This window comes from ANME-2 cluster archaeon (assembly GCA_019429385.1).
In the GTDB taxonomy this organism is placed as follows: domain Archaea; phylum Halobacteriota; class Methanosarcinia; order Methanosarcinales; family Methanocomedenaceae; genus Methanocomedens_B.
The window spans coordinates 1-43,412 of record JAHYIS010000022.1 but is presented as its reverse complement, the minus strand read 5'-3'; the positions used below and the strand labels follow the sequence as shown (position 1 = coordinate 43,412).

Below are 43,412 nucleotides of genomic sequence, written 5' to 3'. Positions count from 1 at the left end.
GAAATAAACGTAAAGGATGCACGATAGCCATTTAACGCATCCTTTTTAATTCTTACAGCAGTGGCATCTTGAGAAATGGCAAATCCAAAATTACATAATCTAAAAATTTTTGCGTTTTTAAATATCCTAGGTTGTCACTCCATCTTCATCAATCTACTATGCGACATCGATGCCTGCGACCTTTGGTCGGAGGTCGTGACTCGCGTGCCTTGAAGCGTAAAAGAGAATGAATTCAAACAGGACATTGGAAAAAAATGAAGAAATATGTCCCACAAGGGTTAAAATCCCGCCGTCCGGGTCTGCTCCCGGGTGAAGAGAACGGGAAGTGCGGTATCGTGAGGTGCTGTGCGGAGTTCCCTAGTATCGGCAACCACAGCTTGAAGCGAAAGCGAACGAGAAGTGGCCTTAGCGATTGGCGACACTCCCAGTCACAGTGGAAGCTTGAGCAGAATATAATCGCTGGGGTGGTTATCGTCAGGATGGTTGCGAATGCTCTTTTATGTGACCGGGGGAGGTCTCATACTGTCCTGCCCGAAGCTGGTTTATATCCTACACGTTTCTGGTTCAATGGACTAAGTGGACGGACAACAGGTAGCCGAGGTATAACTGAAAAGGAAAGCCAGAGCCATGCAGTATGAGAAGTCGGATGAACTCATAGTAGCCATAATGGTTGGGCCAATGACATACAGAACCTGCATCGCAGGATGCAGGGGGCGACGGTACGAGGTAAAACCCAACTTAGCGAAGGGGTTCTAGCTTTGGTCGAGTCAGAGGATTTAGCATGATAACATCAATGGATAAAAAAAAATGCCAGAAAGGTAGCTCCTGAAATAAAGTAGGAAAAACGCCATCTGGATAATATGTGAGGATGATGGAATAACTGCTGAAAACCGATGACCGATGATAACATCAATTGATGAAATCATCTCCTGCAATGGGACAATGCCAAACGAAAGCCGTATACGGGAAATCCGTACGAGTGGTTTGATGAGGAGGGGGTGGTGAAAGCCACTCCTTAACTCTACCAGGATGGGGGATTCATGCTCGCAAAGGTAGTAGGTATTTAAGTCAGAACAAATAATAAAAATCAATAGGCACTTTTTCTTGGTAAAATATCATAAATAACAATCGATTTTATATTATTATCTACTTTATAAATTATCCGCCACGAACCTATGCGAATTCTGTAAGTGTTTTCATATCCTTTTAGTTTTTTAACATTTAATCTGATTGGAGCGAAAGAATACTCAAGGTCATCAAATATTTCTCCACATCGATTTTGTAATTCTTCAGGCAATTTCTTAAAATTCTTCACAGCTCTATTTGTTAAAACAACATTATACATTTTAGTTGCTCGCTTTTAGTGCTTTCCAATCGGTATATTCACCTGCATTGAACTCTTTTTCACCTTCAATTATCGAATTTATTTCATCTTCCACCGGTTCAGCTTCAGGAACTAGAAGATTTTTGAGCTCATGAATTTCAGCTCTTAGAAGTTTGAGTTCTTTATAGATGGTTTCGTGAGTTGCTGCCATAATTTAAACGCCGATAAGTAAGATGTTTTTACATTATTTAAATTTGACTCAATTTAGAAACTTTTATAAACTAAACTCTGAGCATCCGCCTCGATGCCCCGGATTTAGCGATGCAATCCGGCGTCCGTGACTCCTCCCCAATACTCCCCCCACTAACAAAAACCTGCCATCCAATAGTCGAATCCCCAAAATTCGGCCACAACTTTCCTCACTCCCCCAGCTCCTCAGCCACAGCATAAACCGCCGGCCCGAACGAACTCATGCCTGCTCCATAGGCACCCTTATCGTCAGACTGGTATCTGCCATCCACAATGGACCTGACGCGCTCGAAAGCCTCAACACCTATACCAGATGTCCCGCTCTTACCGACCTTAGCGGCCACCTGAGAAACGTGGGATATTAGGATTAACGGGATCTGAAAGTGGTTCGCATCATCCTGTAAATCCTGTTTAATATTTACCCACTCAATATATTACAACATTTACAGATATACCCTGTCGTGATGTTCAATATCCAGAAAGAGTATCAGTTTTTCTTCTTCAAATACTCTGTATGTCATAACGAACGAACCGCCAACATGCACCCTAAAACGGTCTTCATATTTCAGATGTTTGTAATGCAATGGATTCTGTATGATCTCGCTAATCTTTTTGCGGCATGCCAAAAAGAGCACTTTATCCTTTTTTTGAAGTTTTTTGAATTTTCGAAGGAGAGTTTCAGTAATTTCAAACTCATAAGACATGCAAAAATCGCCTATAATCCAAACTGCCTGTCGAATTCGTTCATATTTTTAAAATGGATTTTCTTTTCTTCGTTTTCTATTTGATCGAGTTTCTTTATGTACTCAGGATTTGGATTGCTATGAAGATCATTGTCAATCTCGTTAACAGTAACCTCTATTCGAGCCATTTTTTCTTTAAGAAAATCCAAATCAGTCTTTATTTCAGTCAACATTTCAGCTTCTGACATTATTGTCACCTGCCATATCATTCTTAGTTTCGATATCTTAAAAACATTTGGGAATGCCTTTCTTTCACGGTTGGTCAAATATTTAGTAAAAGGTTAGGATTCCATAAATTGAGAGAACGATTCATATTAATGGTATACAGGAAGCCCCACTTTACTTAACCTATATTTTCGCCCCCCTATTCCTTGCCCTTGTAACAAAAACCTGCCCCCTAATAGTCGTATCCCAAAATTCAGCCACAACCATCTTCACCTCCCCCCAGCTCCTCAGCCACAGCATAAACCATCGGCCCGAACGAACTGATGCAGGCTCCATAGGTACCCAGCCCTCTCATAATATCTATTAAGTATCTGACCTAACCAATCTGCAGGCCAACCTCCCGCTCGGTCATCCCCAGGTAGAACATGAATGTCCCGCACCAGAAGTGCAGGCAGCGACGATATGAGGAGAGAACCTGACAATGCAAATTGGCTCTTAAAAAAGGAGACGGGTCTTCTCCCATCGTTCAAATCGCAGGGAGGAGGATATACTTAACATTGGATCCCTATTTGGTAACATTGCCTTTGCTGCTCGTCGAGGGTCAGGAGTACTTATAACCGGGAACTGAATAATGGACCTTCACACGGCAACATTTTTCAGTCAATATATCTATCAAAGAACTTCTTGACTACTATTGGCATCTCGCCACCTTTCATCTGCTCGGACAGGTAAGAATCACTTATCAGCAGTTTGGTCACATCGATCATATAGCGCCTTTTGAAATCGCTCATCTCCTCTACCCTGGACAACTTATCCATGTAGAATTTCCGGAACGACTCCAGCAGGTGAGCATTCAACTCGTCCCTGCTCATAGCAATAGGCCGCACCACAGGCTCGACAAGATTATACTTGGAATAATCCTTAACCTCAACATACGGCTCGAGTTCAGCATAAATATCAGAATACGGCCAGGGCGCAATTGCCAGGAAGAATGTCAGGTCTGCATCATAATACGCAGCCAGCTCCTGGGTCGCCCTGACAGACTCAGCTGTCTCATTTGGCATCCCCATCACGAATGAGGTCTCGGATACAATATCCATGCTGTTGATAAGGTCGATAGCCTCCTTGGACTCTTCTATTTTCAGGTCCTTCTGGTACCTGTCCAGTGTTTCCTGGTCAGCAGACTCTGCACCCACATAAATGTGCAAAATACCCGCCTCCCGGTACTTGTGGATAATATCCCTGTCCCGCAAAATATCATCAACCCTGGTCTCCATCAATATCTCCAGGTCCAGTCCCTTCTCAATAAGCAGATCAAGGATCTTCTCCCACCGCTCCCTGTCATAGGTAGGGAACTCATCCGCTATCATAGCCACATCCACGCCATAGGTACGGTTCAGATGCTCAAGTTCAGCCACGAAATTCTCAGGACTCCGGGCACGCCACGTCTCTTTCCAGAACAACCTCTGGGAGCAGAACGTGCACTTCTGGGTGCACCCCCTCGATGAACTCACCACCGCCAGAATAGAATTCGCCTTGGTCTTGAACGAATAATCACCCCATTCCACCAGGTCCCAGGCCGCAGGCAACGAATCCAGGTCAGTAATAAATGTCCGGGGTCCGGTATGAACCACCTTCCCATCCTTGACGTACGCTATCCCTGCCACACCCGACGGGTCCCTGCCAGAATAAATGTGGTCAAGCAATTCCACCGTAGTTTCCTCGCCCTCACCAACTATCACATAATCCACTGCCTCAGCATCGCCCTCCAGGATCTCATTCCAGCAGAACGTAGCATGGATACCGCCCAGGTTGGTGATTATCTCCGGATTGACCTCCTTGGCGATGCGAAGCACCTGGATAGCATCATAATTACTAGAAGTATAACCGGCAGAAGCAACAACATCAGGCGCAGACGCTTCAATACGTACCCTGATATCATCAAAAGTATCGAACCTGGTCATCGCGTCATATATCTCCACCTCATAGCCCGCCTGCTGCAGGCTCCCTGCGACATATACCAGACCCAATGGCATCCAGGACCCTGCAGATTCAAGTACCCCGCAGTGGTAGGGAGGAGTGATTAAAAGGACCTTCTTTTTCATGAATAATACCTGATTTTTCTTATCGTCGAATAGAGTAGCAAGTTAGGTGTATATGAACTTATAGATTACTACACTAAATAACATATATATTTTATTGTTAAAATGTTTATCTCATCTGTTTAAAATAATTTTACTCTGGTCATAATTATTCCACTCCTACGTTTTATAGCCCGTTATACCATATATGCAGAGTGTAATCCAGTATAAACAATACCAGTACCAAACAACGAAAAAGCCAGTATGAATATTGCTACAACAAGCATCCAAGCACTCTTTTTACCCCGCCATCCAGCATTCATCCGCAAGTGCAGGAAAATACCATAAATAAACCACACAATCAAAGACCAGGTCTCAATAGGGTCCCATGCCCAGTACCGTCCCCAGGTCTGGTAAGCCCATATCGCTCCTGCCCCTATCATCACACTGAGAAATAAAAAGCCGGCACTTACAAACTGGTAGCTCAGGTCGTCCATCATATCTTTACCAGGAAAACGCCCCAGGAACTTCTTCATCCCCTCAGAACCCTTTCCTTGCTCCTGTCGCTCGTTAAGGATGTATAACACCGCAAGAGCAGTACCTATCAGAATACCTCCAAAAGCAAGTTTGGCAAAACCCACATGAGCGATCAGCCAGTAACTGCTCAGCGATGCAGGAATTGAGTATATTTCCCGTGAAAGAGTTGCTCCCATTCCCATCATAATAAACGAAACAGGAACCACGACCATTCCCGCCAACCGTATCCTTTCTACTCTTAGAGCCACAAGCAGGAACAGAGCCACTGAGACCCAGGCATAGGATGAAAATACTTCATGTATGGTCATATAGGGTCCATGTCCCGACTCTACCCACCTGATATACAATGAACCCGTATGGGGCAATAGCCCGACAAACGCTGCCAGTGCACCATATCTCAACCATTCTTCTTTCTTGAAAACCACACTGAGAATATATAATACAGCGCTAATACCATACAATGAAGACGCGGATAAATATAAGATCCATTCAAGTTGACTCATCTTGTACTGCCTCTTTTATTTCTTCAATTAGATTATTAAATACATATTCAAATGACGATTTATATTTATCACTCTTTCCACCTATATATAAAACAGGTCTACCAAACCCATCATTCTCAAATACCCCAAAAATATGTTTGGGACTGAAAAAGAACATCACTATCATTGAAAATAGTGCCAGGTATATTCCCCCGAAGATAAAGGGTATCCCGTGATCTGTCACGACAGAAATAATGCTCCAATACTTCAGGTCATAGAATCCCAGCGTCACTTCACCCATACCAGGATAATTACCCAGCTTCACCAGCTGGTTCAACCCTAACACACCGTCAAATACCTGCTCTTCCCCCTCGAACAGTTCAAGATATACCTGTGGATTCTGGGGCATATCATAACCACTTTCCAGTATTCTCCTTGAAGTGTTCGGGTACAGGGTTATCTGGGCCGTAAGCCCGGTATCTGCCACCGGAAATACGGTTAAATACCTGCCACTGCCATCGTCCTCTGCATACACATACGAACCGGATATCACCGCACCGGTCGCATCTTTCAATAGGAACAGGGGTGCAAACCCGTACTCGTTCTGGAAGAGGGTTACATCTTCATAGATTATCAGGTGGTTGGAGTGCAACACGTCTTTTTTCACCACCTTTCCATCCCTAATAATAAGGATCTCGCTGGCAATCCCCCGGTAAACACCTTCATCATCTTCATACCGGGGATGGAACCGCTCAAGAATAAAACCAAAATTCTGGTGCTTCTCATCAAACAGTGGACCTTCAGCCACGTAAAAATAATCCTGGTGCTGCTCATACAATGTCTGGCCTTCCACCAGCTGCAACCGCCCTTCCATCCTGCCTACACCACCATACAGAATAGCTCCCAGTACCAGCAGGATACAAAGGTGGAACACAGGGGTGCCAAATATCCCAAGCCGGTTCTTTGTGGCGACAAAGGAATTCCCATTTTGCTGCACCTTATAACGCCGTTTTTCAAGGTGAGATATTATTGTATCACGAGATTGAACAGATGTTCCAGCAAGTACCACGAGGGCATTATTGGCAAGTCCGGATATCCCATCTTTTTTTCTGAAATTGCTACCTCGTTTCATTTTCCGGATAGAATTCCGCCACATATCATACGTACAGAATATCGTGTTAAGATACAACAGGAGCATTACCCCGAAAAACAGCCATGAAGTGTAGATTGCGGTGAATCCTATCGTATCCATATAATCCAGGAATACACTCTGGTTTTTCATCTCCTCCATGTGTGTATGAGTAAAAATATGCTGCTGGGGAATGATGGTACCAATAAATGAAAGTAATATGACCATTGAGATCAGGTAGATGGTAAGTTTTCTTGACCGGAAAAAACGAGGGACCTTTTTTATCCACGTATCAATCAATTCCATAAATCTACCTAATCCTGTTTTATTACGGCAGTATCAGTACTATCATTTAATATTGTTTTGCTTAACAGGATGGGAATAAACTGTGTTCTTCACACAAATATCCTGCCGAATAAGTTCCGGACACACCTGTTTCTATCTGTATGGAGTCCCTTAATGGCACGTGGAACAAGCCCAATACGTCCCCATCTGTTGATTGTGCAAATCTCCCGGTTCTGATGAATAGAACACCCACATCTCTGGGAGGCCCGGCATTCTTCTCTCGAACTTCCAGTCGCCATTATGGCATTCGTAACACTGTATCTGGGATGCCATCTGGGTCTGGGGAGCATTTCCATACTTATACTGGTTTGTGGTATTCCAGTGGCAATTGTAACACTCGTCTACAGTACTATTTGAATTGGTCCTGACCAGGCTGCTGTTCGTACCGTAATGGGATACAAGAGACCTGTTGTTCTGCCACATGGTTGCACTGCTATTGACACTGTTGTTATGGCAGTTCCAGCACTGGGCATAATTCGTCGTTATATTGGAAGTACTAAACTGCTGTGGAGCTGAAGCATTTGGTATATGCCTGCCAACCAATGGCGCACTGAAGTTGAGGGTAACGTGACACTCATCGCACAGTTTAGCGTCTGAAAGTGATGGATGGCTGGATGGAGCACTGCCATTCGCATGACACGCATAGCAACGCAGGTTATCATCTGAAGCTGCACTGTTAAGATTATAATGTATTGATTCCGAACCGTTGTTGGTGGCCGAAACATTCAACTGAACAGTAGTGGGTACCAGACCAAGTGGAGCATCATGGCAGTTGATACACAAAGTGATATTTGCCCCATATACGTCATGTGCGAAAATAGTCGTATTTTGTGGTGGATTGCTTGAATTGCCATGGCAGCCTTTGCATATCGAATCAATGAAATCTGAGAGTGTACTGTGGTTGTAGAAAAATGTACCATCGTTTGAATTAATTGTCAAAGTAATCTCGGGTGGAGTCTTACTGAAGTTTGCATTGCCTCCGATCGAGCTGTACATGGCACTGCCGCTCTTATGGCAGGAAGCACATATGTAATCACTCAGGTCAGTAGTATTGCTGCGCAAGGATGCGAGGTTGCCAAGGGCATCCACTTCATGCAACGTCGCGTTATGGCAGTATTCGCAGGCTTCATTGGTGTTGTTCCAGTAAGGACTATACGAATCATTCCATTTCCGGCCTGCCATTGGGTCCTCGCTGTGGTACATGGGTTTTTGTATCAATGGTATCGGGTTAAGTGACTGGTTCACAGCCGAGGCATTGTCCTGGTGACAGGTGGTGCAGTTGACTGCTGTGGTATTGACTGTTGTATATGAACTGCCGTCGGTCTGCAGGTACTTGATACCATGGATGTCGCGTTTACTGGTATTGATATGGCACTGGGTACAATCAAGGCTGTTGTTGTGCCTGGATTTATTACTGGTGACCATTGGACCGGTGTAGCTCTTCGCATCTCCATGGCAGGAAAGACACAGACCTGAACTCTCAATGGTGAGGTTCGTGGGTTTGTATAGTGATGCGTTGTGCATCCAGCCGCCATTGTGACATTCGGTACAGTAGGGGGTGGTAGCGTTATAGGCAAGGCTATGGTTAGGTACTGAGGCATTGTTGATATTGACCATGGCTGAGGTGAAGTTGTTGCCCGGGGTCTGGTGACAGTAGCTGCAGTTGACACTGTTGCCGGGGCCTGTTCTCAGGCTGTCGGGACCGCTGCTGCGGTTACGGCCGTAGTGGGATGGAATGGAATAATTCGTACTGTAGGTGTCGATACCTTCGCTGTATTCTACCTTCATCTCGGTGAGGTTGTGGCATACCAGGCATGAACTGGAATTGTCAGGAGCATTAGATGCCGCTTTCAATGCACTGCCGTTCACAAAGTGCTGGAAAACGCCAGGAGCATTGCTGACATTAGTATACGGTGCTGTACCGTCATGGCAGTCATAGCACTTGTAGGGATCTTCGAAAATATCGCCCATGCCTGACGGTTCGCTGCCGTCGGACTGGTGACATGCCCAGCATATCTGGTTGTCAGGATTACCCGTACTGCCTCCGGTGCCTGTAGTGGCGTTATTGATTGCGTAATGGATACTGGCATTGCCATTGAGACTGCCGTTCAAGGCACTGACATTGACCCATGATGTTGCACCGCTACGTCCCACATCATGGCAACTGATACAATCCGGACCGCCACCACCGGTGATATTGACATCATGGAAGTCCAGCGGTTGTACACCGCCAAATACGTGGCAGGCCCAGCAGTCCCCTATCTGGGCATTAATGTTGATGTGGGTAGGAATGGTGGGTTTGGTGTCAGAAACGTTCATGGGATTGCCCCAGTAAGAACTTTCAACAAGGGTACCTACACTACTATTTGCACCGAGGTGGCATATGCGGCAGTCTGTGGTGTTGGGCATGTGGTCAATGGTCTGTGTATAACGATACGGACTCATGTTCGTGCTTGCTTTCATTGATATTTCATAATTATTGAAAGCATAATATCCGCCAGCATCAGTCCGGTTCTCATAGCTCACACCATGGCATGCTCCATTACCGGTGTTATTGTTATAGTTGAAACATGTCGATGGGCTGCTTAACTGAGAAGTACTTGATGCGGTCAGGTTCGTCCTTATGACAACCGTAGCATTCGCACTATCATTTATGTGATTGTATACGCGTGGAATAGTATCGGATACATCACTTCGCATGCTGATGTTAATAGTAAATGGACCAACAGAATTGTTATAGTGGCATTCTTCACATATCCTGCTGTTGTCATCATCAATATCCTGACCCATTGTGGCAAAATCCACGGTTCCATTGTGACAGGCAAAGCAACCCTCCATATCCTGTGATAATAAAGGAGGATATATGGAAAAAGAATCAATACCATCACCTTCCCAGTCAAAACCAGATGAATGTATCTCAGGAACCGTGGAAAGATTCTCGGCATGGAAGGTAGTCCCACTACCGTGACAATTCACGCAAAAGCTGGTCGATTTGTTCACCGGATGCCTGACCTGCATCGCACCACCCCACGTGACATTGTTGGTGGTGTTCTTATGACACAGTGTGCAATCCGTGGTGGGCTTGACCGCACTGATGTTCGTAGTTGTCAAACTGCCATAATGGGACACGTTCGATGCATCTGATTCATTAGCAAGCCCGCGTTTTGTATCATTATTATAGGTAAGGGAATTTTTATGACAAAGGGTGCAGTCAACCGCAATAATATCTGTGAGGGTACTTCTGAACTGCCCGGGAATGTGTTCAATGGTTGAAATAGGCTGGGTACCGTTGATAGTGACATTGTAGATCGCTGTACCGTTGACGTGACACTTTGCCTCGCTGCAGTTTAGCGGCCGTGTGGTGTTGGCAGGGACGTTGGGTCCCAGTGAATTATTAATATGGCCGCCAGGTTCTGAACCGTTGCCATGACAGGCCCAGCAGGTTTTGCTCAGGGTGTTGTTAAGGACGGTCACATTTGTGGCATTCGTATTGAGGTCTTTATGGATACTCAGGCCGAAGGCGGTTTCATTGATATCTTCCTGGGGTCTACCCAATCCGTGACAACCAAGACAATCAGGTGTGCCGCCAGATGCCGTAATAACACCCAGGTCATGAAGGTACGTAGTGCCGTTGATATGACAGCGATAACAGTTATTGCCAAATGTTGAATGGTTTGCCCAGGAAGATATATTCGTGGCGCCAAAGACCTCACTCTGGTCCTTGTGACAGTAAACACAACCCTGGCTCCCGTTCTTCCCGTCCACTTCCCAGCCAACAGTATCGACCACATAGTGGCTATCACCATCTACTATGTTCCTCACATAATGGCCAGTTGGACCTGTGCCGTCGTCCAGGACCATGCTTATGTTGCTACCATTACCGGGGATGGATTCGTTGAATATGGGCACCTGGGTCTTCCCATGACAGAATTCGCACGTCTGGGATGTACGGACAAAACCGGATTCAAACCTGCCGTACTGGGTGGCATTATCAAAGTGGGAACCTACATATATCGAAGATGAAGTGTTCCCGTGGCATTCCGTATCCGCACATGACCTGTCTGAAGCATTGTACCGTATCTCTTTTGAGATATGTTCTGCCTGGCCGGTGGCACCAATTGGCGCCGTACCATCCCGGTGGCACATATAACAGTGCTTATTATTTGTGGCATTGCCATTATTGATGTTCGCATGTGGCGACTGGTTGAATAGCGTCATATTGATGGTCAATGTACCAATCACACCACTGCCTTCATGACACAAAATGCAATCCGGTCCCCCCAATCCATCCAGGACACCATGCATGAGTCCGGTGGAAGTGGTCGCGGAGTTATTATGGCAATGACTGCACCGTGAATCATTAAATGAACTGATATTTGAATGGTCGAAATAGATAGTGGTTCCGTCATCCGCTATTGTATAATTCCCATACGTAGCATTTCCGGTTATCTCTGGCGGGACAGGGTCCATTGTTCCTGCCATCACATCATAATTTGTGTTATTCTGGTAATGACAACTTCCACACCACGAACCAGACAGGTCGCCACCTACGATATTTATCCCCTGGAAAATACCGGGATATCCTAACGCAGTACTTTCATGTGTTGTGTTCCCGTGACAGTATAAACATGTTGTAACCTGGCTTGTATTAACCCAGAAATTGACACCCCGGTCCCAGAGAGTACCGTTGATGCTATTTACACTGTGTGTGGTAGGGTCATTTACCAGTGGTGCATTGCCAGAATAGGTACCAGCTTTGGGATTTGCCAGGATAGTACTTAATTTATTATTCTGGTGGCAGGTAGTACAGTTCCCGGCATTTGATTGTAAAGGACTATAATCACCGTTTATATCAAAATATTTTATTATATGTGCATCCTGGCTGTGACATACCGTGCAGTCAACAGATGCATTGTGCTGCTTTTTTGTATGACAGGTCTGGCAGTGGGATATCTCAGTAGTCCCATTCGAATTTTGCTCAAAAGGTAAAATATCCAAACCAACATGACATACTTCACATGTTGATTCGGGATTCTTATAAGTAGGCTCCGGCTGATGGCATATTACACACCCATCTGCAAATCTGGTAGCAATTTTATCGGCCTCATCAACAGCAGATAATCTACGTTCAAATGTGGAAGGGTCCGGATTTCTAATACCGTGATTCGGGCCATGACATAGGACGCATGGGACCTTATCATTTAGAGTGTGCAATCTAAGTGGGTCTCCTGACGCTGGAATTGAATCCGAGTAATTGACCCTTGCCTGATCATTTGAATCATTGTTATTGTCATCCAGAGTGGATACGATGGTTACGTTTCCATTCCCACCTGCCACATATGGTACGTCATAAATATCACCCCATATTGCATGACACTGGGGTTGTTTACTGGCAATCCCGCCATCGTCAGGCAGAATGAACTGGAACCCGCATGACTTCATCTCAGGAATCCCGAAATTACTTTGATAGGGTTGCACCCGCCCCTCAACGGCGTGACAGGCATGAGAATCGCATGAAAAATTATGGTAGTCCTGTCTGAAGTCAATGTATGTTGCCGAAGTATTCCCTCCGGGATAACCATCATACCCCTGATGGCAGTGCACACATTTAGTATCCGGGAACTGACTATACCCTACAGGGTTATAAGAATAGTTCTCATGTCCGTTTCCGTACCATCCAAGTAAAGAATAATCTATAGAATAAAACTTGCCATGATAATTACTCATATTTCCACCGACAACAGTAAGCTGGTGTGCCATGTCATACCCCATAGCATAGGGAGAATTCGGGATTGGAAAATCAGGATTGGTTGCATTACCGTTCATGCTCAGGGTCTGGTTGAAAATCACAGGCCCCGGGTCTCCGTGGCACAGTGCACATCCCCACCAGTTGAGGATATAATCAGTGCTTGAATGTACAAACTTACCATCAACAGTAGAATTGACCTCGATTATCCAGGTTCCCCAGTAGTTCTTATTATTCATATCAAATAGATACGAAGCGATGCCTCCTGAATCGGTGATCGAACTGCTTTGGTCAATTACAATCCCTGCCGGATTTTTCAAAGTGAAGTTTACAGGTGTGTTATCTGCGCCCATTCCCTGAACATCCATAACTAATACATAAGCCCGGATAGTGGTAGATTCATCTTTCCAGTAATCGTTGTTCCAGTCATTGCCGGTCCAGTTTTGCTGTAAAACAGGGTCTGGCGGATTCTCAAACCCCGGTGCTGCATTGCTCCCTGCATACATTGGGTCATCCAGTATCACAATTCGATTTGTGGATATCTCCATATTCAAAAAAGCAGTGGTAAAAGACTGGACAGGTATGTCGGTACTATTAACATTTCCATAGTCATCAGTACTTTCAATTCGATAATAATAAGAGGTATTTATGGAAAGGTCTGTCAAAGTAATTGAGGGGGAAAGGGTGTTATTTTTCCAGTTGCTCCATGTTCCGTTGACCCAGGAAGTAATATCTGCCTCATCGGTCCCGAAATACACACGATTATCAGTGGATTCGTTGGTCTTCCAGGCGATAAATGCAGTTGTTGCTTTTCCTCTTGAAGTAATATCATACACCAGGGGAGGGGAACTGGCTGAGAGGATCCCGACCTCAGAACCCGTGGTACTCATAGAAGATACAGTTTGAGCGGGTTCAGGTAGCAAATGTGGATTTTCAATATCGGGCATTATTGTTACAGTTTCAGCATGGCAATCCAGGCAATCTGATGTTGCACTTACAGTACCGGTATTAAATACGATAAACAAAATCAAAAATACAACAATCAATCTATTTTGAATGTTTAACATTTCCAGACCACCAGGATATCCGGCTGAGAGATTTGCCTAATCAATGGAGCAAAATCTTATCGTAAGCTAATATCCACTCAATGCATACCAGACTAGAATTATTGTAGTAGCACTATATAGTTTTGTACATTTTATCCTTAATTTCGAGAATATGGTTCAGGAATTACTCTATTTTAAAACACCTGAACTTATTCTATTAAAAAAGTATATCAACAATAAGCATTCAAACCATATTCCATTCGAATCAGTTAACTTTTGAGTGAACGACAATGTCAAATGACACCATCGCGCAGGAATGGCCACCGGTCAGGGGAGATTATACCATAATAGACCCTGAATCCCGCATTTCTGTGGTCACCCTTGCAAGCGATATGGACCCGCTCCCTGGTGCCTGTATAATGGGAAGCTGCAAGACCGAGAACCTTGGCATAGAGAAAATAATGGCAAATACCATCTCCAATTCAAATATCAGGTATATCCTGGTGTGCGGCCAGGAATCAAAAGGACACCTGTCAGGAAATACACTCCTGGCAATCCACACCAACGGTATAGATGGACATGGCAGGATTATTGGTTCAAACGGAGCCATACCTTTTATTGAGAACATCCCACACGATGCCATTGAACATTTCAGGGCGCAGGTTGAACTCATCGACAGGCGGGGACTGGTTGAGGCTGGTGAGATTCAGGCGATAATCGAGGAATATAAGTCGAAAGGTGAACCCTTCCCCCACCCGCCCATGGTGGTCCAATCAGCCAGAAAGAAAAAACACGTTGAGCGCGAAATAAAAGGTGCAGATATAATGATAGCCAACGATATTCTGATGGATACCACATCAGGGTTAGTGTTCGTCCAGATATAATCCCAAATTTTCAGGATAGATAACAATGTTCGTATTCAAAAAAGAACAGCAGGTCATCAATATCGCGAATGTCAGGATCGGAGGTCAACCAGGGCAGTTCCCTACTGTACTGGCAGGCACTATCTTCTACAATAAACACAATATAGTATCGGACCCAGGCGCAGGCATATTTGACAAACAGGCCGCAGAATCACTTATCAACATGCAGGAGACCCTTTCAGATGAGACCGGCAATCCGCACATGATACACATCTATGCTGAAACCCCCCAGGCTGCACAACGTTACCTGGACTTTGTCAGTGCAACAACCGATGTCCCATTCCTGCTCGATTCCACTGATTCCACGGTGCGAGCGGCAGCTGCGAATTATGTCAGCGAAGTGGGGCTGGCAGACAAGACCATCTACAACAGCCTGAACATGTCGGTCACAGATGATGAGGTCGAAGCACTGGCCAATTCAGATATTGACGCCGCCATCATCCTGGGATTCAATGCAATGGATTCCAGTCTTGACGGGAGAATGGAACTGCTTGAAAACGGCGGACGTGTACTCCCGCACGGGTTACTGGAAACTGCTGATGAATGCGGTATAACGAAAAAGTTAATTGACCCGAGCATTACTCCCATGGGCAATGGTGCAGGTATCGCACTGAGAATGTGCATAAGTGCCAAAGCGAAATGGGGGTATCCTGTAGGTTCAGGTATTCACAATGCACCATCAGCCTGGAACTGGCTACGTGATAAAAGTAAGGAAGACAAGCTCATCTACCGGATATGCGACATCGCATCCACTGGTCTGCAACAGATGGCTGCCGGCGATTTCATACTTTACGGGCCTATCGAAAATGCGAAGTACACATTTCCTGTTGCAGCAATGGCAGACATCATGATATCTGAAAGCGTGGCCGACCTGGACGTGGAACCGGTCGACGGTCATCCTATAAGGAAACTGGTCTGAAGTTGGTCCCTATTGTACTTCAGGTTAGTATCGACATCCATAAATTACTAATAATACAATATCTATCAAGGAAACAATCTATTGTTATCGTCGATTTTATCGGATGGGGTACATTGTGAAAAAACTTGGTTTTTTAAACCGCAGAAAGTTCAAAAGGATATTGAACTTCTCCAAGAGGGGTCTTACAATACTGCTAAGACCAAATCCCACGGTTGATTCACTTGCCAGCGCGTATGCATTGACTAGAATCGCAGAATATTTCCACATTAATGCCAAATGTTACTTTACCGGAACAGCGTATCATAAAGGACTGTTAAATATCGTGGGTCACAATATTGAACCGCTTCCTGATGTTATCACTGATGAGCTTTCAAGGACTGTGGCCCTGGTCGATGTAGTACCCAGGGAATTACCCGAAGACCTGAATCTTATCATTGGCATGCCCGATCTCATAATCTCACATTCCAAAGTAGCGACAAAAGATATAAAATGCAGGTACAAGGATATTCGTGAAAACATAGAGACCACTTCCACCCTCATGGTCCAGTATATGCGGAGCCTGAAGGTACCCATGGACAATACGGTAGCCACGGTACTTCTGTTCGCTATCAGGGACCGTACCAAGACATTTTTGACCAACGTGAACCTCAATGGTCTGGAAGCCTACCACTATGTACTGGGGTACATAGACAATGACCTGCTATTAAAACTTGAAAAACCGGCTGTAAAACCTGAAACGTTCAGCGACCTTGCTAACGCTATCAATAACAAACATATCAAAGGTGCATATCTCCTGACCAATACCGGTTATATGAAAGACCCAAGTACGCTTTCAAAAGTCGTTAAATATATGCTGGACCTGGAGGGGATATCAACCGCGCTGGTATTTGCAGTTAATACCTATAACATATACGTATATGCCAATTCTAATAATATTGAAATTAACATGAACCAGATTTTCAGGAAAGCTTTTGGTCATTGCGGAAATATTATTGGCAGTTCCTCTTATTCTTCCATAACTATTCCACTTGGTGTGTTCTGTGCTATTACAAAAAGCAAGAGTAGTGAAGACAGCAAACAGTTGATGCTCGAAATTATCACCAATTCAATTTACAACCGGTTCCTGAACACCATTGAAGAAGGAGAAAGTAAACCGGATAGAAATTGACAGTTAGGGGTTCAAATAAAGAGAGTCAAACACTGAATTGAGGATTCGTAGACCCCAATACCCGTCCCCGGCTGCATTGTATGCATACACTCCTGTTCACATCAAAACAATGGCTGCAAACAAGACGGCCGCATAACTGACAGGTATACATCGTACCAGACGTCTGGCAAATACTACAAATTCCCTTTAATTCCAGGAATATTCCTCACTTGGAAATCGTTGCATTATGATATTGAAAGCAAATTATGATGCCTGATATGGTATATAGAACTCTTCGACGACCCATTCGCGAAGTTCTTCCTCCCATTTTTTATCCATATTCTTTTTAAGAGGCACTAAAGCCATTTTATTATCATTGTGTTCTTGAATAGTATAATCCATAAAATGCGGCACCTTAATTTTTATGTAACTGTGTTCATTGATTATCATTTATTCTACGTTAAATACTTGTCGATTTTGGCAACAACCCAAAAAACAAAAGCGTTATTGCTTACCACATAATTGTCTCATAAGACTGGAATAATGAATGCTTTTATGCTTCTTTTTTAGCCTGGACCTTTAAGGCAAGTTCATTCAGCTCCTTGAGCATGGCGTCCAGGTCAATGCCGTGCATCATGGCACCTTCGGCCAGGCTCTCGAATGATGCTGCATGACAGCCAACGCAGCCCAGCCCGTACTGGAAGAATATTCCAATGGTCTGGGGGTATTTAGCTACTATCTCTTCTATTTTCATGTCAGCAGTGATCATATTGTTATCGGACATATTTCGAGCACCTGATATTTCTTTAATACCCGCTTGTACATAAATTCGATTGAAAAACCTGACTTATCAGTAAAACTTAATTATCATCCTGCTATCTAACCAGATGCTCAACCCTGTATCACTGTTACCCAGGAAATCATCATATGAATATCACGAACATCGCGGTTCTTGTCTCAGGCCGGGGCTCAAACCTGCAGTCCATAATCGACAATATTAACAATGGCACTATCCCCCGTGCATCGATAAAAGTGGTTATCAGTGATGCGAACGGCACCTTTGCATTTGTGCGGGCAAAACAGCACGGTATAGAAGCTGTCTTTGTGGATCCTGATAACTACGAAAATAGATCCGGTTTTGAGAATGAAATTCTGCGCATCCTGGCAGAACACGACATCACACTGGTCCTGCTGGCAGGATATATGCGCGTGGTGGGCCCGACCCTGCTGACACCATATAAAGGCAGGATGATAAATATCCACCCCGCACTGTTGCCATCCTTCCCCGGATTGCATGGTCAGCAAAAGGCTTTCGACCATGGGGTCAAGGTAAGCGGATGTACCGTGCATTTCGTGGACGAAGGCGTGGATACCGGCCCCATAATTATCCAGCGTTGCGTACCTGTACTGGAAAATGATACCCCAGATGTGCTGGCAGACAGGATCCTGGAGCAGGAACACAGGATATTCCCGGAGGCGGTCAGATTGTTCGTCGAGGGAAAACTGAGAATTGAAGGTCGAAAAGTAAGAATTATTGGTTGAATTTACATTAATCATGGTAACATAAAAGATAATAATCGAGAAGAGGAGAATAATTCACTATGTCATATATCTCAAAAATAGACCCCGAACTTGCCCAGGCCCTGATAAACGAACAGGAGAGGCAGGATTACAAGCTTAACCTGATCGCTTCGGAAAATTATACCAGCAAGGCTGTCATGGAGGCCCAGGGCAGTATTATGACAAACAAGTATGCTGAAGGGTATCCGGGCAAGCGGTACTATGGCGGGTGCGAGTTCGTAGATGTGGCAGAGAACCTGGCAATAGAACGGGCATTGGACCTGTTCGGCGCCGAGCATGTGAACGTCCAGCCCCATTCAGGTTCGGGCGCCAACATGGCCGTGTATTTTTCAGTACTAAAACCCGGCGACACTATCCTGAGCATGGACCTGTCCCACGGTGGCCATCTGTCGCACGGCAGCCATGTGAACTTCTGCGGTCAGCTGTACAATGTGGTGCCTTACGGTGTGAGCCGGGAGACCATGACCATTGACCACAATGAACTGATGCAGATAGCAAAGGAACACAAACCAAAGATGATCGTGGTAGGTGCCAGCGCATACCCAAGGGAAATTGACTTTGCCGCTTTCAGGGACATAGCTGATGAAGTGGGTGCTTACCTGCTGGCAGATATTGCACACATTGCAGGCCTGATAGTGGGCGGTGTACACCAGAGCCCGATACCCCATGCTGATTTCGTGACCACGACCACACACAAGACCCTGCGGGGTCCCAGGGGCGGTATGATAATGTGCAGGGAAGAGTATGCAAAGGCTATTGACAGGTCCGTGTTCCCTGGAATCCAGGGCGGACCGCTCATGCATATAATCGCAGCAAAGGCTGTAGCCTTCAAGGAAGCACAGGCTCCTGAGTTTAAAAAATACCAGGCACAGATAGTGGCCAATGCAAAGAAACTGGCCTCGGACCTGATGGGTATGGGACACGATATCGTGTCTGAAGGTACTGATAATCACTTAATGCTGGTGGATCTGACCAGACTCGATATTACCGGTAAGGACGGTGAAGCTGTCCTGAGCAAGGCCGGTATCATTGCCAACAAGAACACGATACCCTTTGAGAAACGCAGCCCCTTTATCACCAGCGGTGTCAGGCTGGGCACACCCGCCATCACTACAAGGGGTATGAAGGAACCCCAGATGCAGGTCATTGCTGAAAATATCGATATTGCTCTTAATAATATAAACGATGAGGTCAAACTCAATGAAGTAAAGGCCAACATGAAAGAACTGTGTGCACAATTCCCTATCAACGTTTGAGATAATAATGGAATCCGGCAATAAGCTCATAGACGGCCGTGCTCTTGCAAAGAACATCGAACAGGAAGTTGCAAACGCCGTAGCTCTGCTCAAAGAAGAAAAGGGCATCACTCCGGGGCTGTCGACGATACTTGTGGGCGACGACGAAGCTTCTAAGATGTATGTGAGGCTCAAGCACAGGGCATGTGAGCGTGCCGGTATCCATGCAGAGGACCACACCCTGCCCGCCAGTTCCACACAGGAAGAACTGATAGCACTGATACACTCACTGAACGAGAGGGAAGATATTCATGCAATTCTTGTGCAACTGCCCCTGCCACCCCACCTGGATGCACAGGCAGCTATGGAAGCCATTGCACCCTATAAAGATGCAGATGGCTTTGCTCCTTACAATATGGGACAACTTCTTATAGGAAAGGAAGGACTGGTTCCCTGTACCCCGAAAGGTATCATCCGTGCCATGGAAGAGTATGGGGTGGAACTAGAAGGGAAGAACGCGGTCATCATAGGACACAGTAACGTAGTTGGCAAACCCATGGCAGCCATGCTTCTGAACCGCAACGCGACAGTGGCGGTCTGTCATGTATATACTGATGACCTGAAAAAATACACCGCGCAGGCAGATATCCTCATTTCAGCTACCGGCGTGCCCCATCTTATCAAGGCTGACATGGTGAAGGAGGGGGCAGTAGTCTTTGATGTTGGAATTGGCCAGAAGGACGGTAAAGTGGTAGGAGATGTGGACTTTGAGGCTGTACTGCCGAAAGTTTCCCTTATCACCCCGGTCCCTGGCGGCGTGGGTCCTGTGACCATCTCGATCCTGTTGCAGCATACACTCGAATCTGCGCGCAGGATATCGGAATAATCGGGTATGAATAAGGTATGATGTATGGCAGTTGACACCGAAATTGCTGGTATTGGAGTGGGAGATGCACATCCGGTACGCATAATGGGTGTTATAAACCTGAGCAGTGAATCATTTTACAAAGGTTCGGTGACCGGGTCCGAACATATCATTGAAACGGCCCAGCGGATGGTGGCCGAAGGTGCAGACCTGCTGGACGTAGGTGCACGGTCTACCTGGCCGCTCGCTGATACCATCACGAAGGAAGAAGAACGCAGGCGGCTTATCCCGGCACTGGAATTGCTTGTGGATGCCGTGGAAGTGCCCATCTCTGTGGATACCCAGTTCGCTGACCTGGCCCGGGAATCACTTGAGTTGGGGGCACATATTATCAATGATGTGAGCGGCCTGACCGCAGACCCGACAATGGTGAGGGTCGCCCGTGAATTCGGCTGTCCTATAGTGGTCATGGCATCGGAACATATGCCCGGTGACCCGTTGGGCATGGATGCCGTAATGCGCTCGCTTGGCAGGATAATACGTACAGGCGAGGATGCAGGTATACCCTCTGGTAACATCATCATCGATCCCGCAATCGGGAAATGGTTGCCGGAAAAAGCTCCCATGTATGATTTTGAGACTCTTGACCAGTTAGAACGCCTGAAAGTGTTCAACAAACCGGTACTTGTCGCCATATCCAGGAAATCGTTCATAGGCGAGGTGCTGGGAAAGCCGGCCACAGAAAGGCTTATGGGTTCCATTGCCGCCACTGCTATTGCAGTCTATAAGGGTGCGCATATTATCCGGACGCATGACGTGGCAGATACTGCCGATGCCGCCAGGGTGGCAGAAGCGATCAGGGGGCATAGCGTCTCTTCCGAAGGTTCGGGTTATTCCATTGAAGCGCTGGACGTGGTCAATACAGAAGATGCGCCTGGTTACTTTTCCTGGATAGGGACCACAGGCACCGGCTCACGGGTGATGAAAGACAAGACGGTCCTCAGGGTGCTGAGGATAACGAATGTGAGCACCACCGAAGCACTGATAATAAAACAGGAAGCTCTATCCCGGGGGTGTGATGCTGCGCTGCCCAGGGATGCCGTATCACACGAGACCCAGAACACAGACCTTATCGTGATGGGGACTGAGTTACAGTTGAAACGCCTGGCCTCAAAACTGGAGGGTCAGGCAAGGGACCTACCCTTAATATCCGGATTGATACTATCCACCCTGCAGCGATTCAGGGATACTGACTACAGGTACGGATGAACGCATGATAATTACACGCCCAAAGACAATCGAAGAAATACTCACCATGCTTGAGAAGTTCGCACCTTCACCTATCTGCGTGGTTGGTTGTGGCATATGCGCCCGTAAGATACAGACCGGAGGTGAAACCCAGGTGACCAGTCTGGTAGATGAACTGCGCAGCCACGGCCTTGACGTGCTTGACGGCAAAATGGTAAAACATGCCTGCAGTGCCACGTCATGGGATGAGTTGAGTGAGGAAGTTCCTGCACTTGCACAGGCCAGCGCACTGCTTGTGCTGAGCTGCGGTGCCGGTGTTTCATTGCTGGGCCGTATCTCAGGTAAACCCGTGCTGCCCGGCCTTGATACTACATCCATCGGCGGCGCTCTTGGAGATGATATCTCTGAGGGGTTGTGCAGTATGTGCGGGGAATGCGATGTGGCCATATATGCGGGACTGTGCCCGAAATCAGGCTGTCCCAAATCCCAGGTAAATGGGCCCTGCGGCGGCTCCAGTGACGGAGACTGCGAGGTAGGGGGGCGGAAATGTATCTGGGCCAGGATATTCGAGACCCTTGATAGCAGGGGTTTGTTAGCATTACTGGATGATACCAGGCCACCGGTGTGCCATGACAGGAGGCTGTAAGATGGGATTTGCGGATGTGCTGGATTCAGGGAAATTCATAATAACTGCCGAGGTCAGTCCGCCCAGAGGTACTGACCTATCAGGAGTACTGGCCGAAAGCCATCAACTGCAGGGCCTGGTGGATGCCGTGAATGTCACAGATAACCAGCGTGCCATGATGCGGATGTCTCCCATGGTACTCTGCCACAGGCTGGAAGAGGCCGGATTTACTACTATTATGCACATAACGTGCAGGGACCGTAACAGGCTGGCACTCCAGTCCGACCTGCTGGCAGCCCATGCACTGGGAATACGTAATGTACTGGCTATGTCAGGTGACTACCCGACCATGGGTGACCAGCCATCAGCCAAACCGGTATTTGACCTGGATTCTGTGCAGTTGTTGCAGATGATTGAAAAGATGAACAATGGACTCGATTTCCAGGATGAGCCCATTGATGGTCCCACATCCCTGTGTGCCGGTGCGGTGGCAAATCCCGGTGCCAGGCCGCTGGCGCTGCAATTGCTTAAGCTCAATAAAAAAGTATCGGCAAAAGCCCGTTTTATCCAGACCCAGGCTGTGTTCGATGCAGAAGTGTTCCATGAGTTCGCAGATGTTATGAAAAGTACCGGAATACCGCTTATTGCCGGTATCATACCCTTAAAGTCTGCCCGGAGCGCCAGGTTCATGAATGAGAAGATACCGGGTGTTACCATCCCCGAAGATGATATGAGAAGAATGGAAGCAGCATCAGACCCGGTATCAGAAGGGCTGGAAATCGCAGCCGAAACCATAGCCAGGATCAGGCAACACTGCCGGGGCATACATATCATGCCTGTCGGCGGACAGGGAAATACCAGGCGGCTGCTTGAGATGTGCGGCCTGGACTGAACGAATTATTGTAACTACATGTATGTGAGAACTATGGAAAACGGAAAAACACACGTAGAACTGGCAAAATGTGGCATTATTACCCCGCAGATGGAAGCTGTTGCATCCTGTGAAGGTATAGAATCTGAAGTGGTCCTCAGCAGGATAGCAGAGGGGAGCCTGGTCATCATGACCAGGGGCCAGGTATCGGTGGCAATAGGCAAAGGTGCTACTACCAAGGTCAATGTGAACATCGGTACTTCCAGTGCAAAGATAGACCCTGAAGAAGAAATTGAAAAGGCCAGGGTGGCCGAGAGATACCGGGCTGATACCCTGACCGACCTGTCAATGGGCGGGGATATCCCCTCTATCAGGCGGTCTATCTACCAGCATACCACCCTGCCCATTACCACGGTCCCCATTTACCAGTCAGTGGCACAGCAGGGTATCTACTCCATGACAGAAGATTACCTGTTGAATACGATTGAAAGCCAGGTCGATGAAGGAGCAAGTTCTGTGGTACTGCACTGCATCGAGCGTGACTGTATCGAGAAATTGAAAGGCAATCCCCGTATCATGGGAATGGTATCAAAGGGGGGCTCCTTTACCAGTATCTACATGCTTACCAATGAATGCGGTAATCCGTTCATAGATAATTTCGATTCTATCATGGATATCCTGAAAAAGAATGATGTAGTACTGTCACTGGGCAATACCATGCGCAGCGGCTGCATCCATGACAAACCTGATTCCCCGCAGCGACAGGAAATGCTGACAAACATGAAACTGGCAAAACGAGCGAACGCTGCAGGTGTACAGGTGATAGTGGAAGGTATGGGAGGGCACGTACAGGCATCTGAGGTGGCCGGGTATGTGAGATACCATAAAGATGCGGGGGATTTTCCTCTGTTCGTTGCCGGACCGCTGCCAACCGACGTTGCCGTGGGCTATGACCATATTGCCGGTGCTGTTGGCGCATCCATGGCTGCAGGTGCCGGTGCTGATTACCTGTGCTATATAACACCGTCAGAACACCTGAGGCTGCCCACGGTGGACGATGTGAGGGAAGGCCTGGTGGCGTTTCGCATTGCTGCGCATATTGGCGATTCCATAAAGTTCGGAGCCGGACAGCAGGATAGGGAACTGGCTAAATCCAGGGCAGTGATGGACTGGGACGGGCAGATGCAGCATGCTATAGAACCTGAGAAGGCATCGAAAATGTGTCCAAAACGGGGCCCTTGTACTATGTGCGGGGATTTCTGCGCTCTTGAGATCATGCATGATTTTTTGAATGGTGATACTGGTGACAGTAGTAGTAATGGTAACAACGGGTCAATGGTAAAAGAAGGGACAATAAAGTCAAAAATACTATGATCGAGTGTTTATGCCAGAAAAACTTGAATTATTCGGGATAAAGACGCCGCTTATCAGGCCGGGTGATGATATAGGCAGCGTGCTCATCCATTCGATAAGGGATAGCGGGCTGACCATCATGGAAGGGGACATCGTGGTGCTGGCCGAATCTGCTGTGGCTACTTCTGAAGGGAGGGTGGTGGACCTGAAGAATGTGATACCTGGCAGGGAGGCAATAGCACTCGGGGAAAAATATGCCGTGGACCCCAGGGAGATGGAACTGGTGCTTCAGGAATGCGATGAAATACTGGGGGGTGTCCCGGGTGCGGTACTGACAATTACGAAGGGGAACATGTCACCCAATGCAGGGATAGACAGCTCGAATGCCCCTGAAGGGTGTGTGGTGTTGCTGCCGGAAGACCCGACAGCCAGTGCTGTACGGATAAGGAAACAACTGCAAAAAGAGTTCAACTGCCGCCTTGGTGTCATTGTGGGCGATAGCCGCACCCAGCCCATGCGGTTGGGATGTGTGGGTATTGCATTGGGATGTTCAGGGGTCCTGCCCGTGGAAGATGCCAGGGGCACCAGGGACCTTTTCGGGAAGGAACTTGCTATTACCAGGAAGGCCACTGCCGATAATCTTATGTCTGCGGCCCAGTTGATAATGGGGGAAGCGGGGGAGAGCATACCGGCGGTAGTTGTGAGGGGGAACGGAGGGATTGTCGTGGATGAGGATGTAGGGATACCGGTATTCACGAAAAAGGAATGTATGTATTATAGTAATATATCAAATTGATACAGCTGATGTTACTGTACGTATTGACAATTATCAAGCTTCCCAGGTTTATAATAGTCGCGTATTACCCTTGAAAAATGACCCCGGACTCATTGGCCCAGGCTTTCCCGAAGCATTTCCACCCCTCGCTCCAGAGCCTCAGCGATCTTACCATCATCGGGACCGCCACCCTGTGCCAGTTCGGGCCTGCCGCCGCCGCCGCCGCCCACGACTTTAGACATCTCCCGGACAAGGTCGCCTGAATGAACCTTATTTATAGATTTTGGCAGAGCATATTGCCCAAATGCTACTACAATCTTTGCACCTTCAAATTTACTTCCTAATAGTGCAACTACATCTGGGTCTCCTGTTAATTCGCTTGCGAGTTTCACTAGTTCTTCAACATTAGCTCCATTAAATTTTTCCTTAACTATTATTACACCTTTAATTACATTTTTTTTATCTTTTTTAGCTTTTGAAATGTAACTTGCAGCTCTAGCTATCGCTAATTCTTCCTTTAGCCTTGAAGTTTCCTTCTTGAACTCCTTCCATTCATTGAAGAATCTGGCAGAAGTCTCTGGTAGGTGTTCAAGTGTCACATCAAATACATCAGCACTCAGGCGCAGCAGGTCGTCCAGCTCCTGCCAGCGCTTCACAGCAGCCTCTCCTGCCGCATATTCCAGCCGCTCAACGCCATCCTGTATCCGCTCGGTCTTCAGTATCTTGATGGGACCGATAAGCCCGGTATTGCTCACATGGGTCCCGCCGCAAGCCTCCACATCATCTCCCACTTTGAGCACCCGTATCTGTTTACCGGGAGGCACACCACCCTGGTAGAGAACGAACCCGAATTTCTGTTCAGCCTCGGTCCTGTCCATCCAGGTGATCTCCACCGGGATGTTGGCCATTACCGATTGATTGGCTATAAGTTCTATTTTCTTTAATTCATCATTCGTGATACGTTTGAAATGAGAAAGGTCCAGACGTGCTCTGTCCGCGCTTTTCTGGGCACCGGCCTGCCAGATATGTTTGCCCAGTACCGTCTTGGCGGCATCGTTCACCACATGGGTGGCAGTATGGTGCCGCATATGGGCCATCCGTCTCTTACTGTCCACCGAACCGTCAACTATATCCCCCGGTTTCAGGTCAATGTTATCCTCTGTGACCGTATGTAATATCACTCCCTGTCCTATCTGGACATCCACCACATGATATGTTGTATCCCCTTTTGTGATCACACCATGGTCATGGGGCTGTCCACCGCCTTCGGGATAGAACTGTGTCCTGTCAAGAATAATATTACCGTCCACCACTGCAACCACTTTTGCCTCGAATTCAAGCTCTTCTGGCTGGTAATAATATGACCTCTCTGTAGGGGGAATTCCCTCAATACCGGGAATTGCCACTGCTATTTCTTCCTTCTCTTCCGCTTTACTGTGGCTTTCAGCCACAAGTGAATAAAATGTATCGGGCAGGTCTATCCTCAGGCCGATCTCCCTGGCCACCTCTGCCGTTATTTCAGGGGGTATGCCATGAGTATCGTACATCTGGATGACCTCATTCAGCGGGAATTGCTCACCTTTGTCCATATAATGGCGTGCTGTCTTTGCTACCAATCGCCGCCCCCGTTCGAGGGTATCAGCATATTTCTCCTCTTCCCTGCCAAGTATCTCCACAATGGTACCCAGCCGCTCCCTGAACTCGGGATATTCGGGCATATTGTCGATCTGCATGGTAACAATATCGGATAGTGGCACCTTCATTCCGGCTTCAGCCATAAGGCGCAGGGTCCTGCGCAATACCAGCCGTGCCAGGTATCCCGCTTTCACGTTAGAGGGAATGATGCCATCCCCGAACATGAAGGCAAGGCATCTGCTGTGGTCGGCTATGGCGTACACTCGTTCCACAGGTTCCATAATGGTCTGGAGCGTTTCTACTTCAATGCCGATATTTGCAGCCACCTTCTTGCGGAGTTCTGTAAGGTTTGCATGTCCCGTAATGTCCATCATTCCTGCAAGCTTTGCATTCTGGGCAAGGATATTGGCATACACGGGGTCGTCCAGCTTATGCTCCACCCCTGCCATTTCCATGAGTTTACTGACAATTTCGGGGAACACTGCATCATAGATAGTTGGCGAACCCTTGCTGGCCCATACGAACCGCTCAAGACCGTAACCGGTATCCACGATGTAATTGTCCATTTTCACATATGGGTCGCCTTTGATAATGATACTGCCACCCTTTTGCTGCTTGAGGTCCATGAATACGAGCGTGGCCACCTCAAGACCGCCTATAAGCACTTCGACGCAAGGCCCGGCATTGCCACCACCCGCCCACGGTTCTTCCTTAAAGGTCACAGCTTTTGGGTCGGCGCCCAGCTCGGTAAGCAGGGCATCACAGTAAGCGACGGTCTCGTTCTTCCAGTAAATTTCCCTCTGTGGGTCATTAAAAGCGTGATGTGCCATCATCTCGAAATTGGTGAGATGGCGGCCGCTGCGCCCCACCGAATCCAGGTCGGGCAGCCTGATACAGGGTTGGCTGATGGTCAGGGGATTGGCCGGGGGTGGTACCATTCCCGAGGTCACGAATGGCTGGAAGTCGGCAATGCTGGCGATGGTAAGGTAAATGTCGTCCCGCCAGCGGGCAATAACAGGGTAGCGGTCCAGCCGGGTATGTTTCCGTGCCTCGAAGAAGGAAAGGAATTTCTCCCTCATCTGGGAGAGGTTATACTGTTCTTTGAAGACGGGGGCGCCTATGAATGAATAATGGTCGCAGGGTGCATCTCCGCATGTTGTCCTGTCCGGGTCACGTGTCCAGTATACACTGCTGCATTTTGAACAGGTTTTTCTTACAAAGCCGTTCTCAAAGAAGTATTCAAGCTGGTATTCGTCTTCTTGCATGGTATTCCCTGTCTTGGTGATTGGGAGTTTTAATGGTCTTTATCATGAAAAAGTTTGCGCAATAACGTTTGGTCAGGATATTTCAACACTTGAATCGTTATTTATTATTGTGAGATGACCATGAGTTTATATACATACAAATTATATTTACATTATAACAGTCAGCTTATTCAATTACTTATAGATTGGAAAATGGTCCAGCTATATAACGTTTTTTGGATTAATTGACTGGAAAATCAGAAGAATAAATTGTATAGACTTCTCAATGAATATGCTCTTTTTTATTCAAAGTGCTTTCATGAAAAAATCCGCAATTGCAGCTCTGGTTTATATAAACTAAATAAAATAACATAGAGGAATAATATATGAGAAATGATAGAAGTGGTAGAGGCGGCAGTGGCGGCTTCGGCGGTGGAAGAGGCGGAGGCGGTTTTGCATCCATGGGTCCAAGAGAAATGCATAAGGCAACCTGTGCAGATTGCGGTGTGGAGACTGAAGTACCTTTTGTTCCATCCGGTGATAGACCAGTGTACTGCAGAGAATGTTACCAGAAGCATAGGCCAAAGAGATAATTGAATTATATAATATTTAAATTATTAAACAAGAGGGAAGATAGATTAAACATATCATTTCCCTCGATACTTTTTTCTCAGTGAACCTTACAAGAAAATCATCCCTCCGGTCGGATTAACTTGAGTACAAAAAGTTATACTTTATGTACAATCAAAAATGCAAGACTGAAAACAAATAGAAATACTGGATACCCTGGGCAACCAGAATAAGTCGAACCGCAGTATTCTGGGATCGAAACGGAACCCAGCACCAGATGCCAGGGGAAATGGATATTTTCTATTAGCACTAATACCACATTATGTCAAGAGAATTCACCCAAAAAGACATCGACATTTTCAACAAACTTGCCCCTGAAATGGAAGGCAACCTGAATTCCCCCGCAGGTCACCAGTACCTCTTCATCCTGCGCCCCCTCTCCCACAAGGTGGCCGAGTCAAGCGAGGACTTCAAGGAACGGCTATTGCGTCTCACCAATGAGGAACTGGAATACCTGCTGGACCTGGGGCTCAAAGCACAGGAAGATATCAGGGGGCTGGCAGAAGGCGATATGTACGCATTTGTCGAGGCCATAGAAGAACGAGTGCCGCAGAGGTTGTCCGAACTCAAGGATTTCCTGGGCATATTCGGTTGACCAGTTACTTCTCCCTGCGTAAGACACTGTACTTCTGGACCTTCTTCATCCTGGCAAGGTTCAATACTCTTGCCATCTCCTTTTCTTCAAGGTCCATGGATTCAATATAACCAGACTCAACCGCCTCGTTGAATATCTCGTACCCCCGGCCAGTCCTGGTAAATACCGTGGTCCAGCCATCAGGAGTGCCAACACCCCCAAAACTGATAGCGGCATTTTCGGCAGTCAGGTCGGTACAGTACTTGCATGAAGAACTCCGGTAGGGGTCAAGCTCACTAAGGTCGTGCACAAAGGTTTCCCCGCCAGTTTCCAGTTCTATTTTGCCCCGCCGTATCTTCATGCTCTCAATATCTTCCAGTTTCAGGTGCCTGGATGCCACAAACTTCTCAATACCTTCATCGGAGAACGTATCCATGCAGAACAGTCCCAGGGGAAGGATATTGGCACGCATGAACATATGCAGCAATCCGTAAGGGCTTTTGTATATTTTGTAGACCGCATCGATATTGCAGGATGGGCCCACGAAGGCAATACTGCGCATTCCCTGCTGGACAGCGTTCATCAGGGCCTGGATGGTCATGCTGTGCGTATAGATGCTGCCGGCAGACTCCATCAATTCATCAGCAGTCGTGGCAATGATAGGTACGGGTCTCCAGGGGTCATCCCTGGATTTTACTGTGACGATGGCACAATCTATGAGTCCTTCCTCCAGTGCATAGGCCAGCAGGGCCGTGACCACACCCCCATCCTGTCCATGAATCCCTTTCATTGCTGACCGTGCTGCATAGGGATGTCGTATCCTGCCGATGAGCCCGTTCTCGGTGGTAATGGTGCGGGGACACTGGTTATAGCAGATACCGCAGGCCGTACAGGGTCCTATCAACTTCGGTTTTTCACCATCCAAAATAATGGACGGACAACTGGCAGCACAGGCTCCACATGCCGCACAGATACCGGGTTTGATAATATCCTTGCGCAGCTGTCCGAATGATATCTTCTCTTTCGTCTTCAGGCTGCGTTTGACCCTGACAATGTTCTTTGCCATGTCATCGAATTTTTTCTTGCATTCGGGGTCGTGAAAATAATACGTTTTACCTTCAGATTCGGTAAAATACGGAGTTGTCCGGGGAACTTCACGTTTGCAAATAGGGTCGACAGGCATGTATGTTCCTTCCCAGTTGTGCATGGTACATAAAGTAATACAGTATGTACTGATACAGAGTCATACTTTTTGCATTATGAAAAAGTGACTGGTAAATTATTATCTCCCGGGATGGTATTGATAAGCAGTGCTGAATCTGCCCTCGATATAATCAAGATATACAGCAACAACCAGAATGATAATTGCAGCCAGTAAGATCAGAATGCCAGACATCATCATGACAAGCGTTGATGTTGACTTGAATACCAGAAATGTGATGCCCATAAAGGCAGCAACTATTGCTGTTGCCAGGGCCAGGTAATATAATTTTAACTCTGAATCTACTAATTCTTTTAGCACGTTATTCACCTACATCCAGTTTTATTTTTAGACACTCTTATATCTTTCCATCTTGTTATTGTAACCAGGAAATAGTATGAAACTCATTACACCTGAATTGCTGTCCCCTGCTGGCAGTATGGAATCATTAAAAGCTGCTGTGGAAAACGGGGCAGATGCCGTTTATCTGGGAGCAAAGGAGTTCAGTGCCAGGCAATCGGCCGATAATTTTGACACAGAAGGACTGCTGGAGGCAATTGATCTTGCCCACCAGAGGGATGTTTCGGCTTATATCACGGTCAATACCCTTTTGAAGGACAGTGAACTCAGTGATGCCACTGCGTATCTGGAACTGCTCTGCGAGCACGGTGCAGATGCTGTGATCGTCCAGGATATCGGCTTGCTGGGGATGCTCAGGACACACATGCCTGGTCTACCCATGACGGCAAGCACGCAGATGACCGTCCATAACAGTGCGGGAGCACGAATGTTCCGGGACCTGGGAGTGAAACGGGCAGTGCTTTCCAGGGAAATGAGCCTTGAAGAGATACGGTCCGTCCGTTCGGAAACAGATATCGAGCTTGAGGTTTTCGTACACGGAGCATTGTGTATCTGCTATTCGGGCAGGTGCCTGATGAGCAGTTTTATGGGCGGCAGAAGCGGTAATCGGGGACACTGTGCCCAGCCATGCAGGAAATTGTATGAACTGCCAGGGCGCAGGAACACTACCGGATACCTGTTGAGTCCAAAGGACCTCAACCTGTCTTCCCGGCTGCATGACCTGATGGAGATAGGTGTTGATTCCCTGAAAATAGAAGGGCGCATGAAACGTCCCGAATATGTAGCTGTGGTCACAAAGACCTACAGGGATATCCTGGACCGGTATTCTGATGACCCGGATGCCACTGTTACACCAGAAGAACAGCAGCGTCTTGAGACAATATTCAGCAGGGGGTTCACGGAAGGTTATATTACCGGTGACCCTGCCAGGTCACTTATGAGCATGGATAAACCTGGTAATCGCGGTACGTTGGTTGGGCGCGTGACTGGATACGGCGGCGGTGGGCGGGGCAGGGTGTCTGTGAAGCTGGATGTTCCTCTCAATCCTGGTGATGGTGTCTCGATCGAAGATAAAGGCACGACAATCAATACATTATGGATTGGAAGAGAGAAGATCGACACGGGATCGGTCGGTTCTACAGTAAGTTTTACGTTTGACACGCCGGTTCCTAACGGTACTCCTGTTTACCGGAACTTTGACCCTGTACTGATGGAATGGACAAAGGCGACATACCACTCGATGCACAGAAAGATTCCGCTTGATATTGAAGTAGAGGCAATAGTTGGTAAACAACTCTTGATAAAGCTGACTGACCGGGATGGTTTAACAGCCCAGGCCATCTCTGATGCGGTCATCTCACCTGCCAGGCAGAGGCCGCTGGATGAAAAAGGTCTGGGGGCACAGGTCAGTAAATTGGGTGATACTGTGTTTGCGGCCGAAAATGTTGATATACGGATGGATGGGAATATTTTCATACCCATAGGAGTCATAAATTCTGTTCGGCGCGAGGCTGTGGAGAAGCTTGCGCAGCTACGTGTCGAAAAGTACCGGCGCAAATGCAAAACAAAAGTATCAGCTACACCCTTATCCGATATATTCAGGTCCGATATTATCCTTCATCCAAATAGTAACAGAGCCGCACGAGCACTATTGTCAATCCGTGTATCCGGACCTGATGGTGTCAATACCGCGGTAACTGCCGGTGCTGATAGGATATATATTGATATTGAGGGCATCATCGGGAATATTCCCCTGACCAATGTTGCAATCCAGCAAGCACATCTGGCAGGTGCGACCGTGTATGTCCGGCTGCCTGATATTGTAAAAGACGGCGAGGCAGACCTGGTTATTACTACAGTCAGGGGATTGAGTGAAATTGACGGTATACTTGCTGCTGCACCTGACCAGATGTACATGTTCAGGGATATGGACATTGCAGTTGCAGTGGACTATCCCACAAATGCTTTCAACCGCAAGAGCCTGGATTTCCTGACCGGGATGGGAGCGGGTAGCATTACGGTTTCGCCTGAACTTACCCTTGAGGAGATCGCATGCATGTCTGAAGCATACACTATTGAATGTGTTGTGCAGGGGGGTATACAGTTAATGGTATCTGAACATTGCCTCATTGGAGGCATTAAGGGATGCGGCAGTCCGAAGAGAGATGAGAATGAGGAGGGTGGATTCAGGGTAGAAAGACCGTGTGATACTCCTTATGCCATCAGGGATGAGAAAGAATTCACGTTCCCTGTCGAGCAGGACGATCGGTGCAGGACGCATGTGTATAATTCCCGGGAACTGTGCATGATAGACCGCCTTCCGGGTGTGCTGGATGCGGGTGTTTCGTTATTGCGGATCGACGGGATGCGATACAATAATACGCAGGTGGGCGAGATTACCGGACTCTACAGGCAGGCCCTTGATTCCTGCTTGGTTACGGGGGAGCAGTTCAATGGTAGCGAGTATCTGGCACAGGTGAAGCAGCTGTTTACCAGCGGTTTGACATCTGGCCATTATTTCAGGGGGGTTCTGTGATGGGTCGGGTGTTCCTGTCCGGTGCTATACGTGGGGGGCGCAGGTTGGTTGAAACCTATCGGTTCATGGCTGATGTGATGATAGGTGAGGGAATGGAAGTATTAAGTGAGCATGTAGCTAAAGAAAACGTGTTTGCGGAAGAGAAAAACATGACCGAAGATGAGATTTTTCAGCGGGATATGGACGGCATCGAGCAGTGTGACTGCCTGGTGGCAGAGGTGAGCGTGCCTTCGGTGGGTGTGGGGTATGAGATATGCCATGCTGTGGGTCTGAAGAAACCTGTGCTCTGTGTGTATGAACGGGGTGCTAAAGTGTCTGCTATGGTACTGGGGAATAGGGGGATTGTGGTGCAGGATTATGATGATCTGGACGAGCTGCGCGGGCTTTTGCTGGAATTTATCAGGTCTATCTAAATTGATCACCATGTGTTTTTATTTTGGCAATTCTCAGGAAGTACAACATACCGAACATAAAAAGAACAATGGTTTTGATATCATTGGATGAACTGTTACCTTTTAAAGTAAAACTGTATACAAAAATGAGTTGAAAATTGTCTTTATTCGGATAATCATTTGATTTTCCTCTTAAAAAAGAGACTGAAAACCATAAAGATACCAATAAAAATGAATAGTATTGTTCCTAATTCCAATAATTCCACGAACAATTCAGAAATAGTAAAACCGAATAGATAAATCGCTTTATAGGATTCCCTTATAACAAACAATAGGATTCCAATTGAGATTATTATGGTAGGAGTTTTAAATTTGTCTCCTTTCAGGAACAATATGCTTTTTACAATATCCTTTTTCGTCACCATGAACCATAATATATATGATAACATTAGTAAAATAACAAAACCGATTATAGCATTTACCATCTCAAAATACTAGTGTAATTTCGAATAATTTATTTTTCAGGACTCCTTTATTTTGTCGATATTTGTAAATGAATATTGATCCAGGTTTTTGCCTAAAATTTACGAATCGTGACTTATGTTGTTAATTTGATAATATTTAACACTTCCTGATACCGTTATTGCATAAACGTATTTATTGAAAGTGCATTTATTAGGATTTATTATTAGGGACGCTTGAAAAACTGGATGATGAGATTGTACCAGCAAGAGACACTTTCGAGATTATGAGTGATCCTGAAACTTCGAACGATATTGAGGAGGTTTAAGGGACATTATAGAGGGCGGTTCATAAACCATTCAATAATCCACAATTTAGCAAACCGTTACAAGGCAGGTTCAATGGTAAAGCAGTTACCATATTTCCCTCCAAAAAACCACCACATCAGCATCAGACATGCTTACCCAATTACCACCAATGCTCCATACGTAATCACCCCGGCTGCCAGTGGAGACACAAACCACATAGTGACTATCTTCTGTACTGTTTCATTCCTTGCTGTCAGCAGTCCTTCATTGGCACACCCTATCCCGATTATTGCCGCCGTGACAATCTCACCCAGTGAAACAGGGATTCCCATAATAGAGGCTGCATGGACTAAGACAGCTGCAACGAACTCAACAAATACCGCCCTTATCGCGCAGAGTTCAGTAATCCCATTTCCCACCGTTTCAAGGACCCTCGACCCGAGCAATATCGCTCCTACACCGATGGTCAGACCGCCTATGACAGCTCCGGTGCCAGAATCCATGAACCCTGCGCCGACCAGAGGGCCCACAGCATTTGCGGCATTGTTGGCGCCTGCCGAATATGCCACGTAGCATCCGGAAATAGTAAGCAGTAACCCGATGATTTTTCGTATTGTAGCTTCTGATTTATGGTCAACGATCCATAAAAGAATAACCGGGTGAAAATATTTTCCCATGATAAAAGCCAGGAAAAAAGCCACGAGGGGAGTGACAACCCACCAGGATACTATCCTCGTCAGGACATTCATATCCAGCATCCCCACGTAAATACCCAAACCTGCAACCGCGCCTACGGCAGCCTGGCTGGTGGAAATGGGGACTTTAAGCATATTCGCTATGAACATGCTGATACCTGCAGCCGAAATGGCAACGATAGCATAGACAACCGTAATGTTCCCGCTGGGTACAATACCGTTACCCAGGGTCTTGATGACCTCGCCTCCGCTCAATACCGCACCCAGGAAAGCAAATATCGCAATGAGTATCACTGCCTGTTGCCTGGTCCGTGCCTTAGCCCCGTAGGCAGCACCCATAGATGCTGCGGCATTGTTCCCGCCAATGTTCAATCCCATGAAAACAGCAGCAGCATAGGCAGCCAATAATAGTATCAAAGACATTTGTAGTTCTTTACTCCATTTCAATATTTATATAACAATTGGAAACAATTATCATACATATTTTCCTGTCTGTAGATTATGCATTTATTATAAAGGAATAGAGAATACGGCCATATTTACCCATTTGTAATAATGGAGCAACATTTGCCACATCAAGCATGTATATTTAACTACAACAAAGGAAAAGTAGCAGATTACAATGACACAACGAACTATAGATTATGAATCTCTTAAATCAGGCGGTTTCATGCGGCAGCGCCAGCCAAACCAGTTCGCCTTCCGCCTGAGGGTAGTGGGCGGCCGTATCGAAGCCGACCAGCTCAGGGCGCTGGCAGATGCAGCAGAAAAATACGGGGACGGGCATATACACCTGACCACCAGGCAGGGTATTGAGATCCCGTTCATACACGCAGATGATGTGGAATCAGTCAGGAAAGACATGGCAGATGCCAACCTGCGCAAAGGTACCTGCGGACCCCGCATACGGGGTATCATGGCCTGCCAGGGCAATACCGTTTGCCCGCGGGGCCTGGTCAACCCGCAGGACCTGGCACAGAAGATCGATGAGAAATATTTTGCTGCCGGAGTTCCCCATAAGTTCAAGATAAGCATCACAGGATGCCCGGCTTCCTGCGCCAAACCCCAGGAGAACGATTTCGGGGCCATCGGCGGTGTGGAGCCTAAATGGCTCGAAGAGGAATGCATTGGCTGCGGCCTGTGCCAGGAGATATGCCGCAAGGATGCCATCATTGTCGAGGACGGTGTCGTAACATTCGACCGCGAGAAATGCGACCTCTGCGGTGATTGTATCTCATCCTGTCCCACCGACGCATGGATTATCGAAAAGACAGGGTATACTCTGCTCATTGGCGGCAAAATAGGACGGTTCCCTCAACTGGGCACCGCATTCGTTGAACTGGTGGATGAAGTGCAGCTCTTTGAGATACTTGATAAGACCATCCGGTTCTTTAAAGACAATGCCCAAAAAGGCGAACGCATTGGCGATACAGTAACTCGTGTGGGCATTGAACCATTCAGGAAGGCTGTACTATGAATCCGGATATGGTCCCCTCAAGGTCAATAGATACCTGCGGCGAGGTCTGTCCTATGAACATGGTACGGACAAAGTTCGAACTGAAGGACATGCTGCCGGGAGAGATACTGGAAGTCACCCTTGAAGCGGGGGAACCTGTCAGGAACGTCTCTCGCAGTGTAAAGGAAGACGGGAACCGCATAATCAAACTGGAAAAATGTGACACCCATTACAGGATGCTCATTCAAAAAAGGTGAATAAATGACAATGGAAACAGCAGAAATTGAAAGACTTGCAGCCGAATACGAGCACCGCTCACCCCAGGACATCCTGAAATTAGCACTGGATACCTTTGGAAATAATGCAGCTATCTCATTTAGCGGTGCAGAGGATGTGGTACTGGTTGACATGGCAGCAAAACTCAGTGATAATGTGAGGGTGTTCAGCCTGGATACCGGGCGGCTCCACCCGCAAACGTACAGGTTCATCGAGAAAGTGCGTGAACATTACGGCATCAATATCGAGATATTCTTTGCCAACAGGGACAGAACCGAAAAACTGGTCAAGGAAAAAGGACTGTTCTCATTCTACCGCGACGGCCACCAGGAATGCTGCCAGGCGCGCAAAGTGGACCCCCTGAGGCGGGCACTTTCTCAACTGGATTCCTGGATTACCGGACAGCGCAAGGACCAGAGCCCGAATACCAGGACCCACGTACCCGTGATACAGGACGACCCGACATTCGGCAGTGCTGACCACCAACTTGTCAAGTTCAACCCCATTGCAAACTGGACCTCAAAACAGGTATGGGACTATATCAGGGCCAACGATGTCCCCTATAATGAACTGCATGAACAGGGATTTACCAGTATCGGATGCGAACCCTGTACCAGACAGGTCCTTCCAGGCCAGCATGAGCGGGATGGCAGGTGGTGGTGGGAAGAAGCCACCAAGAAAGAATGCGGACTGCACGCAGGTAATGTGAAATAGGTCTCACCGAAATATCAGAGTATTTCAACGGTAGTTCTTGAATTAAATTCCGAAAACACGAAATGGATACACGTAGTGTTATCCCTGTCTTGAGGTATAACCCTGAAGCAATGATAAGGACTTACATTAAAGAGGAGGTTAATGATATGGTATTACTTCTCTTTTATCCTACCAAAACAGAACCAGAACAACGGTGATCACAAGCATAATACCATCCTGCATGATCAACGATATGAGCATAATCGGCACGCCCAGATCTGACTTAAAAATTCCCACGTAAAACGGCAGCGAAGACCTCATCCTGACAATACTTGATAACATCCTTCCTATAAGAAGTGTAATAACAATATCTTTTGAAGACAACATACCCGTTGTCAATAAGTTACCTGCAATAGTATACGCTGCAATATTACTGGCAAACCATCCTGCTATTATTGGCAATCCGTCGACCGGGACATATCTGGTAATGAATGAACTGTTCAGGTATACTGAAACGGTATCAAAGAATCCCATATCAATAAGCTGGAACACCACAATCGACACAACGGTCATAGTGATTATTATCCGTTTTAACGGCCTGGCTGATGCCCTTGCAGCATTCCTGAACCCAGCCCGGACCCCACTTCCCTTCTGAGGATAGCAATCAACGTTACATGCTTCCTTTGGTTCAAGCAAAAACCGACCCACTACCAGCGTTAATACTGTCCTCAACAATCCCACGAACACCACCACACCCAGGTATATCAGACCGGTTGTGCCCAGCAGGATTACAATAACGGGCAGCATGTTACGCAATATTACAATGGTGGACGGGAACGAATTGATGAGCGATGCTAAAATGGTCTCACGCCTGTCAATTATCCCCTTATTGTACATCTGCGCCACCATGGAATTGCCTGCTGTGGGCGAACCAAAAGATGCCAGGAAACTCACACCGATGTCTTCCCTTAAGTGGGCGAACCGCATAAACGGTGCAGTAACAAATCCCAGCCTGGCCACGAGTCCCATCTCCACAAGCCATTCCATGATAAAGATACCCAGCACAGTGGGGGGAATGATTCTGAGGAGGTATTCAATAGCATAGTACAGTGCGTCCAGCCACATAGATGAATGAAATTGTGTTCACATGAGATAAGAATTCGGGCTTGTATTAATAACCACGAATCATCACTCAAGGGGATAACCTGCGGTTAAAAACAGCACATATATAAGAACAGCTGCAGGAATCGTCAAAATGAAAGGCAGGATAATACCTGCTGGATATTTCACTCTTGAATTATTGGTACCAGTGAATTGTATCAATTGCATGGGAAGGATAAAAATGGCCGCATAAACAACAACTCCCAGGGGAAATGCCAGCACAACGCCGAGAGGATTTTGCAGGAAATAACCGGTTCCGATGTATTCTTACAATACACCTGTAGAAGCAGCGGTCATCAATGCTTCTTTTTCAGTAGAAGCATATTTCTTTGACAGATACAAATACCAGGTACCGAACCACACTGTCCACAGGCCAGTGACCAGTACAAGGTCTATCCAGAGAACAGGGTATGCAATTTTATTTCCCAGCAGGTAGCAATATGTCTCCTCGGTAACGGTTACAATAATGGATAACAGCAGGAATCCTTTATAATTATATAATCCTATCCGCTCAAAATACGGGACAACAAGATGGCGAAAACGATACGCTAGCCCACCGAATATGAGGCCGAGGTTACACCAAAGGCCACTACTCTCCATTCTCCGGCTAGGCTTAAAGCCAGGATAACCAGGCCGAACCAGATAAGCAAAATCTTCCAGGCAGATTCAATGTCCAGGTGTGAAATGGTTTTTTTCATACCATCATACTGCAGGAGATGTTTTCACTCAACATTAATGAAGACTATTCATTGAACGATAACGGTACCTTTCATATTTGGATGATATTTGTATGAATATTCATATATTCCTATTTGATTAAAGGTCCATATGAATGAATCACCTTCACCCAGATCGTCTGTGACCATGCCTATGATCGTTATTTTATGCGGCGTGGAGTCCATATTGGTCCATTTCACCACACCTTTCATTGGAATGGTAATCGTTTCAGGGACGAATGCATTACCTTCCATGGTCACTTCTGTAAGGCCATTTCTTGGAGTGGATACTGGAGTGGCTGTTGGTGAAGTTGTAGGTGTTGCGGTAGGCGTTTCAGTGGCTGTTTCTGTGGGTTCGGGGATGTTCGTGTAAGTGCACCCGATGGTAGTGAATATACTTACCAATATCAATATGAGTAATATTGTGTGTTTCATAGTTGTTCACTCCATTATATCATCTGACCTGTCATTCCATCATATTAACCGTGAGCGTTCCCCCGTTCAATACATCCTGTTCAGCCACGTCCACTGTCTTCGATATGGTATCCACCGTGAGCGTATAGGGGCCGATAGGTCTGGTGTCGAAATTAGTCTGGCCTGAAACGGGGCCAAGTGTGGAATAAGGTACTTCAAAGCTGAATGTACCGTTTTGAACTGTGGTTGTCTGGGTATAGGTGAATAAACGTCCCTGATTGGTCATAATATCATTCGATAAAGTTACAATAGCATTATCAGGTGCACTACCAGTAATGGTAGCTCCCTCAACAAATTCGAATATCTTGACAAAACCGGTGTTCTCGATTTTAAGATTTCCACTATAGAGCATATTATATTGTGCCTTGCAGCTCTGTTCCATATTGCCACCGCTGGCATAAGGATTGGCCAGTGATTCATGCACGAGACGGTAATGTTTCAGTCCGTCACCGTCAAAGATATGCAGACGACCTTCCATGCTGGTGTACCAGTATTGTTTGTAAACGAGTTGTTGCTGACCTGAAATCACGGCATACGTCCTGAAATCGCTCCAGTCCTTCCCGTCCCATATACCCATGACATCATTAATGGCATAGGCCATGTATGCGTTACTCACAATGTAGCGTGAACCCGGTTTGTCATTGATACCAAGGTTCCATAATACTTCATCGGCATCTTCCTCTGACTGGGCAGTAAAGAATGTAGATGCACCCGGGGCGTGGGAGGGGCCGCCGCCAATACCTGCCTGGAAAGGGTTGGCGTTGGGTATGCGGTGACCGAAGTAGGTGATGACATGGCCGTAGTCCCACCAGGACATGACTCCGTAGGCGGTGTCCGGATACGGGAACGTCTCACCTGCTGGTGGACGGTCATATACAGCATCGAAGTCAAGGCCGGGGTCCGGGGTGTTGTAGCGCATCCAGTTCATGGATTCGTACCACTGGTAGTAGTCTGAACTGGTTGCTCCGCCGGCTGTGGAACGGGATGCTACGTTGAAGTTGGGCAGGAATACCAGCATGATCACGACTGCGACAATGAGAGCGGATAGCAGATGACGGGACAGGTCTGATGTTATGAATTCCTGCAGGTCGCTGGGGGTCGAGACCCGGGTTTTTAATTTTAGAGATAGGTCTTTGAAGCCTGCAATGTCGAGAAGTCCTATGCCTATGAAGGATGATAGTATGGCCACATTGACTGAATAGTAGTAGAACCAGCGGTTCTGGCCGGTTGTGAGGGCAAACATTATGAAACACCATATAAGGAACATGGCTTTTTCAGGTTCCCACTTGCGGAAGATGAGTATGGCCCCGATGACAACCATAGCAAGCAGGGCGATATAATAGGTTGATACGAAATCAAAGATGCCGGGGTAGTTGCCGAAATTGTTGGGGTAACCAGCATATCCGAATATCATTTCAGGGCGCGGGGGGGAGGCTTCGGCGATGGTGAGGCCGCCGCCCTCGCGGGGCTGGAAGATGGTGAAGAATGTGGCAAAACTTGAGAATACGCTGGGAATGAAGAGCTTGGCTATGACCAGACCGGTGGCGTATATGCCAACAATGGTGAGGGGGTAGTAGATTCTCTCAATGTTCTTTTCCCGCATTTTTATGGATAGTAGGCCCAGAATCAGGAAGAATATGGCGCTGCCCAGGGTGATAAGGATGTGGAGGTAGGAGTAACGGTGGGCTGAGAATGAATTCATCGGGTCAACGAAAAACAAAATTAAAGGAAAGGCAGACAAAAAAGAGATAAAACTAACAAAAGATAATCCTTCGCTAGATTGGTTCTTCATATGATATATTATAAACTGCAGGACAATGAAAATAGCAACAATACCACCGAAGAAAACACCATTAGACCACTGTAACATGTATAAGCTAAAAGCTACTCCAGATATTATGGAAATAATAGCTGGATGCTTAATTTTGGCCCAATTTTTTTCAAGAATATCAAAAACCGATATATCCATTCCCTTGACCGAATTAATTGCCATAATTAAAAACATCAAATATAACGTACTGAAAAACACTTCACCTGCATGGTGGTCAGTAAACCCCATTATGGAACGAGACAATATCTGACCAGGCATAACAGCAATCATGAAAGCCGCCAGCAGACCCACACGCCTGTCAAATACCTCCCTTCCCATGAAATACACTGGAAATACCAATAATGCGCCGAATATACCGGGGAAATATGCACCAACCATTCGTGTCAAATCCAGACTGGGGGAACCTGCCCCCAAAATCAATGAAGTGATAGCGATCATGTATGTCCAGAGTGGGCCGAAGTGGATGCTTTGGCCATACGGGTATAATGTGAATGTTTCAAACCAGATCCTATGTGGAAAATTCTTAAGAAGGTTCTCAACAAGACGCATATGGAATACGGCATCATCGGCGGCAAATCCTACTATGCCTCCCCTGAATACGGCATCATATGGGAGCACTGTGCGTATGTACAAAGCAAGGGCAAAAATAAATATGACAAAGGGAGTGTAAATTGAAAACATATTTTTCAGCGAAGAAATTATTGGAGCTTTTTCAGGCTTTGGATCGGGCATGTCATCTGATTTTTCAGTCAATTGTTATTCCTCACATTTAAATCAAAGAAGATATAATTATAATAACATCATAGTATAATAGAAATGTAAATAAATGTTTTGAATAGTTTCGTTTTTTGTGCAGTCCTGAATATTATGACATCATTAAATATCCTGGTTTATGTTGTATCTTACATCTTCAACTGCTTCCCATGAGCCAGATGTTGGGATGAAGGATGAAAAGTTCATGATGAGCTGGGTAATCACGAAGGATCGGACGGTTTCACCCATTTTAGGCAGGATGAAAAATACCAGAAATACCAGGTATGCAGGGTTTTGTATGGCGACCATTGGATAAAGAACAGTTAGTAATAGAACTATCACTGGAGAGACGATATGTGTCAGAAGAGCGTATGGATAGATGATTCTTCCAAATCGTCCTTTTCCAAGCATATCGAGATTCTTACTGTATACTCTTCTCAATCCGTTTATCCGTTTCATCTTCTGGATAATACGACCTTTTACACTCAATGGGACACGTTCATATACAATGGCTTTTGGTTCGTACACCACACGATAGCCCGATCTGATCACCTTGAAGAGCATGTCCGAATCGTCTGCATAGGCATCGGGGTCGATCGTTATTTTCTTTAACAGGTTTGTCCTGA

The 43,412-nt window shown here is 46.6% G+C and carries 39 protein-coding genes; 19 read left to right on the top strand and 20 right to left on the bottom strand.

The annotated features are described in order from the left end of the window. Positions 1-254: 254 nt before the first annotated feature. Positions 255-638 carry a hypothetical protein gene (locus K0A89_08490; protein ID MBW6518523.1) on the top strand — a complete coding sequence of 128 codons (384 nt, stop codon included), beginning with the start codon at positions 255-257 and terminating at the stop codon, positions 636-638. A 449-nt stretch (positions 639-1,087) separates the two neighbouring features. Here the strand turns inward: K0A89_08490 and K0A89_08485 are convergent, their stop codons facing one another. The 9 genes from K0A89_08485 to K0A89_08445 form a co-directional block, all read right to left on the bottom strand. Then, positions 1,088-1,345 carry a type II toxin-antitoxin system RelE/ParE family toxin gene (locus K0A89_08485; GenBank protein ID MBW6518522.1) on the bottom strand — a complete coding sequence of 86 codons (258 nt, stop codon included), beginning with the start codon at positions 1,343-1,345 and terminating at the stop codon, positions 1,088-1,090. A gap of 1 nt (position 1,346) precedes the next feature. Further along, positions 1,347-1,535, bottom strand: coding sequence for a hypothetical protein (locus K0A89_08480; protein MBW6518521.1), 189 nt, complete (start codon positions 1,533-1,535; stop codon positions 1,347-1,349). Positions 1,536-1,743: 208 nt separating this feature from the next. Then, a complete protein-coding gene (locus K0A89_08475) occupies positions 1,744-1,917 on the bottom strand; it encodes a hypothetical protein (protein ID MBW6518520.1) in 174 nt (57 codons plus the stop codon). Between the two features lie 99 nt (positions 1,918-2,016). After that, on the bottom strand, positions 2,017-2,277 hold the full coding sequence (locus K0A89_08470; GenBank protein MBW6518519.1) for a type II toxin-antitoxin system RelE/ParE family toxin: 261 nt from the start codon (positions 2,275-2,277) through the stop codon (positions 2,017-2,019). Positions 2,278-2,288: 11 nt separating this feature from the next. Then, the gene (locus tag K0A89_08465; protein MBW6518518.1) at positions 2,289-2,504 is read right to left on the bottom strand and encodes a hypothetical protein; all 216 of its coding nucleotides are present in this window, start codon (positions 2,502-2,504) and stop codon (positions 2,289-2,291) included. Between the two features lie 633 nt (positions 2,505-3,137). After that, a complete protein-coding gene (locus tag K0A89_08460) occupies positions 3,138-4,586 on the bottom strand; it encodes a B12-binding domain-containing radical SAM protein (GenBank protein ID MBW6518517.1) in 1,449 nt (482 codons plus the stop codon). Between the two features lie 173 nt (positions 4,587-4,759). Next, a complete protein-coding gene (gene ccsB, locus K0A89_08455; protein MBW6518516.1) occupies positions 4,760-5,602 on the bottom strand; it encodes a c-type cytochrome biogenesis protein CcsB in 843 nt (280 codons plus the stop codon). Next, on the bottom strand, positions 5,589-7,016 hold the full coding sequence (locus K0A89_08450; GenBank protein ID MBW6518515.1) for a cytochrome c biogenesis protein ResB: 1,428 nt from the start codon (positions 7,014-7,016) through the stop codon (positions 5,589-5,591). The genes ccsB and K0A89_08450 overlap by 14 nt, the downstream gene beginning before the upstream one ends. A gap of 150 nt (positions 7,017-7,166) precedes the next feature. Next, positions 7,167-13,868, bottom strand: a complete 6,702-nt coding sequence (locus tag K0A89_08445) for a fibronectin type III domain-containing protein (protein ID MBW6518514.1) — start codon at positions 13,866-13,868, stop codon at positions 7,167-7,169. Between the two features lie 269 nt (positions 13,869-14,137). Here K0A89_08445 and K0A89_08440 point away from each other — a divergent pair, with 269 nt between their 5' ends. From K0A89_08440 to K0A89_08430, 3 genes are all read left to right on the top strand, one after another. Then, entirely contained in the window at positions 14,138-14,731 is a 594-nt protein-coding gene (locus tag K0A89_08440; GenBank protein MBW6518513.1) for a tetrahydromethanopterin S-methyltransferase subunit A, read from the top strand. Between the two features lie 25 nt (positions 14,732-14,756). Then, a complete protein-coding gene (gene mtrH / locus K0A89_08435; protein ID MBW6518512.1) occupies positions 14,757-15,689 on the top strand; it encodes a tetrahydromethanopterin S-methyltransferase subunit H in 933 nt (310 codons plus the stop codon). Between the two features lie 115 nt (positions 15,690-15,804). Further along, on the top strand, positions 15,805-16,857 hold the full coding sequence (locus K0A89_08430; GenBank protein ID MBW6518511.1) for a hypothetical protein: 1,053 nt from the start codon (positions 15,805-15,807) through the stop codon (positions 16,855-16,857). Between the two features lie 532 nt (positions 16,858-17,389). Here K0A89_08430 and K0A89_08425 read toward each other — a convergent pair. Continuing rightward, complete coding sequence (locus tag K0A89_08425; protein MBW6518510.1) at positions 17,390-17,620, bottom strand: DUF1858 domain-containing protein; 231 nt, start codon at positions 17,618-17,620, stop codon at positions 17,390-17,392. A gap of 143 nt (positions 17,621-17,763) precedes the next feature. On the opposite strand from K0A89_08425, the gene purN reads away from it, so the two are divergent. From purN to cofE, 8 genes are read left to right on the top strand one after another with little or no spacing between them, the layout of a single operon-like run. Beyond that, entirely contained in the window at positions 17,764-18,378 is a 615-nt protein-coding gene (gene purN, locus K0A89_08420; GenBank protein MBW6518509.1) for a phosphoribosylglycinamide formyltransferase, read from the top strand. 59 nt (positions 18,379-18,437) lie between these two features. Next, positions 18,438-19,673, top strand: coding sequence for a serine hydroxymethyltransferase (locus tag K0A89_08415; protein MBW6518508.1), 1,236 nt, complete (start codon positions 18,438-18,440; stop codon positions 19,671-19,673). Between the two features lies 1 nt (position 19,674). Beyond that, the gene (locus K0A89_08410) at positions 19,675-20,538 is read left to right on the top strand and encodes a bifunctional methylenetetrahydrofolate dehydrogenase/methenyltetrahydrofolate cyclohydrolase (protein MBW6518507.1); all 864 of its coding nucleotides are present in this window, start codon (positions 19,675-19,677) and stop codon (positions 20,536-20,538) included. 24 nt (positions 20,539-20,562) lie between these two features. Next, positions 20,563-21,786, top strand: coding sequence for a dihydropteroate synthase (folP, locus tag K0A89_08405; protein MBW6518506.1), 1,224 nt, complete (start codon positions 20,563-20,565; stop codon positions 21,784-21,786). A gap of 4 nt (positions 21,787-21,790) precedes the next feature. Further along, the gene (locus K0A89_08400; protein MBW6518505.1) at positions 21,791-22,411 is read left to right on the top strand and encodes a methylenetetrahydrofolate reductase C-terminal domain-containing protein; all 621 of its coding nucleotides are present in this window, start codon (positions 21,791-21,793) and stop codon (positions 22,409-22,411) included. Position 22,412: 1 nt separating this feature from the next. After that, on the top strand, positions 22,413-23,282 hold the full coding sequence (locus K0A89_08395) for a methylenetetrahydrofolate reductase (GenBank protein MBW6518504.1): 870 nt from the start codon (positions 22,413-22,415) through the stop codon (positions 23,280-23,282). Between the two features lie 18 nt (positions 23,283-23,300). Further along, positions 23,301-24,635 carry a phosphomethylpyrimidine synthase ThiC gene (thiC, locus tag K0A89_08390; protein ID MBW6518503.1) on the top strand — a complete coding sequence of 445 codons (1,335 nt, stop codon included), beginning with the start codon at positions 23,301-23,303 and terminating at the stop codon, positions 24,633-24,635. A gap of 10 nt (positions 24,636-24,645) precedes the next feature. Next, complete coding sequence (cofE, locus tag K0A89_08385; protein ID MBW6518502.1) at positions 24,646-25,410, top strand: coenzyme F420-0:L-glutamate ligase; 765 nt, start codon at positions 24,646-24,648, stop codon at positions 25,408-25,410. An 89-nt stretch (positions 25,411-25,499) separates the two neighbouring features. Here the strand turns inward: cofE and alaS are convergent, their stop codons facing one another. Beyond that, complete coding sequence (gene alaS, locus K0A89_08380; protein ID MBW6518501.1) at positions 25,500-28,289, bottom strand: alanine--tRNA ligase; 2,790 nt, start codon at positions 28,287-28,289, stop codon at positions 25,500-25,502. A 365-nt stretch (positions 28,290-28,654) separates the two neighbouring features. Here alaS and K0A89_08375 point away from each other — a divergent pair, with 365 nt between their 5' ends. Both K0A89_08375 and K0A89_08370 read left to right on the top strand, forming a co-directional pair. Next, on the top strand, positions 28,655-28,861 hold the full coding sequence (locus K0A89_08375) for a hypothetical protein (protein MBW6518500.1): 207 nt from the start codon (positions 28,655-28,657) through the stop codon (positions 28,859-28,861). Between the two features lie 299 nt (positions 28,862-29,160). Next, positions 29,161-29,493, top strand: coding sequence for a hypothetical protein (locus K0A89_08370; GenBank protein ID MBW6518499.1), 333 nt, complete (start codon positions 29,161-29,163; stop codon positions 29,491-29,493). 4 nt (positions 29,494-29,497) lie between these two features. Here K0A89_08370 and K0A89_08365 read toward each other — a convergent pair whose 3' ends face one another. Together K0A89_08365 and K0A89_08360 are read right to left on the bottom strand one after the other, a co-directional pair. Then, the gene (locus tag K0A89_08365) at positions 29,498-30,655 is read right to left on the bottom strand and encodes a Coenzyme F420 hydrogenase/dehydrogenase, beta subunit C-terminal domain (protein MBW6518498.1); all 1,158 of its coding nucleotides are present in this window, start codon (positions 30,653-30,655) and stop codon (positions 29,498-29,500) included. Between the two features lie 99 nt (positions 30,656-30,754). Then, positions 30,755-30,994, bottom strand: a complete 240-nt coding sequence (locus K0A89_08360; GenBank protein MBW6518497.1) for a hypothetical protein — start codon at positions 30,992-30,994, stop codon at positions 30,755-30,757. Between the two features lie 76 nt (positions 30,995-31,070). Between K0A89_08360 and K0A89_08355 the strand changes: the two genes are divergently transcribed. Both K0A89_08355 and K0A89_08350 read left to right on the top strand, forming a co-directional pair. Then, positions 31,071-33,569: a U32 family peptidase gene (locus K0A89_08355; GenBank protein MBW6518496.1), complete on the top strand. Its 2,499-nt coding sequence runs from the start codon at positions 31,071-31,073 to the stop codon at positions 33,567-33,569. Continuing rightward, positions 33,569-33,982, top strand: a complete 414-nt coding sequence (locus tag K0A89_08350; protein MBW6518495.1) for a nucleoside 2-deoxyribosyltransferase — start codon at positions 33,569-33,571, stop codon at positions 33,980-33,982. Before K0A89_08355 ends, K0A89_08350 begins: the two co-directional genes overlap by 1 nt. A gap of 901 nt (positions 33,983-34,883) precedes the next feature. On the opposite strand, the gene K0A89_08345 is transcribed toward K0A89_08350, so the two are convergent. Beyond that, positions 34,884-35,849, bottom strand: a complete 966-nt coding sequence (locus K0A89_08345) for an inorganic phosphate transporter family protein (GenBank protein MBW6518494.1) — start codon at positions 35,847-35,849, stop codon at positions 34,884-34,886. A gap of 199 nt (positions 35,850-36,048) precedes the next feature. Between K0A89_08345 and K0A89_08340 the strand changes: the two genes are divergently transcribed. Genes K0A89_08340 through K0A89_08330 form a run of 3 tightly spaced genes read left to right on the top strand, consistent with a single transcriptional unit; the run spans position 36,049 to position 37,872 of the window. Further along, complete coding sequence (locus tag K0A89_08340; protein ID MBW6518493.1) at positions 36,049-36,903, top strand: 4Fe-4S binding protein; 855 nt, start codon at positions 36,049-36,051, stop codon at positions 36,901-36,903. Continuing rightward, entirely contained in the window at positions 36,900-37,139 is a 240-nt protein-coding gene (locus tag K0A89_08335) for a sulfurtransferase TusA family protein (protein MBW6518492.1), read from the top strand. Before K0A89_08340 ends, K0A89_08335 begins: the two co-directional genes overlap by 4 nt. 4 nt (positions 37,140-37,143) lie before the next feature. After that, entirely contained in the window at positions 37,144-37,872 is a 729-nt protein-coding gene (locus K0A89_08330; GenBank protein MBW6518491.1) for a phosphoadenylyl-sulfate reductase, read from the top strand. A 168-nt stretch (positions 37,873-38,040) separates the two neighbouring features. Here the strand turns inward: K0A89_08330 and K0A89_08325 are convergent, their stop codons facing one another. The 6 genes from K0A89_08325 to K0A89_08300 all read right to left on the bottom strand — a co-directional run. Further along, positions 38,041-38,976 carry a nucleoside recognition protein gene (locus K0A89_08325; protein ID MBW6518490.1) on the bottom strand — a complete coding sequence of 312 codons (936 nt, stop codon included), beginning with the start codon at positions 38,974-38,976 and terminating at the stop codon, positions 38,041-38,043. 63 nt (positions 38,977-39,039) lie between these two features. Beyond that, positions 39,040-39,234, bottom strand: a complete 195-nt coding sequence (locus K0A89_08320) for a hypothetical protein (GenBank protein ID MBW6518489.1) — start codon at positions 39,232-39,234, stop codon at positions 39,040-39,042. Between the two features lie 45 nt (positions 39,235-39,279). Then, positions 39,280-39,612 (bottom strand): hypothetical protein, encoded by a 333-nt coding sequence (locus K0A89_08315; GenBank protein ID MBW6518488.1) that lies wholly within the window; start codon positions 39,610-39,612, stop codon positions 39,280-39,282. 146 nt (positions 39,613-39,758) lie between these two features. Next, the gene (locus K0A89_08310) at positions 39,759-40,163 is read right to left on the bottom strand and encodes a cupredoxin domain-containing protein (GenBank protein ID MBW6518487.1); all 405 of its coding nucleotides are present in this window, start codon (positions 40,161-40,163) and stop codon (positions 39,759-39,761) included. A gap of 31 nt (positions 40,164-40,194) precedes the next feature. Beyond that, on the bottom strand, positions 40,195-42,786 hold the full coding sequence (locus K0A89_08305; GenBank protein MBW6518486.1) for an oligosaccharyl transferase, archaeosortase A system-associated: 2,592 nt from the start codon (positions 42,784-42,786) through the stop codon (positions 40,195-40,197). Between the two features lie 123 nt (positions 42,787-42,909). After that, the coding region (locus tag K0A89_08300; GenBank protein ID MBW6518485.1) for a glycosyltransferase family 2 protein at positions 42,910-43,412 on the bottom strand (503 nt) is incomplete at its 5' end.

Coding starts and splice junctions, on each gene's coding strand:
- K0A89_08490 (MBW6518523.1), top strand. CDS start 255: ATGAAGAAATATGTCCCACAAGGGTTAAAATCCCGCCGTCCGGGTCTG.
- K0A89_08485 (MBW6518522.1), bottom strand. CDS start 1,345: ATGTATAATGTTGTTTTAACAAATAGAGCTGTGAAGAATTTTAAGAAA.
- K0A89_08480 (MBW6518521.1), bottom strand. CDS start 1,535: ATGGCAGCAACTCACGAAACCATCTATAAAGAACTCAAACTTCTAAGA.
- K0A89_08470 (MBW6518519.1), bottom strand. CDS start 2,277: ATGTCTTATGAGTTTGAAATTACTGAAACTCTCCTTCGAAAATTCAAA.
- K0A89_08465 (MBW6518518.1), bottom strand. CDS start 2,504: ATGTCAGAAGCTGAAATGTTGACTGAAATAAAGACTGATTTGGATTTT.
- K0A89_08460 (MBW6518517.1), bottom strand. CDS start 4,586: ATGAAAAAGAAGGTCCTTTTAATCACTCCTCCCTACCACTGCGGGGTA.
- ccsB (MBW6518516.1), bottom strand. CDS start 5,602: ATGAGTCAACTTGAATGGATCTTATATTTATCCGCGTCTTCATTGTAT.
- K0A89_08450 (MBW6518515.1), bottom strand. CDS start 7,016: ATGGAATTGATTGATACGTGGATAAAAAAGGTCCCTCGTTTTTTCCGG.
- K0A89_08445 (MBW6518514.1), bottom strand. CDS start 13,868: ATGTTAAACATTCAAAATAGATTGATTGTTGTATTTTTGATTTTGTTT.
- K0A89_08440 (MBW6518513.1), top strand. CDS start 14,138: ATGTCAAATGACACCATCGCGCAGGAATGGCCACCGGTCAGGGGAGAT.
- mtrH (MBW6518512.1), top strand. CDS start 14,757: ATGTTCGTATTCAAAAAAGAACAGCAGGTCATCAATATCGCGAATGTC.
- K0A89_08425 (MBW6518510.1), bottom strand. CDS start 17,620: ATGTCCGATAACAATATGATCACTGCTGACATGAAAATAGAAGAGATA.
- purN (MBW6518509.1), top strand. CDS start 17,764: ATGAATATCACGAACATCGCGGTTCTTGTCTCAGGCCGGGGCTCAAAC.
- K0A89_08415 (MBW6518508.1), top strand. CDS start 18,438: ATGTCATATATCTCAAAAATAGACCCCGAACTTGCCCAGGCCCTGATA.
- folP (MBW6518506.1), top strand. CDS start 20,563: ATGGCAGTTGACACCGAAATTGCTGGTATTGGAGTGGGAGATGCACAT.
- K0A89_08400 (MBW6518505.1), top strand. CDS start 21,791: ATGATAATTACACGCCCAAAGACAATCGAAGAAATACTCACCATGCTT.
- K0A89_08395 (MBW6518504.1), top strand. CDS start 22,413: ATGGGATTTGCGGATGTGCTGGATTCAGGGAAATTCATAATAACTGCC.
- thiC (MBW6518503.1), top strand. CDS start 23,301: ATGTATGTGAGAACTATGGAAAACGGAAAAACACACGTAGAACTGGCA.
- cofE (MBW6518502.1), top strand. CDS start 24,646: ATGCCAGAAAAACTTGAATTATTCGGGATAAAGACGCCGCTTATCAGG.
- alaS (MBW6518501.1), bottom strand. CDS start 28,289: ATGCAAGAAGACGAATACCAGCTTGAATACTTCTTTGAGAACGGCTTT.
- K0A89_08375 (MBW6518500.1), top strand. CDS start 28,655: ATGAGAAATGATAGAAGTGGTAGAGGCGGCAGTGGCGGCTTCGGCGGT.
- K0A89_08370 (MBW6518499.1), top strand. CDS start 29,161: ATGTCAAGAGAATTCACCCAAAAAGACATCGACATTTTCAACAAACTT.
- K0A89_08365 (MBW6518498.1), bottom strand. CDS start 30,655: ATGCCTGTCGACCCTATTTGCAAACGTGAAGTTCCCCGGACAACTCCG.
- K0A89_08355 (MBW6518496.1), top strand. CDS start 31,071: ATGAAACTCATTACACCTGAATTGCTGTCCCCTGCTGGCAGTATGGAA.
- K0A89_08350 (MBW6518495.1), top strand. CDS start 33,569: ATGGGTCGGGTGTTCCTGTCCGGTGCTATACGTGGGGGGCGCAGGTTG.
- K0A89_08345 (MBW6518494.1), bottom strand. CDS start 35,849: ATGTCTTTGATACTATTATTGGCTGCCTATGCTGCTGCTGTTTTCATG.
- K0A89_08340 (MBW6518493.1), top strand. CDS start 36,049: ATGACACAACGAACTATAGATTATGAATCTCTTAAATCAGGCGGTTTC.
- K0A89_08335 (MBW6518492.1), top strand. CDS start 36,900: ATGAATCCGGATATGGTCCCCTCAAGGTCAATAGATACCTGCGGCGAG.
- K0A89_08330 (MBW6518491.1), top strand. CDS start 37,144: ATGACAATGGAAACAGCAGAAATTGAAAGACTTGCAGCCGAATACGAG.
- K0A89_08325 (MBW6518490.1), bottom strand. CDS start 38,976: ATGTGGCTGGACGCACTGTACTATGCTATTGAATACCTCCTCAGAATC.
- K0A89_08315 (MBW6518488.1), bottom strand. CDS start 39,612: ATGGAGAGTAGTGGCCTTTGGTGTAACCTCGGCCTCATATTCGGTGGG.
- K0A89_08310 (MBW6518487.1), bottom strand. CDS start 40,163: ATGAAACACACAATATTACTCATATTGATATTGGTAAGTATATTCACT.